The organism is Streptomyces sp. NPDC039609 (genome assembly GCF_055596705.1).
Genome location: NZ_JBVIUJ010000002.1, coordinates 391,936 through 449,606, shown reverse-complemented (window position 1 = coordinate 449,606; position 57,671 = coordinate 391,936). Strand labels below are relative to the sequence as shown.

At 72.2% G+C, this 57,671-nt stretch carries 47 protein-coding genes (2 of these 47 only partly in view); 27 read left to right on the top strand and 20 right to left on the bottom strand.

The window, feature by feature from the left end:
* The 5 genes from ACZ561_RS07440 to ACZ561_RS07420 form a co-directional block, all read right to left on the bottom strand.
* A protein-coding gene (locus ACZ561_RS07440) for a serine hydrolase domain-containing protein (protein WP_470990741.1) crosses the window boundary here: on the bottom strand, positions 1-891 show its 5' portion. 252 nt of this gene lie to the left of the window's left edge; 891 of the gene's 1,143 nt are visible here — the first part of the coding sequence; it begins with the start codon at positions 889-891; its stop codon lies off the left edge, out of view.
* A gap of 92 nt (positions 892-983) precedes the next feature.
* Positions 984-1,451, bottom strand: a complete 468-nt coding sequence (locus ACZ561_RS07435) for an NUDIX hydrolase (protein WP_470990739.1) — start codon at positions 1,449-1,451, stop codon at positions 984-986.
* A 9-nt stretch (positions 1,452-1,460) separates the two neighbouring features.
* Complete coding sequence (locus ACZ561_RS07430; RefSeq protein ID WP_470990737.1) at positions 1,461-1,901, bottom strand: HPP family protein; 441 nt, start codon at positions 1,899-1,901, stop codon at positions 1,461-1,463.
* Between the two features lie 36 nt (positions 1,902-1,937).
* Positions 1,938-2,801 carry a pyridoxamine 5'-phosphate oxidase family protein gene (locus tag ACZ561_RS07425; protein ID WP_470990735.1) on the bottom strand — a complete coding sequence of 288 codons (864 nt, stop codon included), beginning with the start codon at positions 2,799-2,801 and terminating at the stop codon, positions 1,938-1,940.
* Positions 2,802-2,968: 167 nt separating this feature from the next.
* Positions 2,969-3,424, bottom strand: a complete 456-nt coding sequence (locus ACZ561_RS07420) for a VOC family protein (protein ID WP_470990733.1) — start codon at positions 3,422-3,424, stop codon at positions 2,969-2,971.
* A 117-nt stretch (positions 3,425-3,541) separates the two neighbouring features.
* On the opposite strand from ACZ561_RS07420, the gene ACZ561_RS07415 reads away from it, so the two are divergent.
* The 5 genes from ACZ561_RS07415 to pepN all read left to right on the top strand — a co-directional run bounded on the left by ACZ561_RS07415 (position 3,542) and on the right by pepN (position 12,788).
* The gene (locus tag ACZ561_RS07415; protein WP_470990731.1) at positions 3,542-4,084 is read left to right on the top strand and encodes a CGNR zinc finger domain-containing protein; all 543 of its coding nucleotides are present in this window, start codon (positions 3,542-3,544) and stop codon (positions 4,082-4,084) included.
* Positions 4,085-4,281: 197 nt separating this feature from the next.
* Positions 4,282-7,599 carry a S8 family serine peptidase gene (locus ACZ561_RS07410; protein WP_470990729.1) on the top strand — a complete coding sequence of 1,106 codons (3,318 nt, stop codon included), beginning with the start codon at positions 4,282-4,284 and terminating at the stop codon, positions 7,597-7,599.
* 192 nt (positions 7,600-7,791) lie between these two features.
* The gene (locus ACZ561_RS07405; protein WP_470990727.1) at positions 7,792-8,811 is read left to right on the top strand and encodes an aspartate-semialdehyde dehydrogenase; all 1,020 of its coding nucleotides are present in this window, start codon (positions 7,792-7,794) and stop codon (positions 8,809-8,811) included.
* Between the two features lie 127 nt (positions 8,812-8,938).
* Positions 8,939-10,162, top strand: a complete 1,224-nt coding sequence (locus tag ACZ561_RS07400) for a TerD family protein (protein WP_470990725.1) — start codon at positions 8,939-8,941, stop codon at positions 10,160-10,162.
* Between the two features lie 52 nt (positions 10,163-10,214).
* Entirely contained in the window at positions 10,215-12,788 is a 2,574-nt protein-coding gene (gene pepN / locus ACZ561_RS07395; RefSeq protein ID WP_470990724.1) for an aminopeptidase N, read from the top strand.
* Between the two features lie 116 nt (positions 12,789-12,904).
* On the opposite strand, the gene alc is transcribed toward pepN, so the two are convergent.
* The 4 genes from alc to ACZ561_RS07375 form a co-directional block, all read right to left on the bottom strand.
* Positions 12,905-14,038: an allantoicase gene (alc, locus tag ACZ561_RS07390; RefSeq protein ID WP_470990723.1), complete on the bottom strand. Its 1,134-nt coding sequence runs from the start codon at positions 14,036-14,038 to the stop codon at positions 12,905-12,907.
* 83 nt (positions 14,039-14,121) lie between these two features.
* Entirely contained in the window at positions 14,122-15,042 is a 921-nt protein-coding gene (locus tag ACZ561_RS07385; RefSeq protein ID WP_470990722.1) for a LysR family transcriptional regulator, read from the bottom strand.
* Between the two features lie 35 nt (positions 15,043-15,077).
* Positions 15,078-16,022 (bottom strand): DMT family transporter, encoded by a 945-nt coding sequence (locus ACZ561_RS07380; RefSeq protein ID WP_470990721.1) that lies wholly within the window; start codon positions 16,020-16,022, stop codon positions 15,078-15,080.
* A 25-nt stretch (positions 16,023-16,047) separates the two neighbouring features.
* Positions 16,048-16,995, bottom strand: a complete 948-nt coding sequence (locus ACZ561_RS07375; RefSeq protein ID WP_470990719.1) for an EamA family transporter — start codon at positions 16,993-16,995, stop codon at positions 16,048-16,050.
* 165 nt (positions 16,996-17,160) lie between these two features.
* Between ACZ561_RS07375 and ACZ561_RS07370 the strand changes: the two genes are divergently transcribed.
* Complete coding sequence (locus ACZ561_RS07370) at positions 17,161-17,673, top strand: MarR family winged helix-turn-helix transcriptional regulator (protein ID WP_470990717.1); 513 nt, start codon at positions 17,161-17,163, stop codon at positions 17,671-17,673.
* A 65-nt stretch (positions 17,674-17,738) separates the two neighbouring features.
* On the opposite strand, the gene ACZ561_RS07365 is transcribed toward ACZ561_RS07370, so the two are convergent.
* Genes ACZ561_RS07365 through ACZ561_RS07355 form a run of 3 tightly spaced genes read right to left on the bottom strand, consistent with a single transcriptional unit; the run spans position 17,739 to position 20,312 of the window.
* Positions 17,739-17,975, bottom strand: a complete 237-nt coding sequence (locus ACZ561_RS07365) for a hypothetical protein (RefSeq protein WP_260226244.1) — start codon at positions 17,973-17,975, stop codon at positions 17,739-17,741.
* A 20-nt stretch (positions 17,976-17,995) separates the two neighbouring features.
* Entirely contained in the window at positions 17,996-20,080 is a 2,085-nt protein-coding gene (gene malQ, locus ACZ561_RS07360) for a 4-alpha-glucanotransferase (protein WP_470990715.1), read from the bottom strand.
* A gap of 1 nt (position 20,081) precedes the next feature.
* Entirely contained in the window at positions 20,082-20,312 is a 231-nt protein-coding gene (locus ACZ561_RS07355) for a hypothetical protein (RefSeq protein WP_470990713.1), read from the bottom strand.
* A 168-nt stretch (positions 20,313-20,480) separates the two neighbouring features.
* Here ACZ561_RS07355 and ACZ561_RS07350 point away from each other — a divergent pair, with 168 nt between their 5' ends.
* A complete protein-coding gene (locus tag ACZ561_RS07350; protein WP_470990711.1) occupies positions 20,481-23,471 on the top strand; it encodes a beta-N-acetylglucosaminidase domain-containing protein in 2,991 nt (996 codons plus the stop codon).
* Between the two features lie 41 nt (positions 23,472-23,512).
* Here the strand turns inward: ACZ561_RS07350 and ACZ561_RS07345 are convergent, their stop codons facing one another.
* Positions 23,513-24,076 (bottom strand): HNH endonuclease, encoded by a 564-nt coding sequence (locus ACZ561_RS07345; protein WP_329120506.1) that lies wholly within the window; start codon positions 24,074-24,076, stop codon positions 23,513-23,515.
* A 247-nt stretch (positions 24,077-24,323) separates the two neighbouring features.
* Here ACZ561_RS07345 and ACZ561_RS07340 point away from each other — a divergent pair, with 247 nt between their 5' ends.
* Positions 24,324-25,385 carry a mechanosensitive ion channel family protein gene (locus ACZ561_RS07340; RefSeq protein ID WP_470990708.1) on the top strand — a complete coding sequence of 354 codons (1,062 nt, stop codon included), beginning with the start codon at positions 24,324-24,326 and terminating at the stop codon, positions 25,383-25,385.
* Positions 25,386-25,450: 65 nt separating this feature from the next.
* On the opposite strand, the gene ACZ561_RS07335 is transcribed toward ACZ561_RS07340, so the two are convergent.
* Genes ACZ561_RS07335 through ACZ561_RS07325 form a run of 3 tightly spaced genes read right to left on the bottom strand, consistent with a single transcriptional unit; the run spans position 25,451 to position 27,599 of the window.
* Positions 25,451-25,768, bottom strand: coding sequence for a hypothetical protein (locus ACZ561_RS07335; protein ID WP_470990706.1), 318 nt, complete (start codon positions 25,766-25,768; stop codon positions 25,451-25,453).
* Positions 25,768-27,159, bottom strand: a complete 1,392-nt coding sequence (locus ACZ561_RS07330; protein ID WP_470990704.1) for a hypothetical protein — start codon at positions 27,157-27,159, stop codon at positions 25,768-25,770. Before ACZ561_RS07330 ends, ACZ561_RS07335 begins: the two co-directional genes overlap by 1 nt.
* Positions 27,156-27,599: a hypothetical protein gene (locus ACZ561_RS07325; protein ID WP_470990702.1), complete on the bottom strand. Its 444-nt coding sequence runs from the start codon at positions 27,597-27,599 to the stop codon at positions 27,156-27,158. Before ACZ561_RS07325 ends, ACZ561_RS07330 begins: the two co-directional genes overlap by 4 nt.
* 243 nt (positions 27,600-27,842) lie before the next feature.
* Here ACZ561_RS07325 and ACZ561_RS07320 point away from each other — a divergent pair, with 243 nt between their 5' ends.
* The 13 genes from ACZ561_RS07320 to ACZ561_RS07260 all read left to right on the top strand — a co-directional run bounded on the left by ACZ561_RS07320 (position 27,843) and on the right by ACZ561_RS07260 (position 45,451).
* Positions 27,843-29,057, top strand: a complete 1,215-nt coding sequence (locus tag ACZ561_RS07320; protein ID WP_470990700.1) for an ROK family transcriptional regulator — start codon at positions 27,843-27,845, stop codon at positions 29,055-29,057.
* A 108-nt stretch (positions 29,058-29,165) separates the two neighbouring features.
* On the top strand, positions 29,166-30,503 hold the full coding sequence (locus ACZ561_RS07315; RefSeq protein WP_470990697.1) for an ABC transporter substrate-binding protein: 1,338 nt from the start codon (positions 29,166-29,168) through the stop codon (positions 30,501-30,503).
* Between the two features lie 136 nt (positions 30,504-30,639).
* Positions 30,640-31,521, top strand: coding sequence for a carbohydrate ABC transporter permease (locus ACZ561_RS07310; RefSeq protein ID WP_470991324.1), 882 nt, complete (start codon positions 30,640-30,642; stop codon positions 31,519-31,521).
* Positions 31,522-31,524: 3 nt separating this feature from the next.
* A complete protein-coding gene (locus ACZ561_RS07305) occupies positions 31,525-32,409 on the top strand; it encodes a carbohydrate ABC transporter permease (protein WP_470990695.1) in 885 nt (294 codons plus the stop codon).
* Between the two features lie 8 nt (positions 32,410-32,417).
* Positions 32,418-33,737, top strand: coding sequence for a 6-phospho-beta-glucosidase (locus ACZ561_RS07300; RefSeq protein ID WP_470990693.1), 1,320 nt, complete (start codon positions 32,418-32,420; stop codon positions 33,735-33,737).
* Positions 33,728-34,717 carry an N-acetylglucosamine kinase gene (locus ACZ561_RS07295; RefSeq protein WP_470990691.1) on the top strand — a complete coding sequence of 330 codons (990 nt, stop codon included), beginning with the start codon at positions 33,728-33,730 and terminating at the stop codon, positions 34,715-34,717. The genes ACZ561_RS07300 and ACZ561_RS07295 overlap by 10 nt, the downstream gene beginning before the upstream one ends.
* 234 nt (positions 34,718-34,951) lie before the next feature.
* Positions 34,952-36,373, top strand: a complete 1,422-nt coding sequence (locus ACZ561_RS07290) for a hypothetical protein (RefSeq protein WP_470990688.1) — start codon at positions 34,952-34,954, stop codon at positions 36,371-36,373.
* Between the two features lie 38 nt (positions 36,374-36,411).
* The gene (locus tag ACZ561_RS07285; protein ID WP_470991322.1) at positions 36,412-37,452 is read left to right on the top strand and encodes a glutamate ABC transporter substrate-binding protein; all 1,041 of its coding nucleotides are present in this window, start codon (positions 36,412-36,414) and stop codon (positions 37,450-37,452) included.
* Positions 37,453-37,467: 15 nt separating this feature from the next.
* A complete protein-coding gene (locus ACZ561_RS07280) occupies positions 37,468-38,745 on the top strand; it encodes a hypothetical protein (RefSeq protein WP_470990686.1) in 1,278 nt (425 codons plus the stop codon).
* 41 nt (positions 38,746-38,786) lie between these two features.
* Complete coding sequence (locus tag ACZ561_RS07275; RefSeq protein ID WP_470991320.1) at positions 38,787-41,264, top strand: serine/threonine-protein kinase; 2,478 nt, start codon at positions 38,787-38,789, stop codon at positions 41,262-41,264.
* A 2-nt stretch (positions 41,265-41,266) separates the two neighbouring features.
* A complete protein-coding gene (locus ACZ561_RS07270; RefSeq protein ID WP_470990684.1) occupies positions 41,267-42,718 on the top strand; it encodes a PP2C family serine/threonine-protein phosphatase in 1,452 nt (483 codons plus the stop codon).
* A 97-nt stretch (positions 42,719-42,815) separates the two neighbouring features.
* Positions 42,816-44,150, top strand: a complete 1,335-nt coding sequence (locus tag ACZ561_RS07265; RefSeq protein WP_470990681.1) for a vWA domain-containing protein — start codon at positions 42,816-42,818, stop codon at positions 44,148-44,150.
* Between the two features lie 41 nt (positions 44,151-44,191).
* The gene (locus tag ACZ561_RS07260; RefSeq protein ID WP_470990678.1) at positions 44,192-45,451 is read left to right on the top strand and encodes an FHA domain-containing protein; all 1,260 of its coding nucleotides are present in this window, start codon (positions 44,192-44,194) and stop codon (positions 45,449-45,451) included.
* 27 nt (positions 45,452-45,478) lie between these two features.
* Here the strand turns inward: ACZ561_RS07260 and ACZ561_RS07255 are convergent, their stop codons facing one another.
* Entirely contained in the window at positions 45,479-46,453 is a 975-nt protein-coding gene (locus tag ACZ561_RS07255; RefSeq protein WP_470990676.1) for a methyltransferase domain-containing protein, read from the bottom strand.
* A 100-nt stretch (positions 46,454-46,553) separates the two neighbouring features.
* Between ACZ561_RS07255 and ACZ561_RS07250 the strand changes: the two genes are divergently transcribed.
* The 6 genes from ACZ561_RS07250 (at position 46,554) to ACZ561_RS07225 (ending at position 55,902) form a co-directional block, all read left to right on the top strand.
* The gene (locus ACZ561_RS07250) at positions 46,554-46,958 is read left to right on the top strand and encodes a globin (protein WP_470990674.1); all 405 of its coding nucleotides are present in this window, start codon (positions 46,554-46,556) and stop codon (positions 46,956-46,958) included.
* A gap of 126 nt (positions 46,959-47,084) precedes the next feature.
* Entirely contained in the window at positions 47,085-50,426 is a 3,342-nt protein-coding gene (locus ACZ561_RS07245) for an ABC transporter permease (RefSeq protein WP_470990672.1), read from the top strand.
* Between the two features lie 32 nt (positions 50,427-50,458).
* Positions 50,459-53,218 (top strand): FtsX-like permease family protein, encoded by a 2,760-nt coding sequence (locus ACZ561_RS07240; RefSeq protein ID WP_470990669.1) that lies wholly within the window; start codon positions 50,459-50,461, stop codon positions 53,216-53,218.
* Positions 53,215-54,198: an ABC transporter ATP-binding protein gene (locus tag ACZ561_RS07235; RefSeq protein ID WP_470990666.1), complete on the top strand. Its 984-nt coding sequence runs from the start codon at positions 53,215-53,217 to the stop codon at positions 54,196-54,198. The genes ACZ561_RS07240 and ACZ561_RS07235 overlap by 4 nt, the downstream gene beginning before the upstream one ends.
* A 233-nt stretch (positions 54,199-54,431) precedes the next feature.
* A complete protein-coding gene (locus ACZ561_RS07230) occupies positions 54,432-55,184 on the top strand; it encodes a TetR/AcrR family transcriptional regulator (protein ID WP_470990664.1) in 753 nt (250 codons plus the stop codon).
* Positions 55,185-55,236: 52 nt separating this feature from the next.
* Positions 55,237-55,902 (top strand): hypothetical protein, encoded by a 666-nt coding sequence (locus ACZ561_RS07225; protein ID WP_470990662.1) that lies wholly within the window; start codon positions 55,237-55,239, stop codon positions 55,900-55,902.
* A gap of 3 nt (positions 55,903-55,905) precedes the next feature.
* On the opposite strand, the gene ACZ561_RS07220 is transcribed toward ACZ561_RS07225, so the two are convergent.
* The 3 genes in view from ACZ561_RS07220 to ettA are tightly spaced (at most 2 nt apart) and all read right to left on the bottom strand, a layout consistent with a single transcriptional unit that may run on beyond the window.
* On the bottom strand, positions 55,906-56,574 hold the full coding sequence (locus tag ACZ561_RS07220) for a DUF8010 domain-containing protein (RefSeq protein WP_470990660.1): 669 nt from the start codon (positions 56,572-56,574) through the stop codon (positions 55,906-55,908).
* A complete protein-coding gene (locus ACZ561_RS07215; protein ID WP_329120466.1) occupies positions 56,571-56,993 on the bottom strand; it encodes an acyl-CoA thioesterase in 423 nt (140 codons plus the stop codon). Before ACZ561_RS07215 ends, ACZ561_RS07220 begins: the two co-directional genes overlap by 4 nt.
* A 2-nt stretch (positions 56,994-56,995) precedes the next feature.
* On the bottom strand, positions 56,996-57,671 hold the 3' end of the coding sequence (gene ettA, locus ACZ561_RS07210) for an energy-dependent translational throttle protein EttA (RefSeq protein WP_470990658.1). The gene runs 989 nt beyond the window's last position; the window shows 676 of its 1,665 coding nt (coding positions 990-1,665); the start codon falls outside the window, past its right edge; it ends in the stop codon at positions 56,996-56,998.

Below are 57,671 nucleotides of genomic sequence, written 5' to 3'. Positions count from 1 at the left end.
CGGCAGCAACGTGCCCTTGAGCAGGGCCCGGTAGAAGGTCTGCAGATCGTTCGAGTCGGAGATCATCTCGCCCGCCGCGCCCGCGAGGCTCGGGTTCAGCCGGGTGACGTCGTGAATCGTCGTCGCGCTGTCGTCGACCGCCAGCTTCGAGAACGCCCGTGAACTCGGCTTCGGCATCGTCACGGTCGTCCCGGGCACGCTGGTGGCACGCAGCTTCAGCGGCTTGACGATCCGCCGCTCGACCTCCTTGCCGTACGGACGGCCCGTGACCTTCTCGATCACCATGCCCGCCAGGACGTAGTTGGTGTTGGAGTAGGTCCAGGCGGTACCGGGGGCGAAGTCCGGCTTGTGGGTCATCGCGATCGCGACGAGCTGCCGCGGGGTCCAGGTGTCGTAACGGTGCTCCAGGAAGCCGGGACCGAAGACCCGCTCCTGGAATCCGGTGTCCGCGGTGTAGCTGTAGATCCCGCTGGTGTGGTTGAGGAGTTGCCGGACGGTGATCTCGCGGCCGTCGTGACCGTTGCCGCGCACCACGCCGGGCAGCCACTTCTCGACGGGGTCGTCGAGGTCGAGGCGGCCCTCGGCCTGGAGCTGGAGAAGGACCGTGGCGACAAAGGTCTTGGTGATGGAACCGACCCGGTAGCGGTCCTCGCCGCCGCGCTCACCGGCCGTCCCGGTCCAGCCGGCGCGGCCGGACCGGGCCTGAGCGACGGCGCCGGGCACGCCCGCCTCGACCGCCGCGTCAAGGGCCTGCTGGGTGGCGGTGTGGTCCGGCTTCTTCGGCGCGGTGGCCGCGACGGCGGGCGCGGCGAGCGCTCCGGCGGCGAGCGCTGCCACGGCGGTGGCGGCGAGGACGGTACGGGCGGTGCGTGCGGTACGTACGGCTGACATCGTGCGAGCTCCCCTGTCGTGTCACTGCGGTCACGGGAGGGGACCCCGCCCTCGGGTGGCGGGTTGAGGGCCCTTCGGGGGTTGAGCGAGATTCAGCCGTTCGCCGGATCGGCGAGGCGGGAGCGTCCGACCGGCGGGCGCTCGCTCCACAGCTGGAGGCCGATGTCGACGAGTTCGACGCGTTCGAGGTCGGGCACGGCGGCGAGGGGATGCCAGGCGGCAAGGTCGGTGGAGCCGCCGATCTCGTGACGCAGGGAGCCGCCGGTGATCCGGGACTCGTAGATGATCCGCAGGCCCTGGAAGTCGCCCGGTCCGGCGAGCCGGCGCAGCCATCCGCGGCGGATCGAGTCGATGCCGAGCAGGGCGACCGGCTCGGTGACGTATCCGGTCTCCTCCTCGACCTCGCGGACGACGGTGTCGACCGGCTCCTCGCCGTGGTCCATCCCGCCGCCGGGCAGGGTCCATCGCTTGGCCCCCGCTCTGTCGACCCAGCGGGCGAGGAGCACCTCGTCGTCACGGACGCACACGGCGTAGGCCGCCACCCTCAACTCCTGTTTCATGAACCGAGGTTAGAACCAGTACGCCGGGTACGTCCGCCCGGCGGCCCGAGCTCCGGCGAGGCCGACGGCGACGAGCAGCACGCTCGCGAGGGCGAGCAGGGCGAGGAAGCTCCAGAACGGCGGATTCTGGAGGGCGACGATCACGGCCGTCGCCGCTGCGGGCGAGTGCGGGGTACGGGCCGCCATCATGACGCCGAGCGCGAGACCGCCCGCGAGCGCCGCGCCCCAGAGGCCGGGTCCGACGACAAGCAGCACGGCGAAGCCGGTGAGCGCGGAGAGCAGCTGGCCGCCGACGACCGAGCGGGGCTGGGAGAGCGGCAGATCGGGCGCCCCGGCGACGAGCGCCATGCTGGCGGCCAGGGGTGGGATCAGCAGGGGCTGGTGCAGCACGGTGCCGAGGGCGACAAGGGCGACCAGGGCCGCGACGCTGACGGAGGTCGCCGTGGCCATGGCACGGGGATGGGGGCGGGCGGGGGCGGATGCCATTCAGGAGTCCAGGGGTGGGTTGGCGGGCGAGTACTCGGGGTGGGACCAGCGCAGGGGGCTGGCGGACGGGGTCTCGACGGTCCGCTCGATACGGAACCGGGTGGTACGGACCCCGTCGGGGCCGTATGCGGTGTGGGCGCGGCCGGTCAGGCGGACCGTGGTGCCGGTGTGCCAGTCGAGGAAGAGCAGGCCCGCGCGGTCGTCGGTCTCCAGATTGCCGAGGGTCAGGAACATCGCGTTGCCGGGATAGTCCCGCCAGCTGAGTTCGGTGGGCGAGTCGACCCGTACGAAACCGGGGTGGCCTCCTCGGTGGCTCGCGTCCGCGCCGTCGGGGGCGACGGTCGCGATGAAGAAGGTGTCGGCCCCGCGGACGAACCGCTCCTGGTCGGGGCTGAGCGCGATGCCGTGGTGCGGGGTGCCGGGTGGCGTGGTGGTGTCGGGCGCGTACAGCTCGCGCTTCTGGAGGTACTTCGGGCAGTTGGAGAAGACCTGTTCCGCTTCGACGGTGAAGCCGCGGGCGCTGGGGCGGGCGAGGCCGTTGAGGCGCATACGGCGGCGGGTGCGGGGGTCCAGGGCGATCGTTCCGACGGGGGTGCCGTCGGGAGTGCCGGCGGGGAGGGCCGCCGCGACCGAGATCGTGTGGGGGCCCGTCGCCCGGACGAAGCCGGGGGTGCCGGTCAGGAGGGAGCTCCAGACCCGGCCGTCGGCGTCCGCCGCCCCGAGCACCAGCATGGGCTGGAGCTCGAGGAAGGCGGCGGCGATGGGGCGGATCCCGGTGCCGATGGATCTGCCTACGTGGGCGGCGAGGTCGCGGACGCCGACGCGGGTCTGTACGGCGAGGGAGCCTTCGTTGTAGGCGGCCATGGGGTCCTCCGAGAGTGCGGGCTCGTCGTGTGCGGGGCCCAGGTACCGGGCCCTTGCGCGGGCAGCGCGTCCGTGGCGTTGCGCCCACCCGTGCCTCCCCCCGGACTTCGTCCTGGGGACCCCCGAGCGGAACGATTGCCCACAACGGGGCCGAGTTGGGCTGGTGACTAGAAGAAGCCGCAGGTCGGGGCGGTCCCCACCGGGGCTTCCGTGTTCTCCGCGCCCGTCGGGGTGAAGATCTCCAGGCGGGTGCCGTCCGGGTCGTGGAAGAAGATGCCGCCGGAGGAGGCGCCCTCGGCGTGGGGGACGACGCCCTCGTAGGCGAAGGAGGTGCCGCGCTCCTTCAGTGCCGTCTCCGCCGCCTTCACCCGGTCGATCGACTCGGCCTCGAAGGCCAGGTGGTGCAGGCCCGCGCGGCCGGAGTCGTACGCGTTCTCCGCCTGCTGCCAGAGCGTGAGGACCAGCCGGCCGCCCTGACCCAGGAGCGCGAACCGACGGTCGTCCTCCTTGCCCTCGCGGAGCAGCTCGAAGCCCAGGACGTCCGCGTAGAAGCCGAGCGAGCGCTCCAGGTCCGTGACGTTGAGGCCGATGTGGCCGGTGTTCAGCGTTCCGATCGCCGACATGGCGGTTCCCCTTCGATCGATTGACTAACCTCTTAATTTGACTTTAGAGGTTAGTCACCCGACGCGCAACCGGTCACGTAACCTTGAGGGGTTAGTTCTTCGAGGAGGGTGTCCGCCATGACCGTTTCCGATCCGCGGCCCCTGCTCGGCGAACCCGTCTCGCTCGACCTGCTCAACACCCGCTGGATGTCGGACGGGGTGCGCCAGGACCTGCTCGCGGACACCGGCGGCCTGGGCGTCTGGCTCGCCTCGAACGGGCTCGACGAGCGCTTCGCCGTCGACGCGACGACCCTCCGCCACACACTCGCCGCCCGCGACGCGCTGCTCGCCCTCGCCGACGCGCCGGGCGACCCCGCCGCCATCGCGCGCGTCGACGCCGTTCTCGGGCACGGCCGCATCCGCGCCACGCTCACGCCCGAGGGGCCGGGCGAGGAGGCGGAGTTCACGGACGCCGCGTGGGGGCCGGCCTGGACCGCCGCCCGCGACTACCTCGACCTGCTGCGCACCGCGCCGGACCGCATCCGGGCGTGCGCCCACGAGGCGTGCATCCTGCACTTCTTCGACACCTCACGGAACGGCACGCGACGCTGGTGCTCGATGACGACATGCGGCAACCGGGCCAAGGCCTCGCGCCACTACGCCCGTACAAAGGACAACTAACCGGCGGTATGCACGAGTCGAATCGCCCCGCTTGAGGGCGATTCGCTCTCTCTGGCGTGTCTCGCGCGGTGGCGGATGTGTGCCAAGGCCGTAAACCGCCATCGACAACTCTCCACAAACCCCTGTCACTTGCGATTGGCTGAGCGGTCATCCGGTACCGAAATCCGGACCCTCTTCTTTCACAAACAGGGATGTAAATGACCACCCCCGAATCTCAGAGCTCCATACCCGGGCGCTCGACCCCCGGGCACAGACGCGCGGCTCGTATCGCCGCCGCCGCCGGACTTGTGACCGCGCTCATCGCGGCCGGTGCTGCTCCGGTTCTGGCCGCCGACGACCCGGCGACCACTCCCCCGGTCAAGGCCGCCGACTCCGCCGACAAGCTCGGCCCGACGGACGCCCAGCGCCTCACCGAGGCCGAGGCGGCCGGCGAGAAGAACGTCACGATCCTCGTCGCCACCGCCCCCGGAGCCACCGAGCAGGTCGCCGGCCAGCTCGACGCCGTCCAGGGCGCCTCGGTCGGCAGGCAGGACGACAAGCTCGGCTACGTCCGCGCCACCATCCCGACCGCCAAGGCGGAGGCCGCCATCACGGCGGCCACCAAGCTCTCCTCGGTCCAGTCGATCGACCTCCAGGCCGAGATCAAGCTGGACGACCCGACCCCGGACGCGGGCGCCACCGGCCCCGTCGACGGCACGACCGTCACCCGGACCTACCCGGCCCCGGGCAAGAGCACCCCGGCGAAGAACCCGTACAACCCGTCCCACGAGACGGGCGCGGTCGACTTCGTCCAGGAGCACCCCAAGGCCGACGGCCGCGGCGTGACCATCGGAATCCTCGACTCCGGTGTCGACCTGGGCCACCCGGCGCTGCAGAAGACCACCACCGGCGAGCGCAAGATCGTCGACTGGGTCACCGCCACCGACCCGCTGACCGAGGGCGATGCCACCTGGCGCGCCCAGGTCACCCCGGTCGCCGGCCCCGTCTTCACCGCCTCCGCGCAGTCCTGGAAGGCGCCCGAGGGCTCCTACCAGTTCAGCCGCTTCAACGAGGCGATCACCGCGGGCGGCGACCCGGCCGGTGACATCAACCGCGACGGCGACACGGCCGACCTGTTCGGCATGCTGTACGACCCGGCCGCCGGCACCGTCCGCGTCGACACCGACCAGAACAACGACTTCACGGACAACGCGCCGATGAAGCCGTACAAGGACGGGTACCAGATCGGCTACTTCGGTACCGACAACCCGGCCACCGAGGTCGTCGAGAAGACGCCGTTCGTCGTCGAGATCCGCAAGGACGTCGCGATGGACCCGCTCGGCGGGACCTGGGTCGGCAAGAAGGCCGACTTCGTCAACATCGGCGTCGTCGAGTCCTCCCACGGCACGCACGTCGCCGGCATCACCGCCGCCCACAGCCTCTTCGGCGGCAAGATGAACGGCGCCGCGCCCGGCGCGAAGATCGTCTCCTCGCGCGCCTGCACGTGGACCGGCGGCTGCACCAACACCGCCCTCACCGAGGGCATGACGGACCTCGTCGTCAACCGTGGCGTCGACATCGTCAACATGTCGATCGGCGGCCTGCCCGCGCAGAACGACGGCGACAACGTCCGCGCCCGCCTCTACACCCGTCTGATCGACCAGTACGGCGTGCAGCTGATCATCTCGGCCGGCAACTCCGGCCCGGGCATCAACACGATCGGCGACCCCGGCCTGGCCGACAAGGTCGTCTCGGTCGGCGCGGCGATCTCCCAGTCGACCTGGGCCGCCAACTACGGCTCGGCCGTCACCAAGTCGTACGCCATGTTCCCCTTCTCCTCCCGCGGTCCGCGTGAGGACGGCGGCTTCACCCCGACCATCACCGGTCCGGGCTCGGCCGTGAACACCATCCCGACCTGGCAGGCCGGCGCCGGCGTGCCCGAGTCCGGCTACGCGCTGCCCGCCGGTTACGGGATGCTCAACGGCACCTCGATGTCCTCCCCGCAGGTCGCGGGCGCGAGCGCGCTGCTGCTCTCCGCCGCGAAGCAGAAGCGCATCGAGCTCTCGCCGCTCAGCCTGCGCACCGCGCTCACCTCGACCGCCCACCGGATCTCCGGTGTCGCGGCCCACGAGCAGGGCTCGGGTCTGATCGACATCAACGACGCCTGGGAGTCGATCAAGGACGGCGCCACGGCGCACGAGTACAAGGTCGAGGCCCCGGTCGACACCGCCATCTTCCCGGCCCCGCACACCGGCACCGGTGTGTACGACCGTGAGGGCGGCCTCAAGGTCGGCCAGAAGAAGGTCTACGACGTCACCATCACGCGCACGACCGGCCCGAACCGGGCCATCGAGCACGAGCTGGAGCTGAAGTACAACGACGGCACCTTCCGGATCCTCGGCGACGACGAGATCGACCTGCCGCTGAACAAGCCGGTCACCGTCAAGATCCAGGCCCGGCCGACCTCGGCCGGTGTGCACAGCGTGATCCTGGAGGCCGACGACGACCGCACCGAGGGCGTGGACAAGCAGATCCTCGCCACCTCGGTCGTCGCGAGCGACCTGGCCGCGCCCGGCTACGCCTTCTCGGCGTCCGGCTCGGTCCAGCGCAACAGCCACAAGTCGTACTTCGTGACCGTGCCGCAGGGCGCGAAGACCCTCGAGGTCGCCCTCGGTGGTCTGAAGGAGAAGAGCCAGACCCGGTTCATCTCGATCCACCCGTACGGCGTGGCCTTCGAGTCCACCGCGTCCAACGTGTGCTACCCGCACTACAACCCGGGCAACGGCTGCCGTGCGGACCTGCGTTCGTACGCCAACCCGACGCCGGGCGTGTGGGAGATCGAGGTCGAGTCCCGTCGTACGTCGCCGGACCTGGACAACCCGTTCAAGCTGGACGTCTCGGTCCTCGGCGCCGACTTCGACCCGGCGGTGCAGACCGTCGCCGAGGCGAAGGTCGGCACACCGGCCTCCGTCGAGTGGACGGTCACGAACAAGTTCGCGGCCCTCGACGGCAAGCTGAAGGGCGGCCCGCTGGGCTCCCTGAAGGCCGAGACGCCGACGATCAAGCACCACGAGCAGCAGACGAAGACCGTCACCATCGGTGAGGGTGTCGACCGGCTCGACATCTCGATCGGCAACACCTCCGACAAGGCCGCCGACCTCGACCTGACGGTCCTGCGCGACGGTGTGCAGGTGGGCCAGGCCGCGGACGGCGACTCGGAGGAGGCCGTCTCGCTGGTCAAGCCGGCCGCCGGTACCTACACCGTGGTGATCGACGGCTACTCGGTGCAGGCCGAGGGTGGCACGACCTTCGACTACAAGGACGTGTACTACTCGGCGGCGCTCGGTAGCGTCCAGGTCGACGCGTCCAAGAGCTACGCGCTGGCCAACGGCGCGACCGCCAAGGTCGGCGCCGAGGTTCTCGTCGCCGGTGCCGCGCCCGAGGGCCGGCAGTTCTTCGGCGAGGTCCAGCTGCTGAACGCGCGCGGCACGGTCGCGGGCGCCGGCAGCGTGGTGATCGGCAAGGTCACTCCGTAACACCGCTGTACGAGTGAGGGGCGGGCGCCGGAACCGGTGCCCGCCCCTTCCCCGTCTCCGCTTCCGTCGCCGTTTCCTCGCGCTCCCGTCGCCGTTTCCGTCCCGATCCTCGGACAATGGATTGGACAAGGCGGGCCGGGACATACGCATCATGGACGGCAGCAGCCTGCACAAACGTACGGAGGAGTCCCCGTGAAGGTCGGAATCGTCGGAGCCACCGGTCAGGTCGGCACAGTCATGCGCAAGATCCTGGCCGAGCGGAAGTTCCCCGTCGACGAGCTGCGGCTCTTCGCCTCCGCCCGCTCCGCCGGCACCGTCGTCGACGGCGTCACGGTCGAGGACGCCTCCACCGCCGACTACACCGGACTGGACATCGTCCTGTTCTCGGCCGGTGGCGCCACCTCCAAGGCGCTGGCCGAGAAGGTCGCCTCCCAGGGCGCCGTCGTGATCGACAACTCCTCCGCCTGGCGCCGCGACCCCGAGGTCCCGCTGGTCGTCTCCGAGGTCAACCCGCACGCGATCAAGGACCGCCCCAAGGGCATCATCGCCAACCCGAACTGCACCACGATGGCCGCCATGCCGGTCCTCCGGCCGCTCCACCAGGAGGCCGGCCTGACCGCGCTGGTCGCCACCACCTACCAGGCCGTCTCCGGCTCGGGCGTGGCCGGTGTCGCCGAGCTGCGCACCCAGGCGTGCGCCGTCGCCGAGAACGCCGACCAGCTGGCCTTCGACGGCGAGGCCGTCGCCTTCCCCGAGCCGAACGTCTACCGGCGCCCCATCGCCTTCAACGTGGTGCCGCTGGCCGGCAACCTGGTCGACGACGGCACGCACGAGACCGACGAGGAGCAGAAGCTCCGCAACGAGTCCCGCAAGATCCTGGAGATTCCGGAGCTGAAGGTCTCCGGCACCTGCGTACGCGTCCCGGTCTTCTCCGGCCACTCGCTCCAGGTCAACGCCCGCTTCGAGCGTCCCATCAGCGTCGAGCGCGCCTACGAGCTCCTCAAGGACGCCGAGGGCGTCGAGCTCTCCGAGATCCCGACCCCGCTCCAGGCCGCCGGCAAGGACGCCTCGTACGTGGGTCGCATCCGCGTGGACGAGACCGTCGACAACGGTCTGGCGCTGTTCCTCTCCAACGACAACCTGCGCAAGGGCGCCGCGCTGAACGCGGTGCAGATCGCGGAGCTGGTCGCCGCGGAGCTCAGCCAGGGCTGACGCCGATACGTGCCCGAGGGGCGACCGTCCGGAAGGGCGGTCGCCCCTTCGGCGTCCCGTGGTCACGCTCCGGCGGAATTCGGACAACGCGTTCGAAGCCGGGCCCCGGGATGACAGGATCCGCAGCATGACCCAGATACCCAAGGGTGCCAACATCGCGGTGCCCGCCCAGGTCCTCCAGGTCGCCGTCGCCTGGCAGGCCGTGCCGGGGACGCCCGACGTGGATGTCTCGGCGCTGCTGCTCGACGCGGGTGGGCGGGTGCGGGGGGACGCGGATCTCGTCTTCTACAACCATGTCGAGCACCCCTCGGGCACGGTGCGGCATCTGGGCAAGTCGGCGCCGGGAACACCCGGCGGCGCGGCCGCGGACTGGCTGTGGCTGGACCTGGCGCGCGTGGAGCCCGCCATCGAGCGCGTGGTCGTCGCCGCATCCGCGGACGGCGGGACCTTCGGGCAGATGCTGTCCCTGGACGTGCGGGTCACGGATCTCGCGGGCGGACCGGTGGCGTACTTCGCGATCGGGGACGCGACGACGGAGACGGCGTTCGTCTTCGGCGAGTTCTACCGGCGGGAGGGCGGCTGGCGGTTCCGTGCCGTGGGGCAGGGGTACGCCTCCGGTCTCGCCGGCCTCGCGACGGACTTCGGCATCGTGGTGGAGGCCCCGCCGCCGCCGATCCCGGGCCCGGGCTACGTCACGCCCGCCCCGCCGCCGGTCCCCGGTCCGGGGTACCCGGCCCCCGTGCCGGCCATGGGCACCGCCCAGTCCCCGGTCCCGGTCGCCGTCGACCCTTTCTCCACCGACTTCCGCCCCTCCGTCCACCAGGGCCGCGGCAAGGAGACCGTGCACTGCGACCCCTCCCTGCCGCCGGGCTGGGCGCTCCTGGAGATCGAGTCGTACCACTCGATCTCCACCACCATCGAGTCCTGCGACGCGTACGGCCGCGCCGAGGACTATCTGCTCATGGCGTACGAGGACGACGTCCGCGCCCGTACCGTCGCGCTCGTCCCGCGCGGCCGGCCGCTGACGCTGCGGGTCGAGGCGGACACCCCCTGGACACTGCGGGTCCTCCCCCTCACCCACGCGCGCCGCTTCGACAGCGGGATCGAGGGCCACGCCCACGACCTCGTCGTCTACGACGGGCCGCCCGGTGTCCTCGACTTCTTCCATCACGGCGAGTCCAACTTCACCGTCCATCAGCACACCCCGCCGAGCGAGCCGGAGTACGACGCGGAGGACCAGGACCTCCTCGTCAACGAGATCGGCGAGGTCCGTGTCAGCGCGCCCGTGCCCGGTCCCGGACTGCTGCGGATCAGCGGGGACGGACCGTGGAAATGTGCGGTGCGGCGCTGAGGTACGGCGTGGAAGGATGAGCCAAACGTCACGAAACCGAGGAGTTGACCGGGTGCCTGGCACAAACCTGACCCGTGAAGAGGCGCAGCAGCGGGCGAAGCTGCTGACCGTGGACGCGTACGAGGTCGACCTCGACCTCTCCGGTGCGCAGGAGGGCGGCACCTACCGGTCCGTCACCACCGTCCGCTTCAATTCCGTCGAGGCCGGTGCGGAGACCTTCATCGACCTCGTCGCCCCCGCCGTGCACGAGGCCGTCCTCAACGGCCACGCGCTGGATGTCGCCGCCGTGTTCCGCGACTCGCGGATCGCGCTGGCCCATCTGCGCCAGGGCCCGAACGAGCTGAAGGTCGTCGCGGACTGCGCGTACACGAACACCGGTGAGGGCCTGCACCGGTTCGTCGACCCGGTCGACGACCAGGCTTATCTCTACACCCAGTTCGAGGTGCCGGACGCCCGCCGCGTCTTCGCCTCCTTCGAGCAGCCGGACCTGAAGGCGACCTTCCAGTTCACCGTGAAGGCGCCGAGCGGCTGGACGGTGATCTCCAACTCGCCGACGCCGGAGCCCAAGGACGACGTGTGGGTCTTCGACCCCACCCCGCGGATCTCGACGTACATCACCGCGCTGATCGCGGGCCCGTACCACTCGGTGCACTCCTCCTACGAGAAGGACGGGCAGACCGTCCCGCTCGGCATCTACTGCCGCCCGTCGCTTGCCGAGTTCCTCGACGCGGACCACATCTTCGACGTCACGCGCCAGGGCTTCGACTGGTTCCAGGAGAAGTTCGCGTACGACTACCCGTTCGCGAAGTACGACCAGCTCTTCGTGCCGGAGTTCAACGCGGGCGCGATGGAGAACGCGGGCGCGGTGACCATCCGCGACCAGTACGTCTTCCGCTCGAAGGTGACGGACGCGGCGTACGAGCGCCGGGCCGAGACGATCCTGCACGAGCTCGCGCACATGTGGTTCGGCGACCTGGTCACCATGGAGTGGTGGAACGACCTGTGGCTGAACGAGTCGTTCGCGACCTTCACCTCGGTCGCCTGCCAGGCGTCCGTGGCGGGCACCCGCTGGCCGAACGCCTGGACGACCTTCGCCAACGCGGAGAAGACCTGGGCGTACCGCCAGGACCAGCTGCCGTCCACGCACCCGATCATGGCCGAGATCAACGATCTCGAGGACGTGCTGGTCAACTTCGACGGCATCACCTACGCCAAGGGCGCCTCGGTCCTGAAGCAGCTGGTGGCGTACGTCGGCCAGGACGAGTTCTTCAAGGGCGTGCAGGCGTACTTCAAGGCGCACGCCTTCGGGAACACGCGTCTGTCGGACCTGCTCGGCGCGCTGGAGGAGACCTCCGGACGTGATCTGAAGGCCTGGTCGAAGCTGTGGCTGGAGACGGCCGGCATCAACATCCTGCGCCCGGAGATCGAGGCCGACGAGAACGGTGTCATCACCTCCTTCGCCGTCAAGCAGGAGGCCCCGGCGCTGCCCGCCGGCGCCAAGGGCGAGTCGACGCTGCGTCCGCACCGGATCGCGATCGGCTTCTACGACCTGGACGCGGCCGGCAAGCTGGTCCGCACGGACCGTGTCGAACTGGACATCACCGCCACCGAGCTGACGAACGTGCCGCAGCTCGAGGGCAAGACGCGTCCGGCGGTGGTGCTGCTCAACGACGACGACCTGTCGTACGCCAAGGTCCGTCTCGACGAGGTGTCGCTGAAGAACGTGACCGCGCACCTCGGGGACTTCGCCGAGTCGCTGCCGCGCGCGCTGTGCTGGGCCTCGGCCTGGGACATGACGCGGGACGGCGAGCTGGCCACCCGCGACTACCTGGACCTCGTCCTCTCCGGCATCGCCAAGGAGAGCGACATCGGCATGGTGCAGTCGCTGCAGGGCCAGGTGAAGGCGGCCCTCGACCTGTACGCGGCGCCGGAGTGGCGCGAGGCCGGGCTGACCCGCTGGACCGACGCGACGCTGGCGCATCTGCGCGCCGCCGACGCCGGCAGCGACCACCAGCTCGCCTGGGCGCGGGCCTTCGCGGCCACCGCCCGGACCCCGCAGCAGCTGGACCTGCTGGCGGCCCTCCTGGAGGGCGGCGAGTCCATCGAGGGTCTGGCCGTCGACACCGAGCTGCGCTGGGCGTTCGTGCAGCGGCTGGCGGCGACCGGTGTCTACGACGAGCCGGAGATCGCGGGCGAGCTGCAGCGCGACCCGACGGCCGCGGGTGAGCGGCACGCCGCGACCGCGCGGTCGGCGCGTCCGACGGAGGCGGCGAAGGCGGAGGCCTGGGCGTCGGTCGTGGAGTCCGACAAGCTGGCGAACGCCGTGCAGGAGGCGGTGATCGGCGGCTTCGTGCAGACCGACCAGCGTGAGCTGCTCGCTCCGTACACGGCGAAGTACTTCGCCTCGATCAAGGGCATCTCCGAGACCCGCAGCCACGAGATCATCCAGCAGATCGTGGTCGGGCTCTACCCGACGATCCAGGTCTCGCAGGAGACGCTGGACGCCACCGACGCCTGGATCGCGGCGAACGACCCGGCTCCGGCGCTGCGGCGGCTGGTGACGGAGTGCCGTGCGGGCGTGGAGCGCGCCCTGAAGGCGCAGGCCGCGGACGCGGCCGCCGCGTAACGGTCATGGTGTGAACGACGAAGGGGCACCCTCCCCCACGGAGGTGCCCCTTCGTCTGTTTGAGTCCGCTCGGCGGGCGGGCGTCGGCGCGCGGCCGCCCGCCGGGCGGAAGCGTGTCAGCCTCCGAGCGCCGCGTATCGCGTGCGCAGGTCGGCCGCGCCCTGCTCGGTGAGCGCCCCGTGCAGCCGCATCCGGGCGACGCCGCCGTCGGGGAAGGCGTCGAGGCGGACGTGGGTGACGACGGCCTGAGCGGGGAGCTTGAAGCGGTGCAGGGTGTCGGGCTGCAGCTTGGTCCGGGGGATGATCTCGAACCACTCGCCCGTCTCGCCGTTGCGGCCCTGGAGCGCGATCCAGCCGGCGGAGTTGCCCTTGAGGTAGGCGGTGTCGATCTCGACGGCGCGTACGACGCCCTGGGCGGCGAGCCGGAAGCGGACCCAGTCGTTGGTGCCGCGGACCCTGCGGCGGCGGTTCTCCCAGCCGTCGTCCATCTTGCGGGAGGTGCCGGGCAGGATGATCTGGGTCGGCGAGGAGTAGAACTTGTCCGAAGCGTCCTCGTACACGCCTCCGTTGAGTACGGAGATGAGGTCGAGGGTGCCGAGGAGCTCCAGCCACTCGGGGTCGGGCACGACCTCGCCGTGGACACGCAGCCGGGCGATTCCGCCGTCGGGGTGCTGGCGCAGGCGCAGATGGGTGAAGCGCCGCTCGACGTCGATCTCGAAGCCGTTGGCGGCGTGGCCGCGGACGGGCGTGGGCGGGACGATCTCCTCCCACTTCACGTCGTCGGCGAGGAGCTGCTCGGGGCTGGGCGAGCCCTCCACGGCGGTGGCCTGGACGGACACCCGCTGCGGGTAGTTGCCGCGGAAGTGGGCGGTGTCGACGATGATGCCGCGGATGACGCCGGGGGCACCGAGGCGGACGATCGCCCAGTCGTGGTCCTCGGGCGCGGGGAAGACGTTCTCGGCGTCGGCACCACGGCGGCGGCGGGTCTCCCAGCCGTCCATGATCTTGCCCTTGTGGCCGAAGTGCTCCGGGTCGAAGACGGCGCGCTCGCGGACGAGGAGGTTCTCGCGCTCGGCGAAGAACTCGTCGTTGGCGGCGACGACGCCGGCTCCGAGACGGCGGTCGGCCAGGTCGACCAGCTCGGTGAAGGGGAAGTCACCGGTGCGGTAGTCGGCGTACGGGTCGCCTCCTCCGTAGGGGGCGGCGTCGTTGGCGTGCGGGTCCTGGTCCTGGCTCGTCTCGAAGGTCATGCGTCGACTGTGCGCCCCGAGGACCTGGTCGGTCCATCGAATGTTTTCGACAGGTATCTTCAGCTCTGCTGAACAATGAGCAGTCAGTTCTGCTGAACGGTCTCGCGCTGGGCGGCCGCCTGGCGGAGCGCGCCGAGCACCCGCGCCACCGCGACGCCCTCCTCGGCCCCGCGCCGTACGGCCGCGACGACATGGCGGCGCGGCTGGTCTGCGGAGAGGACCCGCATGACGAGTCCGGCACGGCGCTCCGCGGATGCCATCCGGGGCACCAGGGCGACGCCCATGCCCGCCTCGACCATGGCGAGGATCGCGGTCCAGCCGGCGGCGCTGTGGGCCTGTTCGGGCACGAATCCGGCGGCCTCGCAGGCGGCGGTGGTGATCTCGGACCAGGGGCCCGAGCCGCCGAAGATCCAGGGCTCGGCCGAGAGGTCGGCGAGCCGCAGCCCGGGTGCGTCCGCGAGCGGGTGCCCGGCGGGCAGGGCGACGTCCAGGGGGTCGGCGAGGAGCGGGACGCGGCTGAACTTGGGGTCGCGGACGGAGGGGGCGTGCGCGGCGAGCGAAAGTGCCAGGTCGACCTCGCCTGCGCCGAGGAGTTCGTACGCCTCGGAGGCCTCGGCCTCGCGGACGCGGACGTCGAGTCCGGGGTGCGCGGTGCGCAGCTGCTGCACGGCGGGGACCACGAGCGCCGGTACGGCCGTCGAGAACGCCGCAAGCCGTACCTGCCCGACCTCGCCCCGCAGATAGCCGTCCAGCTCGGCGTCGGCGCGCTCCAGTTGGGCGAAGACCACCTCGGCGTGCCGAAGCACCAGATGCGCGGCATCGGTGAGCCTGACCCGCCGCCCCTGCGCCTCGAGGAGTGGCACACCCAGCTGTCTGGCGAGGTTGGTGAGCTGCTGGGAGACGGCCGAGGGGGTCATGAGCAACGCCTCCGCGGTCGCGGTGACGGTGCCGCGATCACGGAGGGTGCGAAGGATCTGAAGCTTCTTGATGTCCCACTCGGTCATGGGGCGCAACCTACCGGGGGCCACGGGCGAACCGCTCACGCACGGACCCGCGCACTGGCCAGCGCCACGCCGCCCAGGATGAGTGCCATGCACGCGCCGCCCACGAGCCCCGGTTCCTCGCCGAGCAGGGCGTACGAGAGCAGGGCCACGCACACGGGCTGCAGGTAGTAGACGACTCCGGCGCGGGCGGCGCCGATCAGGGCGATGGCCTTGTTCCAGGCGAAGAAGGCGACGGCGGAGGAGAAGACACCGACGTAGAGCAGCGGTCCGACGGCGCCGAAGGTGGGGTCGAAGCCGCCCTGGACGGCGAGGCTGACGCCGTAGGCGGGGAGCAGCATCAGGGCACCGAGCACGAAGGTCGTGAAGAGGAAGGCCAGGGCGCCGATCTCGGTGGGCTTGCGCTTGAGCAGGGCGCTGTACGAGGCGAAGGACAGGGCGGCCGCGAACATCCACAGGTCGCCCGCGGTGAAGTCGACGGCGAGGGAGCCCTTGCCGACGAGGAGCAGCACACCGAGCGCGGCGAGGAGCATCCCGAAGGTGCGGCGGGCGCCGAGGCGTTCGCCGCCCAGGCGGGAGTGGAGCGCCATGATCACCGGGGAGGCGGCCATGATCATGCCCATGTTGGAGGCGGAGGTGGTCAGTCCGGCCTGGTGCACGAGGGTGTTGTAGAGGGCGACGCCGAACAGCGAGGCCAGGGCGACGTAGCCGAAGTGGCGGCGGATCAGGTGCCGTTGCCGCCACGCCTGCCGGGCCGCGAGGGGGGCGACGGCGAGGAGGGCGATGACCCAGCGCCAGAAGACGGCCTGGACCGGCGGGACGGAGTCGGCCATGTCCCGGGTGGCGACGAAGCTGCCGGACCAGACGACCGTGGCGACGAGCGCGAGGAGAACGCCGAGGCCGGCCCCCCGCGCGAGGTTCTTCGCGGGTGCCGGCTCGTCGGTCGTTCTCGGTTCGGTGCGGTCGTGGTCCAGCAGCGTCACGGTGGTCCTTTCGTTCGGTGACGCTCTACCGTCGCACCGAAGAAACCTCCAGGTCTATCGAAAGTTCCTGACCATTCCTTTCAGCTGAACTGAACGATTCGGTCGTCTTGGCGGCGGGTGTACGCGGGTTCAGCTGGCCGACCAGGGTGGCACCGAAGGCGATCGCCATTCCGGCGAGCTGCACCGGACCCAGCACCTGCCCGAGCGCCGCCCAGCCGATGACGGCCGCGCTGATCGGCGAGAGCGGACCGAGGAGGGTCACGGAGGAGGCGCTCAGCTGCCCGATCCCGCGGAACCAGAGGAAGTACGAGATCGCGGTGTTGCCGAAGGCGAGGTAGGCGTAGCCGAGCAGGTTGGTGGAGTCCAGGGCCGGCGGGGCGCCCTCGATCAGGAAGGCGATCGGCAGGATGATCAGGCCGCCGGCGGTGAGCTGCCAGCCGGTCAGGGCGAGCGCGCCCACCCCCTCGGGCCTCCCCCAGCGCTTGGTGAAGACGGTGCCGGCCGACATCGACAGGGCGGAGAGCAGTCCGGCGACCACCCCGACGAGGTCCAGGGCCGCGCCCGCCTTCAGGACGACGAGGCTGACACCGAAGGCGGCGGCGATCGCGGCGAGCAGGGACCGCACGGTGGGCCGATCCCCCAGGAAGAGGGCGGCCAGGCCGACGACGAAGAGCGGGCCGACCGAGCCGACGACGGCCGCGACGCCGCCGGGCAGCCGGTACGCGGCGAGGAAGAGCAGCGGGAAGAAGGCGCCGATGTTGAGGGCCCCCAGGACCGCGGACTTCCACCACCAGGCGCCCTGCGGCAGCTTGCGGGTGACGGCGAGCAGCAGCAGCCCCGCCGGGAGCGCACGCATCAGACCGGTGAAGAGCGGCCGGTCGGGCGGCAGGAACCCCGTGGTGACGAAGTAGGTGGAGCCCCAGGAGATCGGGGCGAGCGCGGTGAGGGCGATGACGGCGGCCTTGCGGGACATGGCAGGTCCCCCTGGTTCGGAGTGGGTCCGAGTGACTTGGTGATAAGTAGCTTAGCTCTAAGCTACTTATTTGCAAGTCACTTCGACATAAGCTTCTTTCTCGTGAGCGACTTACCGCCCAGTGACTTACTTGCCGCCGAGTCGATCGATCAGGAGACTGCCGCCATGGACAGCACCGAGACCCCCGCCCACGACGCCGTCGACGCCATCACCGACCAGTGGGCGGCCGTCCGCCCCGACCTGGACACGGTGCCGATGGCCGTCTTCGGGCGCGTCTACCGGCTGGCCGCCGCGATGCGCGGCCGCGTCGACAAGGCGTACTCGCCCTATGGGATGACGCTCGGGGAGTTCGACGTGCTGGCGACCCTGCGCCGCTCGGGCGCGCCCTACACGCTCTCGCCGCGCGAGCTCACCGCGACGCTGATGATCACCACCGGCGGGATGACGGGCCGGCTCGACAAGCTGGAGAAGGCCGGGCTGCTCAGCCGCAGCCCCGACCCCAACGACCGGCGCGGGCTGCGGGTGACGCTGAGCGAGCGGGGCCGCGAGCTGGTGGACCAGGCGGTGGGCGCCGGGCTCGCCCAGCAGCGGGAGGCCCTGGAGGCCGCCCTCACGCCCGAGGAGGCTGAGCAGCTGGCGGGCCTGCTGCGCAAGCTGCTGGCGACCACGGTCGTGTGAACGCACACAAGGGCGCTGCGGCGGTACGTCCGTACCGCTGCAGCGCCCTCGGAAGAGGCTGGGACCTAGGCCTTCTTGGGCCTGTCGGACTTGTCGAGCACCATCACGAGACCGGCGATCACCAGGAACAGCACGATCGGCGCGGCCACGAACAGGCCGAGGGTCTCGACGACACTCAGCTTGGGGGCCGGGTCGTCACCGTCGTCGCGGGTGAGCGCGAGCGCGGGGGACGACATGAGCAGCATCATCAGCGTCGTACCGGCCGCGACAGCACCGGCGCGCAGGGCGTTCTTCTTGTCCACGGTGCAAACGTAGCGAACACCTAAACGGGCCGCGCGTCCGGGGGTGCCGTACGGGAACCACCAAGAGGACCGAACACCGCGAGGAGACGGTGGAGGCGGGGCGAGGCGGCCAGTTCCTCCAGGGTGAGCGGCTGGCCCTCCGGGCCCGCCACCGGGAGCCGCCAGTTGGGGTACTGGTCCCAGGTACCGGGCAGGTTCTGTGGCCGCCGGTCCCCCACCGCGTCCGGCAGCCACACCCCGACCATCGTCGCCGGGGTGCGCAGCAGGAACCGGTGGAAGGCCCGGACCTCGGCCTCCTCGTCGCCCGTGCCCTCCGGGAGCAGCCCGAGCAGCTCCAGCTCCGTCAACCACTCGGCGACCTCGGCCGCGTCCCGGGCGCGCTCACGCCCGAGATCGCCGGTGAGCAGCCCGAGCCGGTGGCGCAGGGCGACATGGTCGCCGGAGAGCCTGGCCGCCGTGGACGGGAGGTCGTGCGTGGTGGCGGTGGCCACGCAGTCGGTGCGCCACTCCTCGGGGGCGAGCGGGCGGCCCGTGCCGGACCAGTCCCGCTCGAACCAGAGCACGGAGGTGCCGAGCACCCCGCGCTGCGCGAGCCGCTCGCGGACGCCCGGCTCGACGGTGCCGAGGTCCTCCCCGATGACGACCGCGCCCGCCCGGTGGGCCTCCAGGGCGAGGACCGCGAGCATCGCCTCGGCGTCGTAGCGGACATACGTCCCTTCGGTGGGTTCGCGCCCCTCGGGGACCCACCAGAGCCGGAACAGCCCCATCACATGGTCGATACGCAGCGCACCCGCGTGCCGCAACAGCTCCCTCAGGAGGCCGCGGTACGGGCCGTAGCCCGAGGCGGCGAGCGCGTCCGGGCGCCAGGGCGGCAGACCCCAGTCCTGGCCGCGGGCGTTGAAGGCGTCCGGCGGGGCGCCGACCGACATGCCGGTGGCAAAGGCGTCCTGCTGGGCCCAGGCGTCGGAGCCGTCGGGATGGACGCCGACGGCGAGGTCGTGGACGATCCCGACGCCCATGCCCGCCTCGCGGGCGGCCTCGGCGGCGGCGGCGAGCTGCCGGTCCGTCAGCCAGGCCAGCCGGCAGTGGAAGTCGATCCGTGCGGTCAGCTCGTCGTCGGAGCGGACGGCCACGGCGGCGGAGCGGGGGTCGCGCAGCTCCTCGGGCCAGCTGCGCCAGTGGTGGCCGTGCCGCTCGGCGAGCGCTTGATAGGTGGCGTGGTCCTCCAGGGCGGAGCCGCGCTCGGCGAGGAAGTCGAGGTACTCCGCCCGTCTGCCGGGGCCGAGTTCCACCGTCCGTACGAGCTCCAGGGCGCGCCGCTTGACCTCCCACACCGCGTCCCGGTCGATCAAGGCGCCCTTGCGCAGGACCCGTTCGCGCAGCTCGGCGGCGTCGGCGAGGACCGCGTCCACTTCGGCGCCGTACTCGGGCGCGACGAAGCCGAACTCGGGGACGTCCTGGATCCGCAGATGGACGGGGTCGGGGAAGAGGCGCGAGGAGGGGCGGTACGGAGAGGGATCCGTGGGCGCCCCGGGAACCGCCGCGTGCAGCGGGTTGACCTGGACGAACCCCGCACCGTGCGTCCGTCCGGCCCAGGTCGCGAGCTCGCGCAGGTCGCCGAGGTCGCCCATGCCCCAGGAGCGGGTGGAGAGCACCGAGTACACCTGGGCGAGCAGGCCGAACACGCGCCCCTCGGGCCGGGGCACGCGCGCGGGGGCGACGATCAGCGTGCTCGTGTCGGTGCGCCCCTCGGGGGCGAGGGCCTCGACGCGGTGGACGCCGAGCGGCAGCCCGTCCCAGCCCCCGCCCTCGACCACCTCGCCGGACTCGGTCGTGACGCGCAGCCGGGTGCCCGGCGGAAGGTCCTGCGGCGGGCGCAACGGGCCGTCCTGCCAGCGCACCAGCGTGGCCGGCAGCATCCGGTCCTCGTCGGCCCGCTGTGCCGCGTGGAGCGCGGCGACGACCGCCTCCGGCGTGGTGGCGTCCACGTCGAGGGCGCCGAGGACGGCCACGACCGTGGCGTCGGGCACCTGGACGGTGACGCCCTCGGACGGCTCGTACGCGGTGGCGACGCCATGGAGTTCGGCGAGACGGGCCAGGGTCACTTCACACTCCGGGGGACTCCGTGCCGCCCGCGGTGGCGCGGGCGGTGGGTTCGCTGGTGAGGGGCGCCGCCTCGGTCATGGGCGGCTCGCTGGTGAGGGGTGCGGCGTCGGCGAGGGGCGGTTCGCTCGTGAGCGGGCCCTGTTTCGGTACGCGTATGGCGGTGGGGATGGTCGCGGTCACGGGGGTCTCCCGGTTCGTCTCGACAGGTGGGGCTCCGAGAGCCCTACCCATCGCACCCCGTTTTACCGGCGGAACTTGTCGTGGCGGCGCCACCTCGCCGAAAGACCGCCCGGCAAACCCGACACATCGACCACGCGCATTGACACCCCAGCCGGGCGGGTGGTGGGCTCGTAACCCTCTCGTGACCACGGGAGCCCCACGGGAGAAGAGGAGTCCCCCATGCACCTCGGGCACAGACGGCGGACCGCTTCGGCCGTCGCCGCCGCGGTGATCGGCGGATTCCTCGGCGGCAGCGTGCCGAGCCTCGCCACGGCGGCGCCGACACCCCCGGGCTCCCCCGTCACCACGCCCGACACCGACACGCAGCTGTCGCCCGGGACGGCGGTCTGGCCGCGCCCTCAGTCCCAGCGGGCCACGGGTCCGTCCGTTCCGCTCGGCGACGAGGTGACGCTGCTCACGGACGCCGACGCCGATCCGTACGCGGTCGCCGCACTGCGCGAGGTGCTGCGGGCGGCGGGGGTACGGACCGTCCACACGTCCCTGCCGGGTGCCGGGACCGTGCTCCGCGCGGGCTCCGCCGCCTCCTCGGACGCCCTGCGGGCGCTGCGTGTGCCCGAGCGTGCCGACCTGCCGCGCGGCGGATACCGGCTGGCCACCGGCCGGGTGCAGGGCCGGGACACGGTCGCCCTGGACGGCGTCGGCGAGGACGGCCTGTTCCACGCCGTACAGACCCTGCGTCAGCTGATCGACGGCACCGACGGCGGGCGGACCGTCCCCGGTGTCGTCGTCCGCGACTGGCCCGGCACCGCGGTACGGGGCCTCACCGAGGGGTTCTACGGCCGTCCTTGGAGCCAGGAACAGCGCCTCGCCCAGCTCGACTTCATGGGCCGCACCAAGCAGAACCGCTACCTCTACGCGCCGGGCGCCGACCCGTACCGCCAGACCCAGTGGCGCGAGCCCTACCCGGCGGACCAGCGTGCCGACTTCCGCGCGCTGGCCGCGCGGGCGCGCGCCAACCATGTGACCCTCGCCTGGGCCGTGGCGCCGGCCCAGTCCATGTGTCTGGCCTCGGACGACGACGTGAAGGCGCTCACCCGCAAGCTCGACGCCATGTGGGCGCTGGGGGTGCGCTCGTTCCAGCTCCAGTTCCAGGACGTCAGCTACAGCGAGTGGCACTGCTCCAGGGACGCGGACACCTTCGGCCGGGGGCCCGAGGCGGCCGCCGCCGCCCACGCGCGCGTGGCGAGCGTGGTGGCCCGGCATCTGGCCGCCCGCCACCCGGACGCGGAACCGCTCACCCTGATGCCGACGGAGTACTACCAGGACGGCGCGACGAAGTACCGCACGGCACTCGCCGCCGCGCTCGACGACCGGGTGCGGGTCGCCTGGACGGGTGTCGGGGCCGTCCCCCGCACGATCACCGGTCGGGAGCTGGCGGGCGCCCGCGACGCGCTGCGCCACCCGCTGGTCACCATGGACAACTACCCGGTCAACGACTACGCCCGGGACCGGCTCTTCCTCGGCCCCTCCATGGGCCGCGAGCCGGCCGTGGCGGCCGGTTCGGCCGCGTTCCTCGCCAACGCCATGGAGCAGGCGGCCATCTCCCGCATCCCGCTCTTCACCGCGGCGGACTACGCCTGGAACCCCAAGGGTTACCGGCCGCAGGAGTCCTGGCAGGCGGCCGTCGACGAGCTGGCCGGGCCGAACCCGGCGACTCGCGAGGCGCTGCGGGCCCTGGCCGGCAACGACGCCTCCTCGCTCCTCGACCCGTCGGGCGAGTCGGCGTACCTGAAGCCGCTGATGGCCGCGTTCTGGCGGAGCCGTACGAGCCCCGACCCGGTGGCGCGGGAGAAGGCGGCACGCGAACTGCGGGCCGCGTTCACCGTGATGCGCGAGGCGCCCGAGCGGCTGACGGCGACCGCCGACGGCACCCTGGACGACGAGGTACGGCCCTGGCTGGAGCAGCTGTCCCGCCACGGGCTCGCCGGGGAGACGGCGGTCGACATGCTGCTCGCGCAGGCCGGCGGCGACGGCGCGGCGGCCTGGCAGGCCCAGTTGCGGCTGGAGCCGCTGCGGGAGGCGCTGAAGGCGAGCGGGGTGACCGTCGGCGACGGCGTCCTGGATCCCTTCCTCGCGCGGGCCGCGACGGAGTCGGCGGCCTGGACCGGCGCGGACCGGGAGCGGGGCACCGGGCGGGTGGCGGACCGCGAGCCCGCGGCGTACACCGTGCGACTGGAGCGTTCGCGGCCCGTCGAGACGGTGACGGTGATGACGGAGCCGGGCGCGGCCGAGTCGGCGCGCGTGGAGGCGTACGTCCCCGGCGAGGGCTGGCGGACGCTGGGCCCGGTGTCCCCGTCCGGCTGGACACAGGCGGACGTGAAGGGGCTGCGCGCGGACGCGGTCCGTGTCGTGTGGGACGGCGCGGATCCTCGGGTGCGCTCCCTGGTGCCGTGGTTCGCCGACGAGCCGCGCGCCGAGCTCGAGCTGGCCCGGCAGGAGACGGACGCCGAGATCGGCGGCCCCGCGCAGCGGGTGGACGTCCGACTTGCGGGCCGGCGCGCCGACGAGGTGCGCGGGGAACTGGCGGCGCGGGCACCGAAGGGGATCACGGTGCGGCTGCCTCGGGAGACCCGGGTGCCGCGCGGCACGCACACGACCGTCCCGCTGGAGGTGTCGGTGGCGCCGGACGTGCCGGCGGGCTCGTACCGGGTGCCGGTGTCCTTCGCGGGCGAGGAGCGGGTCCTGACGGTCCGGGCCTTCCCCCGCACCGCGGGCCCCGACCTGGCGCGTGCCGCGAGGGCCTCCTCCTCCGGCGACGAGACGCCCGACTTCCCGGCCGCCTCGGCGCTGGACGGCGATCCCGCCACCCGCTGGTCCTCACCCGTCGACGACGGTGCCTGGTGGCAGCTGGAACTCCCGCGGCCGGCCCGGATAGGGCAGGTGGTCCTCCACTGGCAGGACGCTCACCCCTCCCGCTACCGCGTCCAGGTCTCCGCCGACGGCCGCACCTGGCGCACGGCCGCGACGGTCGCCGACGGGCGTGGCGGCCGGGAGAGCGTCCGCATGGACGCGGCGGACACCCGCTTCCTGCGGGTCCAGGGCGACGCGCGGGCGACGGAGTACGGATACTCGCTGTGGTCGGTGGAGACGTACGCGGTGGCCTCGCCGGCCGAGCCCGGGCGGGCCGGCCCGCCCGAGCAGCCGGAATAGGGGCGCCTCCCGGGAGGCGCCCCGTACGACGAAGGCCCGGCTCAACCCGTCTTCACGGCCCCCACGGGGGTGGTGGAGACGGCGTCGATCCGGGCCATCACATCGTCCGCGCCGTACGGCTGCAGATAGGGCAGCCAGCGTGGGTCCCGGTGTCCGGTCCCGATGATCCGCCAGGCCAGCCCGGTGGGCGGGGCGGGTTGGTGCCGCAGCCGCCAGCCCAGCTCGCGCAGGTGCCGGTCGGCCTTGACGTGATTGCAGCGGCGGCAGGCCGCCACGACGTTCTCCCAGGCGTGCGTACCCCCGCGGCTGCGCGGAATCACGTGGTCGACGCTGGTTGCGACGCCACCGCAGTACATACAGCGTCCGCCGTCACGGGCGAAGAGCGCTCTGCGGGTCAGAGGAACGGGCCCCCGGTAGGGGACCCGCACGAACCGCTTCAGCCTGACCACACTGGGTGCGGGGATGACGCGGGTCTCGCTGTGCAGGAAGGCGCCGGACTCCTCGAGGCAGAGTGCCTTGTTCTCGAGGACGAGGACGAGCGCGCGGCGGAGCGGTACGACGCCGAGGGGCTCGTACGACGCGTTGAGGACCAGGACATGCGGCACGGATGCCTCCTAATACGCCGGCGGCGCGTGGCTCGCGCCGGGACGAACTGCTCTCAGTCTCTCCTCATGCCTGGTCGGAGCGCCACCACGTACCCGTAACGGGCTTGAGGTGTTCTCGACCACATCGGCATCGTCACCCGGATCCTCCCCGCGTGAGGTCCGTCTCTCCCTCGAACAGGGCAACAGGAGCACATCCGATGCCCCGTTAGTGTGGATGTTCCGCGTACGACACGCCTGGAGGTTCTACGTGTCCTGGTCCGCCCTGCTGACCGCCGACGATCCGCAACAGGTCCCCGTCACCCTCGACGAGGCTGCGGAGAGGGCGACGAACGCCGCGGGCTGGGTGGAGGAGAACTGGTCCACCTGGCTGAACACCGGTCTTCGCATCCTCCTCATCCTGATCGTCGCCCTGCTGCTGCGGATGGCGATCCGCCGCGCCCTGACGAAGCTGATAGAGCGGATGAACCGCTCCGCTCAGGCCGTGGAGGGCACGGCGCTCGGCGGTCTGCTGGTCAACGCCGAGCGGCGCAGACAGCGCTCGGAGGCGATCGGCTCGGTGCTGCGCTCGGTGGCGTCGTTCGTGATCCTCGGCACTGCGGGCCTGATGATCCTGGGCGCCTTCAAGATCGACCTGGCGCCGCTGCTGGCCTCCGCGGGTGTCGCGGGTGTGGCGATCGGTTTCGGCGCCCGGAACCTGGTCACGGACTTCCTCTCCGGTGTCTTCATGATCCTGGAGGACCAGTACGGGGTCGGTGACTCGGTCGACGCCGGGGTGGCCTCCGGCGAGGTCATAGAGGTCGGACTGCGGGTGACGAAGCTGCGCGGCGACAACGGCGAGATCTGGTATGTCCGCAACGGCGAGATCAAGCGGATCGGCAACCTCAGTCAGGGCTGGGCGACGGCCGCGGTGGATGTCACGGTGCGTCCGACGGAGGACCTGGACCGGGTGCAGTCGGTGATCAACGAGGCCACGGCGTCCATGGCGAAGGACGAGCCCTGGAACGAGCGGCTGTGGGGCCCGGTGGAGATCCTGGGTCTCAGCGAGGTGCTCCTCGAGTCCATGACGATCCGGGTCTCGGCGAAGACGATGCCGGGCAAGGCCCTGGGGGTCGAGCGCGAGCTGCGGTGGCGGATCAAGCGGGCGCTGGACGCGGCCGGCATCCGTATCGTCGGCGGCGTCCCGGCTCAGGCGGAGGAGTCCTCGGCGGATCCGACGGCGGGCATGGCGGCCCCCTCGGCCTTCGCCTCGCCGACGTCCCCCCAGGGCGCGGCGGCAAGCCCGCTGCCGAGGCCGGACCTCAACAAGTAGCCGGCTTCACGTGTACGACGAGGGGCGCCCCGCAGCACTGGCGGGGCGCCCCTCGTCGTACGGTCTCATCCCCCCACAGCCCACCGGATTGCCGCGACCCCACCGAGGACCAGCGGCAGCGCCGCCCACCACGGCCCCATGACCCGCCGGGCGGAGGGGAGCGCCGTGATCACGAGGGCGAGCAGGCTCGCCGCGATCGTGAGCACACACGAGAGGACGATTCCGGCGCGAGCGTCGTCGTCCCAGCTGCCCGAGGGCCGGATGGTCATCGCCATGTACAGGAACCAGGCCGCGATCAGGTGCAGGAGCACGAGCGGAACGGCGAGGACCCAGCGCAGGCAGCCGTCGTCCTCAGTCGTCGTGGACTCGGGGCTGTCGAGCATCAGCGCAGTGCTTCCCTTGCGTCGTCGAGGTTGTTGGTGAAGCCCCGGCCGTACCCCTGGGCGTCCTCTCCCTCCCAATACGGTCCACCGTTGTACCGCGCCGCGAGCTCCTGGTAGTGGGCGGGCGTCATCCTCTCGGGAGGCACGTCGGCGAACTCACTCTCCGCCTTGAGCTGGGCCAGGTATTCGGATGCGATGAAGATGTTCTGTCCCGGGTCCTGGAGGGATTCTTCCACCACTGAGCGTTGCTGCTCGGTCAGGTTGTCCGGGTCGTAACCGAGCACCTCGGCGCCCCTTCGTACCTGGATGGCGATGGGGCCGAAGGACGTCTCGTCAGGGCTGCCGCCGAGACGCCAGGGCAGGTTCTCCGGGGCCACGGGGCTGAGCCCCCAGGGAGCGTCGGCTTGTTCGCGGATCGTGTCCGTGATGTCATCCAGGATGCCGGGCTGGCCGCCGATCTCCTGCCACGCGATACCGGCGACCATGTCCGCGGGCAGACCAGAGTTTCTCGCCGCTGCCTGGATGATCTCCTTGTTGGCCGCGATCCACTCTCTCCGGTCCTGGCTCGAAGACGGTGGACTCCAGTAGCTGTCCGTCGCACCGGGCAGATTGGCCAATTGCGTCCGGATATCAAGAAGTGCCGGAGAAACGGCGCGGTCTCCGACCTGTGCTCCGTAGCCCTGCTTGGGGGCGCTCCCGGGCAGATGAGTGAGGGGGTTGTCGCTCGCCTCCCGAGCCTCACTCCTCATGGCCGCGATGGCGGAGAAGATGTCCACACGCTCGACGAAGCCCATGCGGAAGTCGGGCAGCAGCTCGTATGCCTGCTTCAGTCCGTGCACGCAGATCTCGCGGGACTCCTTCTCAGTGGTCTTGGCGAGGTGAAAGTTGCTTCCGGCAGCGTCGTGCAGCCGGTTCGCTTCGTCCCTGATGTCGTCCACGTCCATGGTGAGTTCGGCGAAGAAGTCGAGGACACCCGTGGTGGCCCTCATGTCCTCCCACTGGCGCATGGGTTCCGCGTCCTGCGCCTCTCGGGTGACAGCGGTGCCTTTGGTGGCGATCAGTTCGGCTAGGGCTCGCTCGTTGACCTTGCCGTTGGAGTAGTGGCTCTTGGCTGTCTCCAGTGCCCAGGCATAGCTGCGCAGGATGCTTGCGGCCTTGCCGTAGCCCTTGGCTATGTTCTGCATCAGTTTGCGCGCCTCGGACAGTCGCGCTTCGTAGTGCTGGCTCCCCTCACCGCGCCAGTGCGTACGCTTCTCCGCCCGTTCGGCGGGCTCGTCGACTTCCGCCAACGTGTCGTGGAGGCGCTTGAACTCATCGGCGTTGCGCTCGACGAGGGCCGGATTGCAGCCCTCGAGGAATTCGACGTCCTTGCGATGGCTGAGCACAGTCACCTCGCCTCCGGGGCCACGTACTGGCCGTATCGCAGGACGCTGTCGAGGAACCGTCGAGCGTTGGCGTCTTCCACCGTGGCGAAGTCGGATCCGGCGGTCTTGAGCCGTGTGGCGAGCGCCGCGAGCAGCGCCACTGTGTCCTGGAACTGGTCGTCTGCGAACCTGCCGAAACGTTCCACCTGTGCTGCGACATCGCCGTGCGCCCTGGGTTCGCGGGCCATGGTGCACAGATCCCCGTCCGGCCTCCCCTCGTAGAGGAATCCGGCGATCTCGATCAACAGGTTCGCGTTGCCGTTGATGGAGTCCGTGTTGTAGTCGAGCGTTCCGTTCGCGGGCGCGCCGCCGCCCGGGTCCGCCGGTAATTGATTGAGCCGCATGGCGGCAGGCCCACCTGTCGACGCCTCGCTCTTCAGCTGGGCCCATTCGTCTTCGAACGACACACATCCCCCTGTGGTTGTCGGTCTCCGCTCCGCGAGCGCCAGAAGACGCTAGCAGGGGGCCGAGCCCGGCGGCGCTTCCGATGGCGGACAGGCGACAGGAACGTCCACGGGTATTGACGCCCCGGGGACGGCCGTCCTACCTTCCTCCCACCAAATAGGAAACTTTCCTAACAGTGCAGTTGGGGGAGCGGGCGGCGGGGCAGCAGAATGGCCCCTCCAGAGCCGAAGGGCAGGTGCACCGTCATGGCCGGTACGACCCCGGGAACCCCCGGTACCCCGCGCGTCCTGCGGGCCATGAACGACCGCGCCGCCCTCGATCTGCTCCTGGAGCACGGGACCCTGTCCCGTACCCGGATCGGCAAGCTCACCGGTCTCTCCAAGCCGACCGCCTCCCAGCTTCTCGCCCGACTCGAAGCCGCCGGGCTCGTCCTCGCCACCGGCACCACGGCGGGCCGGCCGGGACCCAGTGCCCAGCTGTACGAGCTCAACCCCCGGGCCGCCTTCGCCGCCGGACTCGATGTGAACCCGCACCGGATCCGCGCCGCCGTCGCCGACATCACCGGCGAGGTCGTCGGCGAGTTCGAACTCGGGACCCCGGGGCGCGCCTCGGAGGGAGTCGTACGGCAGGTCACCACCGCCCTCGACGGCGCCGCCAAGGACGCCGGGATCACCCGCGGCGAGGTGCACCGCCTCGTCATCGGCACCCCCGGCGCCTTCGACCCGGCCACCGGGCGGCTGCGGTACGCCTCCCACCTGCCCGGCTGGCACTCCCCCTCGCTCCTGGAGGAGCTGGCGGCGGTGCTCCCGATGCCGTTCGAGTACGAGAACGACGTCAACCTCGCCGCCGTCGCCGAGCAGCGCCTGGGTGCCGCCCGGGGCCACGAGGACTTCGTGCTGCTGTGGAACCAGGAGGGCCTCGGCGCCGCCCTGGTCCTCGGCGGCCGGCTCCACCGCGGCTTCACCGGCGGCGCCGGCGAGGTCGGCTTCCTGCCCGTGCCCGGCACCCCGCTCGTACGGCAGGTCACCAAGGCCAACTCCGGCGGCTTCCAGGAGCTCGCCGGAGTCCAGTCCGTGCCCCGGATCGCCCGGGAGCTCGGCATCGACACCCCCGAACATCCCTTCGTGCCCACCGCGACCCGGCTGCTCACCCATGCCGCCGCCCACCACGGCGACGACCCCCGGTACGCCGCGCTCCTCGACCGGTACGCCGAGCGCCTCGCCACCGGTCTGGCCTCCCTCGTCGCCGTACTCGACCCCGAACTCCTCGTCCTGTCCGGCGAGGTGACCGTCGCCGGCGGGGAACCCCTGCGCGAACGCGTCCAGTCCGAGCTGGCCGAACTCGCCGCCTCCCGGCCCCGGCTCGTCCTCGGGGACGTGGACCGGCACCCCGTCCTGCGCGGGGCCCTGGAAAGCGCCCTCGCCACCACCCGCGACGAGGTCTTCGACACGTCCCGCTAGGACCGCGGAACCCCGACGCACCACCGGCCCACCACTCGGCTCACCGTCCGGCCGTCCCTTCGTCGTACCCCCTTCCCCCGTAACCCTCCGCCACAGGGAGACTTCGCCATGCCCGTACGCCCGCGCAGAGCCGCCGTCGCGCTCGCCGCCACCGCCTCGATCGCCCTCCTCGCCTCGGCCTGTACCGGCTCCGCCGAGAACAAGGCGAGCGACGACCCGAACGCGCCGACCACGATCACCTTCTGGCACGGCTGGACGGCACCCACCGAGGTCAAGGCGATCCAGGACAACGTCGCCCGCTTCGAGAAGGCCCACCCGAACATCAAGGTGAAGGTCGTCGGCAACATCAACGACGACAAGCTCAACCAGGCGCTGCGCGCGGGCGGTTCGAACGGCCCGGACGTGGCCGCCTCCTTCACCACCTCCAACGTCGGCAAGTTCTGCGCCTCCGGCGCTCTCGCGGACCTGAAGCCCTTCCTGGAGAAGGACAAGGTGGACCTGGACAGGACGTTCTCCAAGGTCCTCCAGGACTACACCCAGTTCGAGGGCAAGCGCTGCTCCCTGCCGCTGCTCTCCGACGCGTACGGGCTCTACTACAACAAGGACGCCTTCAAGGCCGCCGGCATCACCGCGCCGCCGAAGACCTGGTCGGAGTTCAGGAAGGTCGCCAAGAAGCTGACCAAGGAGAAGGGCGACGGCTACGAGCGGCTCGGCTTCATGCCGAACTACCTCGGCTACGAGACCGTCCCGAGCCACTACATGTCGCAGTGGGACCACACGTACTTCGACGCGGACGGCACGTCGAACCTCGCCAAGGACCCGGCCTTCGCCGAGATGCTGACCTACCAGAAGTCGCTGGTCGACGGCCTGGGCGGGTTCGCGAAGCTGGACAGGTACCGCACCACCTTCGGCGACGAGTGGGGCGCCACGCACCCGTTCCACACCGGCCAGGTCGCCATGCAGCTCGACGGCGAGTGGCGGCTGAACTTCATCAAGGAGGCCAAGGTCGGCTTCGAGGTCGGCGTCGCGCCGCTGCCGGTCGCGGACGACGAGGTGGCCGAGTACGGCAAGGGCTACCTCTCCGGCACGATCATCGGCATCGCGCCGCAGAGCAGGAAGCAGAACGCGGCCTGGGAGCTGGTCAAGTACATGACCATGGACACCGAGGCCGTGGTGAACTTCGCCAACGGCATCGGGAACGTCCCCTCCACCCTGGAGGCGCTGAAGTCCCCCAACCTCAAGGTCGACGAGCGCTTCAGGACCTTCCTGGAGATCGCCCAGCACCCCGAGTCCTCCACCTCCGACGGCGCGGTGAACGGCTCCACGTACCAGGACACCTTCCAGGACTTCGCCCAGAAGTACGAGAAGGGCCAGGTCCCGGACCTGAAGAAGGGTCTCGAGGAGACCGCGGCCCAGATCGACCGCGACATCGCCCAGGCGAAGTGACGGTCGGGGCGCACTCCTCATGAGCACCGACACCCTGCCCACGAAGCGACCGGCCGGTCCGGCCGCCGGCTCCCAGGACGGGCGTCACACGCTGCGGTCGAAGCGCGTGCGCAGCGCGCTTCGCACCGTGGCGTTCATGTCGCCCTGGCTGGTCGGATTCGGCGTCTTCTTCGCCTATCCCCTCGTCTCGACCCTGTACTTCTCGTTCATGAAGTACGACGGGCTCAACCCGCCGACCTGGCGGGGTCTGGACAACTGGACGTACGTCTTCGCGGATCTGCCGAAGTTCTGGCCGGCGATGCAGAACACCCTCTGGCTGGCCGTCGTCATGGTCGCCTGCCGGGTCGTCTTCGGCCTCGGCGTCGGTCTGCTGATCACCAGGATCAAGACCGGCACCGGCGTCTTCCGCACCCTGTTCTACCTGCCGTACCTGGCCCCGCCGGTGGCCGCGACGCTGGCCTTCGTCTTCCTGCTCAACCCCGGCACGGGGCCGGTCAACTCGCTCCTGGAGGCGGTGGGCATCCCGGCGCCGTCCTGGTTCAACGACGCGGCCTGGGCCAAGCCCGCACTGACCGTCCTCGCGGTCTGGGGGGTCGGCGACCTCATGGTCATCTTCATGGCGGCGCTGCTCGACGTACCGAAGGAGCAGTACGAGGCGGCGGAGCTGGACGGGGCTTCGGCCTGGCAGCGGTTCCGCTACGTGACGCTGCCGAACATCTCGCCGATCGTGCTCTTCGCGGTCGTCACCGGGATCATCGGCGCGATGCAGTACTACACCCAGCCGATCGTGGCGGCGAAGGTCGCCTCCGGGAAGATGGGCGGCTCGGGGGAGACCTTCGAGCCGGGCTATCCGGACGACTCCACGCTGACCCTGCCGCAGCTGGTCTACAACCTCGGCTTCGGCCGCTTCGACTACGGCGCCGCGTGCGTCGTGGCGCTCGTCCTGTTCGCCCTCTCCATGGCCTGCACCGCGCTGCTGATGCGCAGGCGCGGCGGCCTGATCGGCTCGGGTGACTGATCCATGACCACCGCATCCGCGTTCGACCGTCCCGTGGTGGGCCCCGCCGAGAGGCACGCCCGCCGCAAGGCGGCGCTGCACTGGATCGCCGTGCACTCCCTCGGGATCGCGGCGGCCCTGTTCTTCGTGCTGCCCTTCGTCTTCGTCTTCCTGACGTCCCTGATGAGCGACCAGCAGGCGCTGACCCGGGACCTCACGCCGAACTCCTGGCACTGGGACAACTACGTCCGGGTCCTGGACACCCCCGGTTTCCTCACCTGGTGGCGCAACTCCCTGCTGTACGCGGGGCTCGGCACCGTGCTCGTGGTGGTGTCCTCGATCCCGGTGGCGTACGCCCTCGCCAAGTTCCGCTTCCGCGGCCGGCATCTGTCGCTGCTGCTCGTCATCTCGATGATGATGCTGCCGCCGCAGGTGATCATCATCCCGATGTATCTGTTCTGGGCCAAGCAGATGGATCTCTCCGGCACGTTGTGGCCGCTGATCGTCCCGATGGCGTTCGGCGACGCGTTCGCGATCTTCCTGCTGCGCCAGTTCCTGCTGACGATCCCGAACGAGTACATCGAGGCCGCGAGGATCGACGGGTGCGGCGAGTTCCGTACGCTCCTCAAGATCGTGCTCCCGATGGCCAGGCCCGGCATCGCCGCCGTCGCGCTGTTCCAGTTCTTCTCCTGCTGGAACGACTACTTCGGGCCGCAGATCTACGCCTCCGAGAACCCCGGGGCCTGGACGCTGAGTTACGGCCTGGAGTCGTTCAAGGGCGCGCACCACACCGACTGGAACCTGACCATGGCCGCGACCGTACTGGTCATGGCCCCTGTGATCCTCGTCTTCTTCTTCGCCCAGAAGGCGTTCGTCGAGGGAGTCACACTGACCGGAGTGAAGGGCTAGCTGACGATATGAAGCTCGCTGTCGTGGGGGGCGGCTCCACCTACACCCCCGAACTGATCGACGGATTCGCGCGGTTGCGCGACACCCTGCCCATCACAGAACTCGTCCTGATCGACCCGGCCGCCGACCGGCTGGAGCTGGTCGGCGGGCTCGCCCGGCGGATCTTCGCCAGGCAGGGCCACGACGGGAAGATCGTCACCACCTCCGACATCGACGCCGGAGTGGAAGGCGCGGACGCCGTCCTGCTCCAGCTGCGGGTCGGCGGGCAGGCCGCCCGGAACCAGGACGAGACCTGGCCGCTGGAGTGCGGCTGTGTCGGGCAGGAGACCACCGGCGCCGGTGGTCTCGCCAAGGCGCTGCGGACCGTGCCGGTGGTTCTGGACATCGCCGAGCGGGTCCGGCGGACCAACCCGAACGCCTGGATCATCGACTTCACCAACCCCGTCGGCATCGTCACGCGCGCGCTGCTCCAGGCCGGCCACAAGGCCGTCGGACTGTGCAACGTGGCCATCGGCTTCCAGCGGAAGTTCGCCGGGATGCTCGACGTGGCACCCGCCGACATCCATCTCGACCATGTCGGGCTCAACCACCTGACCTGGGAGACGGCCGTCCGCCTCGGCGGGCCCGAGGGCGAGAACGTCCTGCCCCGGCTGCTCGCCGAGCACGGTGAGGCCATCGCCGACGACCTCCGTCTGCCGCACGCGATCGTGGACCGGCTCGGCGTCGTCCCCTCGTACTACCTGCGGTACTTCTACGCGCACGACGAGGTCGTACGTGAGCTCGGCTCCAAGCCCTCACGGGCCGCCGAGGTCGCCGCGATGGAGAAGGAACTCCTGGAGATGTACGGGGACCCGGCGCTCGACGAGAAGCCGGCGCTGCTCGGCAAGCGCGGCGGCGCGTTCTACTCGGAGGCCGCCGTGGACCTCGCCGCCTCCCTCCTGGGAAACAACAGCGGGCCCGAAGGGCCATCCGTTGAGGGTGGTGGTGGGCGACGGGCGGGCGGTGGTTCGCCGTACCAGGTGGTGAACACGTACAACAACGGCACGCTGCCCTTCCTGCCGGACGACGCCGTGATCGAGGTGCAGGCGGCGGTGGGGCCGCAGGGTGCCTCGCCGCTGCCGGTCTCCCCGCTCGACCCGCTGTACGCCGGGCTGATCGCGAACGTGACCGCGTACGAGGACCTGGCCCTGGAGGCGGCGCTGCGCGGCGGCCGCGAGCGGGTGTTCCGGGCGCTGCTCGCGCACCCCCTGGTGGGGCAGTACGCGTACGCCGACGGGCTCACCGACCGGCTGATCGCGCACAACCGGGAGCACCTCGCGTGGGCGTGAACCTGAACGGGCCGCTCCTCGCGATCGACGCCGGGAACAGCAAGACGGACGTCGCGGTGGTCGGGACGGACGGGACGGTGCTCGGCTCGGCGCGCGGCGGCGGCTTCCAGCCCCCGGTCGTCGGGGTCGAGGCGGCCGTGGACACTCTCGCGGAGGCGGTCGGACGGGCCTGGGCGGAGGCCGGCGGAGCCGACCTCCCGCCCGCGTTCGCACACGTCTCCGCCTGCCTCGCCAACGCCGATCTGGCGGTGGAGGAAAGGGAACTGGAGAAGGCCCTGTACGCGAGGCGGTGGAGCCGTTCGATCAAGGTCCGCAACGACACCTTCGCGATCCTGCGCGCCGGGATCGACGAGCCCCGGGGCGTCGCCGTCGTGTGCGGGGCCGGCATCAACTGTGTCGGCATGGTGCCGGACGGCCGCACCGCCCGCTTCCCCGCCATCGGAAAGATCTCCGGCGACTGGGGCGGCGGCGGCGGACTCGCCGAGGAGGCGCTCTGGTTCGCGGCCCGCGCGGAGGACGGGCGGGGTGAACCGACCGCCCTGGCACGGGAGCTGCCCGCCCACTTCGGGCTGCCGTCCATGTACGCGCTGATCGAGGCGCTGCACCTGGGCCGTATCGCGTTCGAGCGGCGGCACGAGCTGACACCCGTGCTGTTCCGTACCGGCGCGGAGGGCGACGCGGTCGCCCGGTCGCTGGTGCACCGGCTCGCGGAAGAGGTCGTCGCCCTGTCGACGGTCGCCCTCGGGCGCCTCGGGCTGCTCGACGAGGAGGTGCCGGTGATGCTGGGGGGCAGCGTGCTGGCCGCGCGGCACCCGGAGTTGGACTCCCGGATCACCGAACTGCTGGCCCTGAAGGCGCCGAAGGCCGTGATCGGGGTCGTGACCGCGCCACCGGTACTGGGAGCGGCGCTGTTCGCGCTCGACGAGTGGGGGGACGGTCCCCGGGCGGCCGCGCGGCTGCGGGCGCACTACGGCGCGTGATGCCGCACTCCGGCGGGGGCGTCCTTCGGGGCGCCCCCGCCGGACGCGTTCACCCCTGCGTGGTGGAACCGATTTCGGACGGGAGGCGTATTCATAGCAGGGGGTTCGCCTACGGGGGTGGCGCGGACATGAGGCACGATAGGAACAAGATCGCGTCATTCCTGGTGTGCGGGTGGGGCCCCTGAGGCCATACTGCCCTCCGGGGAGTCGTCATCGACCGAGGGGGAGGCCACGTTGACATACCCGCCGAATGCGCCCGCCGCCTCGGCACCGGGCATCGCACCGGCACAGCCGGGCCCGGGTGTGCCCGCGCAGCCGTCCGTGCCGCCCGTTCCCCCGCCGCCCGCAGGTCCGAGCGCCTGGGGCGAGGTCAAGGAGCGACTGCGCCGCGCCGCCACGACCGAGCCCGGACGGCTCCAGATCCTCGGAGCCGTACTGGCCCTGCTGGTGGTCGCGTTCGGGGGCGTCACCGCCTTCGAGGTCGCCGACCGGGCCTCCTCCGCCGACGACGTGGTGAGCCGCAGCCAGCCGCTGAGCGCCGACGCCGCCGACATCTACCGCTCGCTCGCCGACGCCGACACGGCCGCCGCCAGCGCCTTCCTGGCCGGCGCTCAGGAGCCCGCGGACGTCCAGAAGCGGTACGCCGACGACATCAGGACCGCCTCCCGGCTCCTGGTCAAGGCCGCGGCGAGCACCGAGGGTTCCACCGAGTCGGCCCGCGAGATCGCCGCCCTCAACGAGCAGCTCCCCCGCTACACCGGCCTGATCGAGCGGGCCCGCGCCGCCAACCGGCAGGGCCTGCCGCTCGGCGGCGCCTATCTGCGCTACGCCAACAAGCAGATGACCAGCGAGCTGCTGCCCGCCGCCGAGCGCCTGTACGAGGCGGAGACCGCGCGCCTCCATCAGGACGACGAGGACGCCCGGGACTGGCCGTACCTCTCCCTCGCCCTCGGGCTCCTCGCCCTCGCCGCCCTGGCCCTGGCCCAGCGGCGCAACTACGCCCTGACGAACCGGGTGTTCAACCACGGGCTGCTCGCCGCCACCGCCGCCTCCGTGGTCGTCCTGCTCTGGATGGCGGCGGCGCACACCGTCGCCCGCGCCGGTCTCGACGACGCCCGCGAGCACGGCCAGAGCTCGCTCCAGGTCCTCAACGCCGCCCGGATCAGCTCCCTGAAGGCGCGGGCCAACGAGAACCTGACGCTGGTCGCGCGCGGCGCCGTCCTCACCGAGGACGGCAAGAACGACAAGTACGAGACGGACTACACGAGCAGCATGACCGCGCTGACCGACGCGCTCGCCCAGGCGCGGGAGCTGGCCGACGACGACGCCGGGCGCGACCCGCTGGCCACCGTGGCGGAGCGCACCGCCGAGTGGAAGGACCGGCACAAGGACGCGCGTGCGAAGGACGACGCGGGCGACTTCGAGGGAGCGCGGCTCCGGGTCGTGGGCCCCGACAAGACCACCGGGCAGTCGTTCGACCAGGTCGACGCCGCCCTGAAGAAGGCGCTGGCCCACGAGCAGTCCGAGTTCACCGGCGCCGCCGAGGGCGGCCGGGGAGCGCTGACCGGGCTTCCGCTGGGCGCCGCCGTGCTCGGTGTGCTCGGCGCGGCCGGTGCCGTCGTGGGCATCAACCGCAGGCTGTCGGAGTACCGGTGAGAGGGGGCGGGATGCGGAACGGCGTCGACGGCGCGAGGATGCGCGGCCCGGCCGGGCTCCGCGGGCGCCTCCTCGGCAGCCGCCCCCTCGGGCGGCTGCGCGGCTGGGGCGGGGTGGCGGCCATGGCCGTGGCGTGCGGTCTGACCGCCTCGCTGACCCTGCTGCCCCTCACCCACAGTGCCCGCGGCGACTCGGCGGCGACCGAGGTGACCGGGCCGGGCGTGGGCGTCGGTGTGCCCGTGAAGGCGGACACCTGCGAGAACCCGGAGGCCTCCCTCACCCCGTCGAGTGCCGACGGTCCCTCGATCGCGGCGATCAAGGCCCGGGGGAAGCTCGTCGTCGGCGTCGACCAGAACAGCTTCCGCTGGGGCTACCGCAACGCGGAGGAGCGCACGCTCGAGGGCTTCGACATCGACCTGGCGAAGGCGATCGCGAAGGACGTCCTCGGCAGCGAGAACGACATCATCTTCCGGGCCATCCCCACCAACCAGCGGATCGCGGCCCTGGAGAGCGGCAAGGTCGACCTCGTCGTGCGGACGATGACGATCAACTGCAAGCGGATCGAGCAGGTCGCGTTCTCCACCGCCTACTTCCAGGTCGGCCAGCAGATCCTCGCGCCCAAGGGCTCCACGATCACCGGGTACGACTCCTCGCTCAGCGGCAAGCGGATCTGCACGGCCGAGGGCTCCACCGCCTACGAGGCCCTGGAGAAGAACTCCTTCGGCGCGACGTTCAAGGACGAGGCGGACGGCACCAAAGCCGACAAGGACCTGCTGACCGTCCCCAATCAGCTGGACTGCCTGGCACGGCTCCAACTGGGCGAGGTCGACGCCGTCCTCACGGACAACGCGCTGGCGGCCGGCCAGGCCGCCCAGGATCCGGCGGTCGAGCTCAAGGGGAGGCCGTTCACCACCGAGTACTACGGAGTCGCCGCCAAGCTGGGCAACGACGACCTGGTCCGCCGGGTCAACCAGGTCCTCGTGCAGTACCGCCAGGGTCCCTGGAAGGCGGCGTACGACAAGTGGCTGAAGGCGGACCTGCCCGGGATAGCCGGGCCACCCGCACCCAAGTACAAGTAGAGCGAGAGGTGATCGATGGGCGTCGCGGGCACCCCCGGGCCGGTGATGGACCGGGACGAGGTGGACCGTGCGCTGGCGCGGCTCGGCGCGGAGCACAAGGCGGTCGAGGACTCGCTCCTCGCTCTCCAGGACCACGCGGGCCGCAGGCTGCTGGAAGGCGCCGAGCTGACCGGCACGACCCGGGACCGCTGGCAGTCCACCGAGCGGACGATCACCCTGCTCTGGACGTACTTCGACGCCTACACCGGCGCGCTGAGCGAAGCCCGTGAGCTGCGGGCGCGACGGCGCTGGTCCAGTCGCGAGGACCTGGAGGAGCTGACCGAGCGGCTGCGCGGCGAGAGCGTCGTCGTCGCGGGCGGGGCGCAGCAGCAGGCCCAGCTCTCCGAGCGGTTCACACTGGAGGGGCTCGTACGACGGATGAACGAGCTGTACGCCTCCTCGCTCGACATGGTGGTGACCTCCGACGCCGTCTGGTCCGCGCTGCCCGCCCGGATAGATCTCCTCGCGGCGGAGCTGGGGCGTACGCGCTCGCTGGCGCACTCCGTCGGCGTCCGGCCGGGGGAGCACCCGGCCGGCGACGAGCTGGAGTCGATCACGGCCGAGCTGACCGCGCTGCGCACCCAGGTCGTCACCGACCCGCTGTCCTTCTGGCGCCCCGCGGCGGGCAGTTCGGCGCCCGGCGGCGGGCGGCCCGACACCGAGCGGTACGACCGGGCGGCGCGGGCCCTGGAGGACATCCGGCGGGAGATCGAGGCGGTCCTCGCGGTCCGGCAGGACTCCGAGGAGCGGCTGCTGCGGCTGCGGGACGTGCTCTCGCGGGCCGACCGGACGCTGGCCGAGGCACGGGTGGCGCGCGGTGAGGTCCTCGCCAAGATCGCGGCCTCCGAGGTGCCGGCCGTCAGCGGCCCGCCGACGGTCCTCCAGGAGCGGCTCTCGGCGGCCGCCGAGTACCGCAGGCACGCCCAGTGGCACCGGCTCTCCCCGCTCCTGGAGTCCCTGGAGCGGGAGGCCGAGGACGAACTGCTCCGTGCTCGCGAGTCCTTGACCGCGGTCACCGCGCCGCTCGCGGTCCGTGCCGAGCTGCGCGGCCGGCTCGACGCCTACAAGGCGAAGGTCGCCCGCCTCGGCGCCGCCGAGGATCCGCTGCTGATCGAGCGGTACGACGCGGCCCGCCGGATGCTGTGGAGCGCGCCGTGCGACCTGCGGGTCGCCGAGCAGGCCGTGCTGCGGTACCAGCAGGCCGCCGCGGAGGTCCTGTCCGGACCCAGAGATGCCAGGGGGAGTCAGTGGTGAGCACCTGTCAGCGTCCCTCGTGCGAGGGATCGTACGAGGACATGGGCGGCGGCGAGCTGTACTGCGACACCTGCGGGCTCGCGCCGGTCGTCGCCGCGGGCGGAATGCTCCAGGCCAACCCGACCGGGATGGCCGTGCCGGGCAAGGGGTCGGCCTCGTCCCGGTCGAGTTCGCGCGCGTCCTCCCGCGCCTCCTCGCGCTCCTCCCGCTCGTCCACGTCCCGCCGCTCGGTCTCCGGGCGGCTCTCGCGCTCGCTGTCGGGCGGGAGCAGCAGCCGTTCGGTCTCGGTACGCAGCTCGGGCGCGTCGGCGGCGCAGTCCGGGCGGAACCGCCTGGGCGCCGGTCTGGTCTCGATTCCGGAGGTGCCGCGCCCGGACCCGCGCTCCGCGGTGATGGACAACCCCGAGGTTCCGGAGCGGAAGCGATTCTGCTCGCGCTCGGACTGCGGCGCTCCGGTGGGCCGTTCGCGCGGTGACCGGCCGGGCCGCACCGAGGGCTTCTGCACCAAGTGCGGCCACCCGTACTCCTTCGTGCCCAAGCTGCGCGGCGGCGACATCGTGCACGGGCAGTACGAGGTCGCGGGCTGTCTCGCCCACGGCGGGCTGGGCTGGATCTATCTGGCCGTCGACCGGGCGGTCTCCGACCGCTGGGTGGTGCTCAAGGGCCTGCTCGACACCGGTGACCAGGACGCGATGGCCGCGGCGATCTCCGAGCGCCGCTTCCTCGCCGAGATCGAACACTCCAACATCGTCCGGATCTACAACTTCGTCGAGCACCTCGACCAGCGAACCGGCTCCATGGACGGCTACATCGTCATGGAGTACGTCGGCGGCAAGTCGCTCAAGGAGATCGCCAACGACCGCAGGACGGCGGACGGCCGGCGCGATCCGCTGCCGGTGGAGCAGGCCTGCGCGTACGGGATCGAGGCGCTGGAGGCGCTCGGACACCTGCACAGCCGCAACCTGCTGTACTGCGACTTCAAGGTCGACAACGCGATCCAGTCCGAGGACCAGCTCAAGCTGATCGACATGGGCGCGGTCCGCAGGATGGACGACGACGAGTCCGCGATCTACGGCACCGTCGGCTACCAGGCCCCGGAGGTGGCCGAGGTCGGCCCGTCGGTGGCCAGCGATCTCTACACGGTGGCGCGCACGCTGGCCGTGCTGACCTTCGACTTCCAGGGCTACACCAACGTCTTCGTCGACTCGCTGCCCGAGCCGGACCACATCGAGGTCTTCCGGACGTACGAGTCGTTCTACCGGCTCCTGGTGCGGGCGACGGACCCCGACCCGGCCCGCCGGTTCTCCTCCGCGCAGGAGATGGCGGAGCAGCTGACCGGAGTGCTGCGGGAGGTCGTCGCCCTCCAGTCCGGCCGCCCGCGCCCCGCGCTCTCGACGCTGTTCGGCACCGAACTGCGGGTCACGGACACACAGTTGTTCGCGGAGCTGACCGAGGACGTGTCGGCCCTGGGCGCGCGGGAGAAGCGGCGCGGCCGCAAGGCCCTGCCTCCGGGCACGGGCACCGGGGCGGCGGCAGGATCGGCGGTCGGGGCGGCGGCGGGATCGGCGGTCGGGTCATTCGGCGCCGGGCCCTTGCTCACGCCTCTGGACGGGCGGGCCACGTCGCTCGCGCTGCCCGTCCCTCGGGTGGACCCGGGAGACCCGAACGCCGGCTTCCTCGCCGGACTGATGGCCTCCGCGCCCGCCGAGCTGATCAGCGCCCTGCACCACGCGCCCGCGCCCTCCCTGGAGCTGCGGCTGCGCGAGCTGCGGGCCCGTCTGGAGATGGGCGACCTCGGCTCCGCCGGGCGGGCGCTGACCACGCTGGAGGAGCAGGTCCCGGACGACTGGCGGGTGGTCTGGTACCGCGGCCTCACCTCCCTGGTGACCGGCGACCACGAGAACGCGGCGCTGTCCTTCGACGCGATCTACGACGCGTTTCCCGGAGAGCCCGCGCCCAAGCTGGCCCTCGGCATCTGCGCGGAGGTCCTCGGGCAGCTGGACAACGCGGCGGAGTACTACCGCCTGGTGTGGGCGACCGATCCGAGTTTCGTCAGCGCCGCGTTCGGGCTCGCCCGGGTGCAGCTGGCGGCCGGTGACCGCACCGGGGCCGTACGCACGCTGGAGTCCGTACCGGAGGCGTCGATCCACTACACCGCGGCCCGGGTCGCGGCCGTACGGGCCCGGCTGCGGCGTCGGCCGCCGAACGAGCCGCTCGGCGCGGATCTGACGGCGGCGGCGGCGCAGGTCTCCGCGCTCCAGGGCTTCGGTCTGGACGCGGTACGCCGGGAGCAGTTGTCGACGGAGGTCCTCGGCACGGCGCTCGACTGGGTACTCTCCGGAAGTCCCGGCGCGGGACCCGGCGGCGCGCTGCTGCTCGGCAGCGAACTGGACGAGCGCGGACTGCGCTTCGGCCTCGAACGCTCGTACCGGGTGCTCGCCCGGCTCGCTCAGCGGGGCGAGGAGAGGATCGAACTGGTGGAGCGGGCCAACCGTTTCCGCCCCAGGACGTGGGTGTGAGTATGTCCCAGAAGCCCCAGCACGATCTCTCGGCCTGCCCCGGCTGCGCGGAGCCGCTGGATACGGGTGACCGGTTCTGCGGGGCGTGCGGATACGACCTGTCGGCCGTACCGGCGTCGGCGCCGGACCGTCCGACGGTGGCGATCGGTACGCCCGTGAGCTGGCCCGACGCTCCTGCCCGCGAGCCCGGCTCCCTCTCGACGGTGACCCAGCACCCGGGCGATCTGCCGGGCACGGACTCGGGCGGCCACGACCTTCCGGCCACGGAGGCGTCGGAGGGCGCGGAGGCTTCGGCGGCACGGCCCGCACGGGACCTGCCGACCGTCCCCGTCCGTACGGACGGACCGCACGCCGCCGCGACGTCCGGCAGCGGCCTCGCCGCGCTCGCCGCGGAGACGGCGGGTGCCGCGGAGACGGCGGGCGCTGCGGGGACGGCGGAGGCGCCCGCCTCCCCCGGCCCCGACGGTGACTTCACGCTCGCCGCGCCCGACCCCCGCACGACCCCGCCGTCGCCGACCCCGCCCGCCGGGACCAGGCTCTGCGTCGCCTGCCGCGCCGGACATGTGGACCCCGACGGGTACTGCGAGAACTGCGGGCATGCCCAGCCCCGCGAGCGCGACCACATGGAGCAGGAGCTCTCCGCGGTGGCCGCCGTCAGCGACCGCGGCCTGCGCCACCACCGCAACGAGGACGCGTTCAGCGTCTCCGCCACCGCGCTCCCCGACGGCTCCCCCGCCACCCTGGCGATCGTCTGCGACGGCGTCTCCTCGGCGACCCGTCCCGACGAGGCCTCCGCCGCCGCCGCGAGCGCCGCCGGTCAGTCGCTGCTCGCCGCCCTACCCCGCGGCACCCACCCCCAGCAGGCCATGCACGAGGCGATCGTCGCCGCCGCCGAGGCGGTCAACGCGCTGGCCGAGGAGCCCGGCCAGGGCGGCATGGAGCACGATCCGCACCGCCACCAGAACGCCCCCGCCTGCACCATCGTCGGCGCGGTCGTCGCCGACGGGCTGCTGATCGTCGGCTGGGTCGGCGACAGCCGGGCCTACTGGGTGCCGGACGACCGCACCTCCCCGCCCGCCCGGCTGACCCAGGACGACTCCTGGGCGGCCCAGATGGTCGCCGCCGGCCTGATGAACGAGGCGGAGGCGTACGCGGACGAGCGCGCCCACGCCATCACCGGCTGGCTGGGCGCCGACGCGTACGAACTGGAGCCGCACACGGCCGCGTTCAAGCCGGACCGGCCCGGCGTGGTCGTGGTCTGCACGGACGGCCTCTGGAACTACGCGGAGGCCGCCGAGGAGATGGCCCGGGTCGTACCGACGGACGCGGCCGGACGGCTGCTGCACGGCGCACAGGTGCTGGTCGGCCACGCCCTGGACGGCGGGGGCCACGACAACGTAACAGTGGCGCTGCTGCCGTTCGCCCTCTCCTCGCAAGGGGCAGGATCGGCCTGAGCGGTCGTCGGCCCCTGTCCCTCTCGCCTCTGAACCACGCCTGTCCCACGCCTGTCTCAACGCTTGTCTCACGCTTGTTGTCGAGGAGCCTCAACTCATGGCGAACTTCTCCAAGTCGAACGTGCCTCAGTTCTCGGTGGACGTGTACCAGAACGAGTTCCTGCCGGAGGGCGGCCGAGAGGTCAGCGCCATCGTCACGGTCACCTCGACCGGCGGCGGCACCAGTGGCGGTACGGCGCTCGGCGGCAGCGGCACAGGCACCGACGCCGCCGTGGTGATCATGGTCGACTGCTCGGGTTCGATGGACTACCCGCCGACCAAGATGCGCGGCGCGCGGGACGCGACGGCCGCCGCGATCGACGCCCTGCGCGACGGCACCTCCTTCGCCGTGATCGCCGGTACGCACGTGGCGACGGAGGTCTTCCCCGGCAACGGCGGCCTCGCCGTCGCCGGGCCGGCGACCCGTGGCCAGGCCAAGGACGCGCTGCGCCGGCTGAGCGCGGGCGGCGGTACGGCGATCGGCACCTGGCTGAGCCTCGCGGACCGGCTGCTGGCCTCCGCCGAGGTGTCGATCCGGCACGGCATCCTGCTCACCGACGGACGCAACGAACACGAGACGCCGGAGGACCTGCGGGCCGCGCTGGACGCCTGCGCCGGCCGCTTCACCTGCGACGCGCGTGGCGTCGGTACGGACTGGGAGGTCAAGGAGGTCACCGGCATCGCCTCCGCCCTGCTCGGCACGGCCGACATCGTGGCCGACCCGACGGGCCTCTCCGCGGACTTCACCACCATGATGGAGAACGCCATGGGCAAGGAGGTCGCGGATGTCGCGCTGCGCCTGTGGACCCCGGTCGGGGTGGAGATCGCGTTCGTGAAGCAGGTCGCGCCGACGGTCGAGGACCTGACCTCGCGCCGTACGGAGGTGCCCCCGCGGGCCGGTGACTACCCGACCGGTTCCTGGGGCGACGAGTCCCGGGACTACCACGTCTGCGTCCGCGTGCCACAGGCCCAAATCGGCCAGGAGATGCTCGCCGCCCGGGTCTCGCTGATCGCCCCCGACCCGGCGGGCGGCACTCCGCAGACACTGGGCCAGGGCCTGGTCCGGGCGGTGTGGACGGACGACATGGTGATGTCCACGTCCATCAATCCACAGGTCGCGCACTACACGGGCCAGGCCGAATTGGCGCAGGTCATCCAGCAGGGCCTGGACGCGCGCAAGTCCGGTGACCACGACGGCGCGACGGCCAAGCTGGGGCGCGCGGTGCAGTTGGCGGCCGCCTCGGGCAACGAGGACACTGCGAAACTGCTTTCGAAGGTGGTGGACGTCGTCGACGCGGCGACAGGTACTGTGCGTTTGAAGGCGAAGGTCACGGAAGCGGACGAGATGACACTCGAGACCCGCTCCACCAAGACGGTTCGCGTCAAGAAGTAGCCCGGCCAGGGGGCCGGACGACGAGAGGGGGAAGCACCGACATGCCGACCTGCCCGAACGGACACCAGTCGGTTTCCGACGACTGGTGCGAGGTCTGCGGCCACCGCATGGCCGGGGCGGGTGCGCCGGCGGGTGCCGTACCGCCGCCTCCCCCGCCCCCGCCGCCGGCGTACGGATACCCGGGCCCGGCCGGACCCGGACAGGGTCCCGGTGGCCCTGGCCCCGGCCCCGGGGGCTACGACCCGAACGCGACCGCCCAGGCGGAGCTCTGCCCGCAGTGCCGCACCCCGCGCGAGGCCATGGCCCCGTTCTGCGAGGAGTGCCGCTGGAACTTCCTGACCAACACGGCGACCTCGTACACGCCGGTGGCGCCGCCCACCCCGCAGCAGAGCCCGCCGCCGGGCCTCAATCTGCCGCCGGGCTTCCAGTCGCCGCCGCGTCCGCCGCAGCCGCAGGCTCCGCAGCAGCCGGACCCGTACGAGTACCAGAGCTCGCGGCCCTCGCAGATGAACCGGCCGGCGGAGCCGCTGTCCGCCGACCCCACGCACCACCAGGCGCCGCCGCAGCGTCCGCCGATGCAGCAGCAGCCGCCCCAGGGGCAGGCTCCCCAGCCGCAGGCACCGCAGGGGTTCCAGCAGGGTCCCCCGCAGCCCCCGCCGTCGTTCTTCCAGAGCCCGCCGCCCGGACAGCAGGCGCCTCAGCAGCCCGCGCCGCAGGCCCCGCCGCAGCACGGTGGGGGTGGAGGCGGTGACGACTGGATGCTGCCGCCGCCCTCGCAGCCCCAGGCTCCGCCGCAGGCGCCCCCGATGCAGCAGCACGCGCCCCAGCAGCACGCCCCGCAGCCCCCGCAGCAGCATGCGCCGCCGCCGCAGCAGTACCAGCCGCAGCGGCCCGCCGCGGGCTGGTCGGCGTACATCGGGCCGGACCGCGACTACTTCATGGCGATGATGCAGCGCAGCGGACCGGAGGCCACGGGCCTGAACCTGCCCGCCTACTCCCCCGAGCAGCATCTGCCGCTCCAGGGCAACCAGATCAGCATCGGCCGCCGTCGCCACTCCACCGGCGAATCCCCCGACATCGACCTCTCCGTGCCGCCGGAGGACCCGGGCGTCTCGCACCAGCACGCCGTGCTGGTGCAGCAGCCGGACGGCTCGTGGGCGGTGGTGGACCAGAACTCCACCAACGGCACGACGATCAACGGTGGAGAAGAACCGATCCAGCCCTACGTGCCCGTCCCGCTCCAGGACGGCGACCGGGTGCACGTCGGCGCCTGGACGACGATCACGGTCCGCCGGGGATAAGCGGCCAGGATCCCGGCGACCCCGGGATCAGCCGCTCGGCAGCGGCCAGGCGTACGGCCCCTCGGGGTCGTCCAGCCAGGCCCACTGCCGGCCCCCGAGCACCGTCACCCCGAAGCGCTCCCGCTCAGGCCGCCGCTCGCGCTGCCAGAGCGAGAGCGCTTCGCGCGCGTCGAGGGTGTCCTCCGCCAGGGTGCGCAGGAACCGGAAGCGCTCGTCGTCGTACACCTGCCGCGGCAGGCCCATCGGCCGCCGCCGGGGGAAGCGGGCGTTGCCGCCGCGCAGCGCGACGAAGTACGCGGAGGTGGGCAGGAAACGGCCCTCCGCATGGGACGCGTCGCGCACCCGCAGCAGGATCAGCCCGGTGGAGAGCGGGGCGAGGACGAGCGCCTCGGGGCGGCACTGGGCGAGCCAGGCGTACGGGATCGACGGCACGGTGCAGGTCGCGACGATCCGGTCGAAGGGGGCGCGTTCCGGGCAGCCGCGGGCGCCGTCGCCGGTGATCACGACGGGCCGGTATCCGGCGGCGGCGAGATGGGTGCGGGCGGACTCGGTGATGTCCTCGTCCAGATCGACGGTGGTGACGTGCTCGGCGCCGAGTCGGTGGCTGAGCAGGGCTGCGTTGTAGCCGGTGCCGGCGCCGATCTCCAGGACGTCCAGCCCGTCCCGCACCTCCAGGGCCTCCAGCATCCGCGCCATCAGGGAGGGCTGGCTGGAGGAGGTGACCAGCTCCCCGTCCCGTACCCGGGTGCCCAGCGGCTCGTCCTGGTAGGCGCCCCGCAGCCAGCGTGCGCGCCGGCCGGGGTCGGGGTCGCCGGACCAGAACCGCTCGTAGCCGCCGGTCCCGGAGACGTAGTAGCAGGGGACGAAGAGATGGCGGGGCACCTCGGAGAAGGCCGTGTGCCAGGCGGGGTCGCGCAGAGCGCCGTACGCCTCGATCTCCCGTACGAGAACCTGTCGCGCCCGCGCACCGTCCTCGGCGAAGCCGTTCGGCTGAGCGCCCATGCCTCCACTGTCCTGCGCGGGCGGTGGGGAGGCGAGCGGTCCGGAGGCCGGTGGTCCTAGACCTCCGGTCCTCGGTCGGGGCATCTGAGACGATGGAGCGGTGATGGAGATTCCGCGCGGCACACTTCAGGAGCAGACCTTCTACGAGCAGGTGGGTGGCGAGGAGACCTTCCGGCGTCTCGTGCGCCGCTTCTACCAGGGAGTCGCGGAGGACCCTCTGCTGCGCCCGATGTACCCGGAGGAGGACCTCGGGCCTGCCGAGGAGCGCCTGGTGCTCTTCCTGATCCAGTACTGGGGCGGCCCCCGCACCTACAGCGACCACCGCGGCCACCCCCGGCTGCGGATGCGCCACGCCCCGTTCACGGTCGACAAGGCGGCGCACGACGCCTGGCTGAGGCACATGCGGGACGCGGTCGACGAGCTGGGCCTGGAGCCCGAGCACGAGAGCCAGCTGTGGAAGTACCTGACGTATGCGGCGGCGTCGATGGTGAACACCGCGGACTGACGCATTCCGGTGTCGTGGCCCCGAATAACGGTCACGATCGGGTCAAGGACCCCGTGCAAGCGGTTTCCAGGGGCACGTGCCCTCTGAAAGCATCGGACGAACGTTCGGTGGGGTTCAGGGGGATGGGTGACCGGGTTCGTACTTCTGCGTGTCAGGGCACACCGGTTGCTGCTCGCCGCGGCACTTCTCGCCGTCCTGCTGACCACCTCCGTGCTCGCCACGCTCGCGGCCTTCTCCGGCTCCATCGGCGACGCCGCCCTCCAGGGCACCCTGCGGGGCCGGGCCGCGCCCGCCGCCGCACTGGTCGTCTCCGCGCAGGTGCCGACGGGCAAGCGGGACGGCGCCGACGCGGCGGCGCGTGAGGCGGCCGGCCGGACCTTCGACGGGCTGCCGGTCGACGTGCGGAAGCTGGAGCGCTCGGGACCGTACGCACTCCCCCGGAGCCTTCAGGATCCGGGCGCCCGCCTGGGCGAACCCGACCTCACCGACATCGCCGCTCTCGACCGTTCGCGCCTCACGCTCGTGAAGGGCGCCTGGCCCCGCGACGGCGCGGCCGGGGGAACGATCGATGTCGCGGTGCCCGAGGAGGCTGCCCAGCGGCTGCGGATCGGGCCGGGGACCGTACTCGATCTCACCGACCGGCTCGGCGGCAAGCCGGTCAAGACCCGGATCACCGGCCTCTACCGGCCCGCCGACCTCACCGATCTCTACTGGCAGCTCGATCCGGCGGGCGGGCGCGGGGTGCGGACCGTCGTGTTCACGACGTACGGCCCGCTGGTCGCCGATCCCGCCGTCCTCGGCTCCGGCCGGGTCACCGCGGGAGAGACGTCCTGGCTGGCCACGGCCGACTTCACCGGGGTCACCACCGGCCGGATGGACGCGCTGCACGCCTCCGCCACGGCGGAGCCGAAGGCGCTCGCCGCCGACACCTCCCGGTTCGGCTCCACCGTCACCGCGCACACCTCGCTGCCGACCGTCCTCGATCAGACCGACCGGGCCCTGCTGGTCTCCCGGTCCACGCTGATGATCGTCGCCGTGCAGCTGGTTCTGCTCGCCGCGTACGCCCTGCTGCTCGTCGCCCGGCTGCTCAGCTCCGAGCGGTCGGGCGAGACGGCGCTGCTGCGGGCCCGTGGCGGTTCGCGGCGCCGGATCGCCTCGCTCGCCGCCGTCGAGGCGCTGCTGCTCGCCCTGCCCGCCGCCGTGATCGCCCCGCTCCTCGCCGGTCCGCTGACCCGGCTGCTGGCCGAACGGTCCTCGCTCGGCGCGCTGGGCCTACGGCTCGACGACGCCCCTCTCGGTCAGGTGTCCCTGGTCGCGGCGCTGGTCGCCGTCTGCTGCGCCGCCGCCGTCGTGGCGCCCGCGCTGAGCACCGGGGACGGGGCGGTGGTGAAGCTCCGCAAGGGGCGTACGGCCGCGCTGCCCGGACCCGTACGGGCGGGGGCCGACATCGCCCTCCTCCTCGTCGCGGCCGTCGCCTACTGGCAGCTCGACCGGCAGACCGGTGCGTCCGGGGACGGGGGCACCGGCGCGCTCAGCGGCGACCGCGGCGGCTCCCTCGGCATCGACCCCCTGCTCGTGTCCGCCCCCGCGCTCGCGCTGCTCGCCGGCACCGTCCTGACCCTGCGGCTGCTGCCGCCCGCCGCCAGGCTCGCCGAGCGGCGCGCCGCGGGCGGGCGCGGACTGCCGGCCGCGCTCGCGGGCTGGCAGTTCAGCCGCCGGCCGCTGCGCGGCGCGGGTCCGGTGCTGCTGCTCGTCCTCGCCGTCGCGATGGGGATGCTCGCCATCGGGCAGAGCGCCTCCTGGGACCGCTCGCAGGAGGACCGGGCCGACTTCCGTACGGGAGCGGCGCTACGGGTCCTCACCGGCGGCGCCCCCGACCCGACCCGGGCCGGCCGGTACGCCGCGCTGCCCGGGCTCGGCTCGGCCGCCCCCGCGCACCGCGCCACCACGGACCTCGCGGAGAACCGGACCGCGACCGTCCTCGCCCTGGACACACGGCACGCCGCCGACGGGTTCCTGCTCCGTGACGATCTCGCCGACCGTCCCAGCTCCGCCCTGCTGACGTCCCTGGCCCCGAAGGACGCCCCGCGCCCGGGGCTCGCGCTGCCCGTCGGCAGCCGCGGCCTCGCCCTCGACCTGAGGCGCACGGCGCCGCCGGGCACGGCGACGATCCAGGTGACGGTGGTCCTCGAGGACCGCCACGGCGTTCCGTACCGTCAGCTCCTCGGGCCGCTGCCGGCCGACGGGAAGCCGCACCGGCTCGCCCTCGACCTCGGCCCCGACGGGACCGGCCCGGCGGCCGGCGGTGTGCTGAACCTGACCGGCGTGGAGCTGGACGGGCAGAGCGCCGACGGCCCGGGCGGGCGGCAGACCCTCGCCGTCGAACGGATCGTCTCCCTGCACGAGCGCGGCGCCGAGCGCCCGCTCGACATCGCCCGTCCCTTCGCTTCCTGGACCGCCGGGTACCGGACGACGTCGAACGGCGAGTGGCAGGATCCGCTTGCGCTCACCGGGAGTTCGGGCGGCAGCGCGCCGTTCTCGATCGGATACGACGTCGACGGCGTGTCCCGGACGGACCTCTTCGACGGTCCGGAGGACTTCACCGTGCGGATCGCCGCCCCGCGGCCCGCCCCGCCGAAGACGCTGCGCGGGGTGGCGAGCGACGCCTTCCTCGCGGCGGCGGGGGCGAAGAAGGGCGACGAGGTGGAGGTGTCGCTCGCCGGCCTGCGTCTACGGGTGACGATCGTCGACAGTGTCCGGGAGCTGCCCACCACCGGCAACGGGGCCCGGGCCGTGTCCGCGACCGCGCCGGCCGCCACGCCCGACGACGGGGGCGGCCTCCTCGTCGACCTGCACACGGCCAACCAGTACCTCGCCTCCGACCGCACCGCCACCCTGCCGCCCACCGAGTGGTGGCTGACCGCGGCGCCCGGCCGGACCGGCGAGGTCGCCCGGGCGCTTCGGGCCCGCCCCGACACCGATCCCGGCCAGGTGCTCGTACGGGACGAGGCCGCCGCCGAGCTGCTCGGCGACCCCCTCGGCGCGGGCCCCAATGCGGCGCTGATGGCGGTGGCGGCGGCCGCCGCCGCGCTCGCGGCCGTCGGGTTCGCGGTCAGCGCGGCCGGCTCGACCCGTGAACGGTCGGCCGAGTTCGGGGTGTTGCGGGCGCTCGGCGCCCCGCGTCGCCAGCTGGCCCGGCTGATCGCCGCCGAACAGGGCCTGCTGGTCGGCATCGGCCTGCTCGTGGGCGTCGCCCTCGGCGCCGTCCTGACCCGAGCCGTCGTCCCGCTGGTCGTCCTGACCGGACAGGCGGCCCGGCCCGTCCCCCGCGTCCTGGTCGAACTCCCGCCCGGACACATGGCCCTGCTGCTCGTCGGGGTCGCCGCGGTGCCGCTGCTGATCGTCGCCACGATCGCGCTGCGCCGCACCGACCCGGCCGTGACCCTGCGCCACCAGGGGGACCAGTGATGCGTACCGCACCCGGAAGGAAGGCGTCCGACATGCCCCGCAAGCCCGCCCGCGCCGTGGCTCCCTGGGTGCGGACCCGGCTGCGGACCGCACCGGGGACGGCATGGGCCTTCGCGCTCCTCGTCCTGGTCACCGCCTTCCTCGCCGCCGCCCTCCCCCGGACCGTCGACAGGTACGAGACCGAGGGCCTGCGGCACCACATCGCCACGGCCGCGCCCGCCACGTCGGTCCTCGACATCACGACCCTCCTTCCTCGGGTGCCCGCGGAAGGCGGCATCGAGCCCGATCGGCTGGCCAAGGACCGCGCCGCGCTGGAGGAGCTGCTGCCGCAGCCGCTGCGCGCCGATCCCCGGGAGTCGGTGCACGGGGTACGGACCACGAAGCGGGTCACCGGGCTCGACCCCTGGCTTCCCCAGCCGTTCGGGATACCCCCCGAGCTCACGATGGCCACACCGTCCGGGCTCGCCGAGCACGCGACGGTACGGGAGGGCCGGCTGCCCGCGCAGGCCGACGCGACCAAGGGCACGAGCGAGGCGGCCGTCACCACGGCGACGGCGAAGTCGCTGCGACTGAAGGTCGGTTCGGTGGTGCACGTGCCGGCCAAGTTCTCCTCGACCCCGCTCGCCGTCACCATCACCGGCATCGTGGACCCCATCCGGCCCGGGGGCGCCTACTGGTCCGTCGAACCGCTGCTGCGGTCCCCGGTGTACGCCGTCGTCCCGCGCGGCGACGGCAAACAGTTCTACTGGCAGGCCGCGCTGCTGCTCCCGCCCGCCGCCGGCCCCGTGCTCCTTTCGGGCAGCGGTGAACCGGAGCTCTACTGGCGCCTCGCGCCCGCCTCCGGCCATCTCACCGCGCAGGACACGCCCCGGCTCGGCGAGGCCGTCGCCTCCATGTCCGGCGGTCCCGGCCTGGTGCAGGTCCGGGAGGCGATCGGCCGGAACGGCGCGGTCGGCACCGACCTCGACGAGGTCGTCGGCGCCTACCGCGGGATGCGTACGGCGATCGCCCCGGTCGTCGCCGTCGCCACGTTCGGCATCGGCGCGGTCGCGGCTGTCGTCCTCGCACTGACCGGGGGGCTGTTCGCGGCCCGGCGCTCCGCCGAGCTGGCGTTGCTGCGCTCGCGCGGCGGCTCGCTCGCGGGTATCGGCGTCCGGCTGCTCGGCGAGACGGCCGTCCTCGCCCTGCCCGCCGCCGGGCTCGCTCTGCTGCTCGCGACGGTCGTCTTCCCCGACGCCCGATTCCTGCCTGCCCTGGCCGCGGCGGGCGCGGTCGCGCTCCTGGCCACGTTGGCGCTGCCGCTGCGCGCGCTGTTCCTGCACCGCAGGCCGCTCACGCACGGCAGCCGCCAGGACCTGGTGGACGCCCGGCCCTCCCGGGGCCGTACGGTCGCCGAACTCACCGTGCTCGTCCTGGCCGTCGGCGCGGTGGTGGCGCTGCGCCGACGCGGTACGGACGATTCCGGGGACTATCTCGTCAGCTCGGCGCCGGTGCTGGTCGCGCTGATCGCCGCACTGGTGCTCGTACGGCTGTATCCCTTGCCGCTGCGGTGGGCGGCCCACCCGGCGCGCAGGCTGCGCGGGGCGGTCGGATATCTGTCGCTCGCCCGGGCCGGGCGCTCCTCGGCGACCGGCGCGCTGCCGCTGCTCGCGCTGCTGGTGGCGCTGACGACGGCCGCGTTCGGCGGCTCGGTGCTCGCCGGGGTCGCCGACGCCCGCGACCGGGCCGCGCTCCTGGAGACGGGCGCGGACGCACGGGTCTCGGGGAACACCGACGGGATGCCGCTGCCGGCCGGACTGGCGACGGCGGTGCGTGGGTCGGCGGGGGTACGGGACGTGGCCGCGGTCCAGATCGAGTACGGCCTGCTGCTGCCGGCCGGGACGGGCCGGCCACCAGGGGCGCGGTCCGCGCCCCTGGTGGGCGTGGAACCCGAGTCGTACACCCGGCTGGCCCGGCAGACCGGCTTCGGGCCCTTCCCCGCCGGTCTGCTGAAGTCCACCGGTACGGGCGGCCGGATCGACCACGACCGGGTTCTGCCGGCGATCGCCTCCCCGGCGGTCGCGGCGCGGCTCGGTGGCGAGCCGCAGAGCGTGACGGCGGCGGCGGGTGAGTTCAAGGTGCGGATCGTGGCGGTACGGGCCGCCACCCCGGCGCTGCCCGGCGGGGACTTCCTGCTGGTCAACGCCGCCGACCTGACGAACCGGGCGGACACCGCGCTGCTGGCGTCCGGCCCTTCGGTCGACGGCAAGGCGCTGCGGGCCGCGGTCGCGGCGAAGTCCCCGAACTTCTCGGTGGTGCTGAGGACCGAACGGCGGGCCACCTATGTGGACTCGCCGATGCAGTCGGGCGCCGAGCGGATCTATCTGGCGGCGATCGGCGCGGGCGCAGGCTACGCGGTGCTCGCCGTTCTGCTGTCGCTGATGCAGTCCGCGCCGGAGCGGGCCACGCTTCTGGCCCGGCTGCGGACCATGGGACTGACCCGGCGGCAGGGCCGGCGGCTCCTCGGGCTCGAGGCGCTGCCGCAGGCCTTGCTCGCCGCGGTCGGCGGCACGTTCGTCGGCTGGGCGACGATCCTGCTGCTGGGGCCTGGTGTGGATCTGGTCCGGCTCTCCCTGGCGGCGGCGCCGGGGTTCGCCGTCCTCGACGGCGCGACCCTGCGGGCGGACCCGTGGTCGCTGGGGCTGCCCGCGCTGGGAGTGGTGGTCCTGACAGGGGTGGCGGCCGCCCTTCAGGCGTGGTGGTCGGCGCGCACAGGCTCGATCAAGGAACTCAGGGCAGGAGACGCACGATGACCGACATCAGCCTTGCGGAGCTGGAACAGCGGGCGACCGCGCACCGCGACCGGCCCTCGTACGGGCACGACGCCCTGATCGCCTGCGACCGGCTCGTACGGATCTTCACCACGGACGGGGTGGAGGTGCAGGCGCTCCAGGGGCTCGATCTCCTGGTGAAGGAGGGCGAGTTGATGGCTCTGGTCGGCGCGTCCGGCAGCGGCAAGTCGACCCTGATGAACATCCTGGCGGGCCTGGACGTGCCGACGGCCGGGGCGGCGAAGGTCGCGGGCTGCGATCTGCTGGCCATGGACGCGAAGGCGCGGCTGCGGTACCGGCGGGACGTGGTGGGCTTCGTCTGGCAGCAGACGGCGCGCAACCTCCTCCCGTATCTGACGGCAGCGCAGAACGTGGCTCTGCCGATGCAGCTGCGCGGCGGCGGCCGGTCGCGGCGGAAGGGCGAGCGGGCGGAGGAGTTGCTCGCGATGCTGGACATCGCGGACTGCCGGGACCGGCGCCCGCACCAGATGTCCGGCGGCCAGCAGCAGCGGGTCGCGATCGCGGTCGCGCTGGCCAACTCCCCCTCGGTGCTGCTGGCGGACGAGCCGACCGGCGAGCTGGACTCGGCGACGGGCGAGCAGGTCTTCGCGGCCTTCCGTCGCGCCAACGAGGAGCTGGGCACGACGATCGTGATCGTCACCCACGACCAGGCGGTCGCCTCCGAGGTCCGCCGCACGGTCGCCATCCGCGACGGCCGCACCTCCTCGGAGGTCCTGCGCCGTACGGAGGTCGACGCGGAGGGCCAGGAATCCCTGGTGGCGCGCGAGTACGCGATGCTCGACCGCGCGGGGCGGCTGCAGCTGCCGGCGGAGTACACGGAGACGCTGGGCATGGAGCACCGCGTGATGCTGGAGCTGGAACAGGACCACATCGGGGTGTGGCCGGACGGCAAGGGCCCGGACGACACGGACGGAACGGGTCCGGACGACGCGGAGGGCTGACGGGGTCCGCGGGGGGCGGCTCTCGTCCCCCCCCTGGAGCGCGGGGGCTCTCGCCGCCCTGGTGTGCGGGGGCGGCTCTCGTCCCCCCTGGAGCGCGGGGGCCATCGCCTCCCTGGTCCGCGGGGGGGGGGCTCGCCCCTGGTCGGCTGTGCCACGTATGACTGGCATGCGCTTCCGTTTATGACGTACGCTAAGTTTATCGCGTAAACACGAGCGGCTGGAGTGGAGTGCCCATGACGCGCGAAGACCGGAGCGGCCGTCCCGCCACGCCCCACGACCTGAGCGCGGTCGCGGACCTCCTGTGGCGCGCCGACACGGAGGAGCAGCCCGAGGACCGCCCCCGGCTCAGCGTCCGGAGGATCGTGGACGCCGCCGTGGTCGCCGCCGACGCCGAGGGACTGGCCGCGCTCTCGATGCAACGCGTCGCGACGGAGCTCGGCTGCACGGCCATGGCCCTCTACCGGCACATCCCCGGCAAGGATCAACTGATCGCGGCGATGAACGACTTCGCGACCGGCCGTCCGCCGGCGCCCCCGTCTCCCCCGGCCGGGTGGCGTGCCGAGATCGAGGCATGGGTGGCGTCACTGTGGGGCCTCTATCTGCGCCACCCGTGGATGCTGCGGGTCCCGACGTCGAGCGCACCGGTCGGCCCGAACGAACTGGCCTGGTTCGAGGCGCTCCTGAAGCCCCTCCACCGCGCGGGCCTGCCACGCGAGGAACTGATCCCGCTCGCCACCTTCGTCTCCGGCGCCGTACGCGACCTGGCGCGGGTGGCCACCGAGCTCGATCCCGAGAGCGCCGCCGCGTACGGCGAGGTGCTGGCCCGACGGCTCGACCCGGAGCGCTTCCCCCTCCTCTGCTCGCTCGCTGGCGAGGAGGGGCTCGACGAGGACGAGGACGGCGACGTCACCCCGATCGTCCGCCACGGGATCGCGCGGCTGCTCGACGGCATCGAGGCCGCGGCCGCACCCCACCGACCCGCCTGACCCCTGATCGACCGAGTGATCGACCGAGTGATCGACCGAGGAAGGAACCACCATGGACGACCTACGGATACGACGGACGATGGGTGCCTGCGGCATCGCCGCCGGCCTGCTGGCCGCTGTCGGCGTGCCACTGTACTTCGTGTACTCCGGAGCACCGCCAGCCTCGAACGTCCTCGCCAGGATCCTGCTGAACATCCTGACGTGCGGAGCCCTGTTGGTCTTCCTGACGGGGTTGCGCCATCTGATCCGCGGCGCGGGCCCGGCCTTCGAGTGGCCGGCGAGCCTCGTCTTCGGCGCGGGCACGGCGTACGTCACCGTCACGCTGGTCGCGGCGTCGATCGAGGCGGGGACCGTTCTCCAGCGTCCCGACGGGACGCTGGACCCCACCGTCGACGGGCCGCTGGCCCACGCGAACATGCTGTTGCACGGATCGGTGGCCAGGCTTCTGACGGCGGTCCTGCTGGTGGCCGCCGGGTACGCGATCCTGCGCAGTGGCGTCCTGCCGCGCTGGGCCGGGTGGAGCGCCTACGCCGTCGCGGCGGTCAACGTGGCGTTCGTACCGTCCCTGTTCTTCGGGACGGACGCGGCCGACTTCTACAGCGCGGTCGGCTGGGGGAACACCGCCCTGACCGCGGCCCTGATCGTCTACTGGGCCCTGGCCGTCGGTGTCGCGACCGTACGGCGCCGACCATCCGGAGGGCTCACTCGGCTTGCCTGAAGGTCAGTGCCTGTGCCGTGGGGCAGGGGCGACCGTCAGCGACATCGGGACCGTACGCAGGGCTATCGAGCCGTACGGAGTCCGCAGCCGCAGCCAGGGCCCCGAGGCGAGGAGCGCCACCGGGGCCTCGTGCGGGGGCAGGAAACCGAGGGACTGCGCCGCGTGCACGGCCCGCAGCGGAAGCCCGGTGTCCGCGACCGTCCGCGACCAGATCTCGCGGCCGATCCGGTCCCGCTCGGCCCGCGTCCGGCGCTCCTCGGGCAACTCCTCGTCCCGCGCCCGGAATTCGGAGACCGCGGCTGCCACCGCGCCGCGCAGTGCCACGACTCCGGGCACTCCGGTCACCGGTTCCCAGCCGCCCCTCGGCGGCAGAACACCGGTCCACGGCGGTCCGGTGACGGTGTCGGGGACGACGGCCTTGCCGGCCGATTCCTCGATGCCTTCGAGGAGTTCACCGGCCGACACCGTGACGTCCAGCTCCACCTCGTCGACCAGCCGCGCCGTGCGGATGGCCAGCACCTCGAACGACGGCGGCCGACCGAACACGGCGAGCGCCCCGCCTCCCGCCTGGAGGCGGACGGCGGCGGCGCGGTCGTAATGGATCAGCCGGGCCAGGAAGGCGGCGAGGTCCGCCGCCTCCCTGGCATCGGCGAAGTGCAGCGGCGCGATCATGCGGCGGCAGTCATCCCGTCGTCCATGTACTCCTCGAGGAACGAGCGCTCCTCGGCGGAGATACGACGCGGCCGCTGGGCCTCCAGGTCGAAGGGGACGACGATCGTGGAGGCCCGCACGTACGTCACTTCCGGGTCCTTGATCTCGTACGCGATCGTCAGGGACGCCGCGCCTATCTTCGTGACCCACGACTCGATGGTCACCGGCGCGTGCCGGTGGACCAACGGCCGTACGTAGTCGATCTCGTGCCGGGCCACGACGGACCCGCCGGAGAACGACGGCGAACCGTCGCCCGGCGCCAGCCGGAACATGAAGTCGATCCGCGCCTCTTCCAGATACCGCAGGAAGACGACGTTGTTGACGTGCCCGAAGGCGTCCATGTCCGACCAGCGCAGGGGACAGCTGTAGATGTGACGCACGCTCAGCCTCGGGTCAGCTTCTTGTACGTGGCGCGGTGCGGACGGGCCGCGTCCGCACCGAGACGCTCGATCTTGTTCTTCTCGTAGGACTCGAAGTTGCCCTCGAACCAGTACCACTTCGACTCACCCTCGTACGCGAGGATGTGCGTCGCGACTCGGTCGAGGAACCAGCGGTCGTGGGAGACGACCACGGCCGCACCCGGGAACTCCAGGAGCGCGTTCTCGAGCGAGGAGAGGGTCTCGACGTCGAGGTCGTTGGTCGGCTCGTCGAGGAGCAGCAGGTTGCCGCCCTGCTTGAGGGTGAGCGCGAGGTTGAGGCGGTTGCGCTCACCGCCGGAGAGCACGCCGGCCGGCTTCTGCTGGTCCGGGCCCTTGAAGCCGAACGCGGACACGTAGGCGCGGGACGGCATCTCGACCTGGCCGACGTTGATGTAGTCCAGCTCGTCGGAGACGACGGCCCACAGCGTCTTCTTGGGGTCGATGTTGGCGCGGCTCTGGTCGACGTACGAGATCTTGACGGTCTCGCCGACCTTGATGTCGCCGGAGTCCGGGGTCTCCAGACCCTGGATCATCTTGAAGAGCGTGGTCTTGCCGGCGCCGTTCGGGCCGATGACACCGACGATGCCGTTACGGGGCAGCGTGAAGCTGAGGTCGTCGATGAGAACCTTGTCGCCGAAG

What these genes read in the sequence shown, in the direction of transcription:
- ACZ561_RS07425 (WP_470990735.1), bottom strand. Translation starts at nt 2,801, where the DNA reads ATGGCCGCCTACAACGAAGGCTCCCTCGCCGTACAGACCCGCGTCGGC.
- ACZ561_RS07220 (WP_470990660.1), bottom strand. Translation starts at nt 56,574, where the DNA reads ATGATCGCGCCGCTGCACTTCGCCGATGCCAGGGAGGCGGCGGACCTC.
- ACZ561_RS07280 (WP_470990686.1), top strand. Translation starts at nt 37,468, where the DNA reads ATGGGCGTCGCGGGCACCCCCGGGCCGGTGATGGACCGGGACGAGGTG.
- ACZ561_RS07225 (WP_470990662.1), top strand. Translation starts at nt 55,237, where the DNA reads ATGGACGACCTACGGATACGACGGACGATGGGTGCCTGCGGCATCGCC.
- ACZ561_RS07240 (WP_470990669.1), top strand. Translation starts at nt 50,459, where the DNA reads ATGCCCCGCAAGCCCGCCCGCGCCGTGGCTCCCTGGGTGCGGACCCGG.
- ACZ561_RS07285 (WP_470991322.1), top strand. Translation starts at nt 36,412, where the DNA reads ATGCGCGGCCCGGCCGGGCTCCGCGGGCGCCTCCTCGGCAGCCGCCCC.
- ACZ561_RS07260 (WP_470990678.1), top strand. Translation starts at nt 44,192, where the DNA reads ATGCCGACCTGCCCGAACGGACACCAGTCGGTTTCCGACGACTGGTGC.
- ACZ561_RS07265 (WP_470990681.1), top strand. Translation starts at nt 42,816, where the DNA reads ATGGCGAACTTCTCCAAGTCGAACGTGCCTCAGTTCTCGGTGGACGTG.
- ACZ561_RS07335 (WP_470990706.1), bottom strand. Translation starts at nt 25,768, where the DNA reads ATGCTCGACAGCCCCGAGTCCACGACGACTGAGGACGACGGCTGCCTG.
- ACZ561_RS07320 (WP_470990700.1), top strand. Translation starts at nt 27,843, where the DNA reads ATGGCCGGTACGACCCCGGGAACCCCCGGTACCCCGCGCGTCCTGCGG.
- ACZ561_RS07410 (WP_470990729.1), top strand. Translation starts at nt 4,282, where the DNA reads ATGACCACCCCCGAATCTCAGAGCTCCATACCCGGGCGCTCGACCCCC.
- ACZ561_RS07350 (WP_470990711.1), top strand. Translation starts at nt 20,481, where the DNA reads ATGCACCTCGGGCACAGACGGCGGACCGCTTCGGCCGTCGCCGCCGCG.
- alc (WP_470990723.1), bottom strand. Translation starts at nt 14,038, where the DNA reads ATGACCTTCGAGACGAGCCAGGACCAGGACCCGCACGCCAACGACGCC.
- ACZ561_RS07310 (WP_470991324.1), top strand. Translation starts at nt 30,640, where the DNA reads ATGTCGCCCTGGCTGGTCGGATTCGGCGTCTTCTTCGCCTATCCCCTC.
- ACZ561_RS07305 (WP_470990695.1), top strand. Translation starts at nt 31,525, where the DNA reads ATGACCACCGCATCCGCGTTCGACCGTCCCGTGGTGGGCCCCGCCGAG.
- ACZ561_RS07370 (WP_470990717.1), top strand. Translation starts at nt 17,161, where the DNA reads ATGGACAGCACCGAGACCCCCGCCCACGACGCCGTCGACGCCATCACC.
- ACZ561_RS07420 (WP_470990733.1), bottom strand. Translation starts at nt 3,424, where the DNA reads ATGTCGGCGATCGGAACGCTGAACACCGGCCACATCGGCCTCAACGTC.
- ACZ561_RS07375 (WP_470990719.1), bottom strand. Translation starts at nt 16,995, where the DNA reads ATGTCCCGCAAGGCCGCCGTCATCGCCCTCACCGCGCTCGCCCCGATC.
- ACZ561_RS07355 (WP_470990713.1), bottom strand. Translation starts at nt 20,312, where the DNA reads ATGGGTAGGGCTCTCGGAGCCCCACCTGTCGAGACGAACCGGGAGACC.
- ACZ561_RS07400 (WP_470990725.1), top strand. Translation starts at nt 8,939, where the DNA reads ATGACCCAGATACCCAAGGGTGCCAACATCGCGGTGCCCGCCCAGGTC.
- ACZ561_RS07275 (WP_470991320.1), top strand. Translation starts at nt 38,787, where the DNA reads ATGGGCGGCGGCGAGCTGTACTGCGACACCTGCGGGCTCGCGCCGGTC.
- ACZ561_RS07235 (WP_470990666.1), top strand. Translation starts at nt 53,215, where the DNA reads ATGACCGACATCAGCCTTGCGGAGCTGGAACAGCGGGCGACCGCGCAC.
- ACZ561_RS07415 (WP_470990731.1), top strand. Translation starts at nt 3,542, where the DNA reads ATGACCGTTTCCGATCCGCGGCCCCTGCTCGGCGAACCCGTCTCGCTC.
- ACZ561_RS07315 (WP_470990697.1), top strand. Translation starts at nt 29,166, where the DNA reads ATGCCCGTACGCCCGCGCAGAGCCGCCGTCGCGCTCGCCGCCACCGCC.
- ACZ561_RS07255 (WP_470990676.1), bottom strand. Translation starts at nt 46,453, where the DNA reads ATGGGCGCTCAGCCGAACGGCTTCGCCGAGGACGGTGCGCGGGCGCGA.
- ACZ561_RS07435 (WP_470990739.1), bottom strand. Translation starts at nt 1,451, where the DNA reads ATGAAACAGGAGTTGAGGGTGGCGGCCTACGCCGTGTGCGTCCGTGAC.
- ACZ561_RS07230 (WP_470990664.1), top strand. Translation starts at nt 54,432, where the DNA reads ATGACGCGCGAAGACCGGAGCGGCCGTCCCGCCACGCCCCACGACCTG.
- ACZ561_RS07300 (WP_470990693.1), top strand. Translation starts at nt 32,418, where the DNA reads ATGAAGCTCGCTGTCGTGGGGGGCGGCTCCACCTACACCCCCGAACTG.
- ACZ561_RS07385 (WP_470990722.1), bottom strand. Translation starts at nt 15,042, where the DNA reads ATGACCGAGTGGGACATCAAGAAGCTTCAGATCCTTCGCACCCTCCGT.
- ACZ561_RS07430 (WP_470990737.1), bottom strand. Translation starts at nt 1,901, where the DNA reads ATGGCCACGGCGACCTCCGTCAGCGTCGCGGCCCTGGTCGCCCTTGTC.
- ACZ561_RS07270 (WP_470990684.1), top strand. Translation starts at nt 41,267, where the DNA reads ATGTCCCAGAAGCCCCAGCACGATCTCTCGGCCTGCCCCGGCTGCGCG.